Origin of the sequence: Halomonas sp. ML-15, assembly GCF_014779595.1 — a bacterium.
In the GTDB taxonomy this organism is placed as follows: Bacteria; Pseudomonadota; Gammaproteobacteria; order Pseudomonadales; family Halomonadaceae; genus Franzmannia.
This window is the reverse complement of the sequence record NZ_JACXZT010000019.1, coordinates 1,946,629-1,993,340: the sequence shown is the minus strand read 5'-3', so window position 1 is coordinate 1,993,340 and position 46,712 is coordinate 1,946,629. Positions and strand designations below refer to the sequence as shown.

General features: G+C 64.0%; 45 protein-coding genes (1 of these 45 running past the window's edge). 26 read left to right on the top strand and 19 right to left on the bottom strand.

Going from position 1 to position 46,712, the window contains the following annotated elements; all coding sequences use genetic code 11:
* Positions 1-383: 383 nt before the first annotated feature.
* Both IEI94_RS22720 and nfi read left to right on the top strand, forming a co-directional pair.
* Positions 384-803 carry a DUF1499 domain-containing protein gene (locus IEI94_RS22720; protein ID WP_224750223.1) on the top strand — a complete coding sequence of 140 codons (420 nt, stop codon included), beginning with the start codon at positions 384-386 and terminating at the stop codon, positions 801-803.
* Between the two features lie 37 nt (positions 804-840).
* A complete protein-coding gene (gene nfi, locus IEI94_RS20990) occupies positions 841-1,509 on the top strand; it encodes a deoxyribonuclease V (protein WP_318153434.1) in 669 nt (222 codons plus the stop codon).
* Positions 1,510-1,518: 9 nt separating this feature from the next.
* Here the strand turns inward: nfi and IEI94_RS20985 are convergent, their stop codons facing one another.
* Complete coding sequence (locus IEI94_RS20985; protein WP_191169152.1) at positions 1,519-2,421, bottom strand: aldo/keto reductase; 903 nt, start codon at positions 2,419-2,421, stop codon at positions 1,519-1,521.
* A gap of 111 nt (positions 2,422-2,532) precedes the next feature.
* Between IEI94_RS20985 and IEI94_RS20980 the strand changes: the two genes are divergently transcribed.
* The 3 genes from IEI94_RS20980 to IEI94_RS20970 all read left to right on the top strand — a co-directional run bounded on the left by IEI94_RS20980 (position 2,533) and on the right by IEI94_RS20970 (position 4,164).
* Positions 2,533-3,105 carry a DUF1415 domain-containing protein gene (locus tag IEI94_RS20980; protein ID WP_318153433.1) on the top strand — a complete coding sequence of 191 codons (573 nt, stop codon included), beginning with the start codon at positions 2,533-2,535 and terminating at the stop codon, positions 3,103-3,105.
* 50 nt (positions 3,106-3,155) lie between these two features.
* On the top strand, positions 3,156-3,656 hold the full coding sequence (gene tpx / locus IEI94_RS20975; RefSeq protein WP_191169150.1) for a thiol peroxidase: 501 nt from the start codon (positions 3,156-3,158) through the stop codon (positions 3,654-3,656).
* A gap of 76 nt (positions 3,657-3,732) precedes the next feature.
* Positions 3,733-4,164: an OsmC family protein gene (locus IEI94_RS20970; protein ID WP_191169149.1), complete on the top strand. Its 432-nt coding sequence runs from the start codon at positions 3,733-3,735 to the stop codon at positions 4,162-4,164.
* 11 nt (positions 4,165-4,175) lie between these two features.
* Here IEI94_RS20970 and IEI94_RS20965 read toward each other — a convergent pair whose 3' ends face one another.
* Both IEI94_RS20965 and IEI94_RS20960 read right to left on the bottom strand, forming a co-directional pair.
* Positions 4,176-4,904, bottom strand: coding sequence for a gamma-glutamyl-gamma-aminobutyrate hydrolase family protein (locus IEI94_RS20965; protein WP_191169148.1), 729 nt, complete (start codon positions 4,902-4,904; stop codon positions 4,176-4,178).
* An 8-nt stretch (positions 4,905-4,912) separates the two neighbouring features.
* A complete protein-coding gene (locus IEI94_RS20960; protein WP_191169147.1) occupies positions 4,913-5,920 on the bottom strand; it encodes an amidoligase family protein in 1,008 nt (335 codons plus the stop codon).
* Positions 5,921-6,074: 154 nt separating this feature from the next.
* On the opposite strand from IEI94_RS20960, the gene IEI94_RS20955 reads away from it, so the two are divergent.
* Both IEI94_RS20955 and amt read left to right on the top strand, forming a co-directional pair.
* Positions 6,075-8,423 (top strand): mechanosensitive ion channel family protein, encoded by a 2,349-nt coding sequence (locus IEI94_RS20955; protein ID WP_191169146.1) that lies wholly within the window; start codon positions 6,075-6,077, stop codon positions 8,421-8,423.
* Positions 8,424-8,603: 180 nt separating this feature from the next.
* Positions 8,604-11,960, top strand: coding sequence for an ammonium transporter (amt, locus tag IEI94_RS20950; RefSeq protein ID WP_191169145.1), 3,357 nt, complete (start codon positions 8,604-8,606; stop codon positions 11,958-11,960).
* 2 nt (positions 11,961-11,962) lie between these two features.
* Here amt and IEI94_RS20945 read toward each other — a convergent pair whose 3' ends face one another.
* Positions 11,963-12,376 (bottom strand): hypothetical protein, encoded by a 414-nt coding sequence (locus IEI94_RS20945; RefSeq protein WP_191169144.1) that lies wholly within the window; start codon positions 12,374-12,376, stop codon positions 11,963-11,965.
* A gap of 1 nt (position 12,377) precedes the next feature.
* On the bottom strand, positions 12,378-13,253 hold the full coding sequence (locus IEI94_RS20940) for a DnaJ domain-containing protein (RefSeq protein ID WP_191169143.1): 876 nt from the start codon (positions 13,251-13,253) through the stop codon (positions 12,378-12,380).
* 157 nt (positions 13,254-13,410) lie between these two features.
* On the opposite strand from IEI94_RS20940, the gene IEI94_RS20935 reads away from it, so the two are divergent.
* The 8 genes from IEI94_RS20935 to IEI94_RS20900 all read left to right on the top strand — a co-directional run bounded on the left by IEI94_RS20935 (position 13,411) and on the right by IEI94_RS20900 (position 20,281).
* Positions 13,411-14,853 carry a hypothetical protein gene (locus IEI94_RS20935; protein ID WP_224750222.1) on the top strand — a complete coding sequence of 481 codons (1,443 nt, stop codon included), beginning with the start codon at positions 13,411-13,413 and terminating at the stop codon, positions 14,851-14,853.
* 46 nt (positions 14,854-14,899) lie between these two features.
* Positions 14,900-15,292 carry a glutaredoxin family protein gene (locus IEI94_RS20930; RefSeq protein WP_191169142.1) on the top strand — a complete coding sequence of 131 codons (393 nt, stop codon included), beginning with the start codon at positions 14,900-14,902 and terminating at the stop codon, positions 15,290-15,292.
* Between the two features lie 286 nt (positions 15,293-15,578).
* Positions 15,579-18,056: a DUF637 domain-containing protein gene (locus IEI94_RS20925; protein WP_191169141.1), complete on the top strand. Its 2,478-nt coding sequence runs from the start codon at positions 15,579-15,581 to the stop codon at positions 18,054-18,056.
* Positions 18,053-18,343 carry a hypothetical protein gene (locus IEI94_RS20920; protein WP_191169140.1) on the top strand — a complete coding sequence of 97 codons (291 nt, stop codon included), beginning with the start codon at positions 18,053-18,055 and terminating at the stop codon, positions 18,341-18,343. The genes IEI94_RS20925 and IEI94_RS20920 overlap by 4 nt, the downstream gene beginning before the upstream one ends.
* A gap of 359 nt (positions 18,344-18,702) precedes the next feature.
* The gene (locus tag IEI94_RS20915; protein ID WP_191169139.1) at positions 18,703-19,002 is read left to right on the top strand and encodes a hypothetical protein; all 300 of its coding nucleotides are present in this window, start codon (positions 18,703-18,705) and stop codon (positions 19,000-19,002) included.
* 141 nt (positions 19,003-19,143) lie between these two features.
* Positions 19,144-19,716 (top strand): hemagglutinin repeat-containing protein, encoded by a 573-nt coding sequence (locus IEI94_RS22910; RefSeq protein WP_191169138.1) that lies wholly within the window; start codon positions 19,144-19,146, stop codon positions 19,714-19,716.
* A gap of 60 nt (positions 19,717-19,776) precedes the next feature.
* Positions 19,777-19,998, top strand: coding sequence for a TA system antitoxin ParD family protein (locus IEI94_RS20905; protein ID WP_191169696.1), 222 nt, complete (start codon positions 19,777-19,779; stop codon positions 19,996-19,998).
* Positions 19,991-20,281, top strand: a complete 291-nt coding sequence (locus tag IEI94_RS20900) for a type II toxin-antitoxin system RelE/ParE family toxin (RefSeq protein ID WP_191169137.1) — start codon at positions 19,991-19,993, stop codon at positions 20,279-20,281. The genes IEI94_RS20905 and IEI94_RS20900 overlap by 8 nt, the downstream gene beginning before the upstream one ends.
* Before the next feature lie 22 nt (positions 20,282-20,303).
* Here IEI94_RS20900 and cdd read toward each other — a convergent pair whose 3' ends face one another.
* The 7 genes from cdd to IEI94_RS20865 form a co-directional block, all read right to left on the bottom strand.
* Positions 20,304-20,729, bottom strand: coding sequence for a cytidine deaminase (gene cdd, locus IEI94_RS20895; protein WP_191169136.1), 426 nt, complete (start codon positions 20,727-20,729; stop codon positions 20,304-20,306).
* Positions 20,726-21,469, bottom strand: coding sequence for a purine-nucleoside phosphorylase (gene deoD, locus IEI94_RS20890; protein ID WP_191169135.1), 744 nt, complete (start codon positions 21,467-21,469; stop codon positions 20,726-20,728). The genes cdd and deoD overlap by 4 nt, the downstream gene beginning before the upstream one ends.
* On the bottom strand, positions 21,469-22,815 hold the full coding sequence (locus IEI94_RS20885) for a phosphopentomutase (RefSeq protein ID WP_191169134.1): 1,347 nt from the start codon (positions 22,813-22,815) through the stop codon (positions 21,469-21,471). Before IEI94_RS20885 ends, deoD begins: the two co-directional genes overlap by 1 nt.
* Positions 22,812-24,140, bottom strand: coding sequence for a thymidine phosphorylase (gene deoA / locus IEI94_RS20880; protein ID WP_191169133.1), 1,329 nt, complete (start codon positions 24,138-24,140; stop codon positions 22,812-22,814). Before deoA ends, IEI94_RS20885 begins: the two co-directional genes overlap by 4 nt.
* A complete protein-coding gene (deoC, locus tag IEI94_RS20875) occupies positions 24,140-24,934 on the bottom strand; it encodes a deoxyribose-phosphate aldolase (protein WP_191169132.1) in 795 nt (264 codons plus the stop codon). The genes deoA and deoC overlap by 1 nt, the downstream gene beginning before the upstream one ends.
* Positions 24,935-25,009: 75 nt before the next feature.
* Positions 25,010-26,284 (bottom strand): NupC/NupG family nucleoside CNT transporter, encoded by a 1,275-nt coding sequence (locus tag IEI94_RS20870; protein ID WP_191169131.1) that lies wholly within the window; start codon positions 26,282-26,284, stop codon positions 25,010-25,012.
* A gap of 36 nt (positions 26,285-26,320) precedes the next feature.
* Positions 26,321-27,139, bottom strand: a complete 819-nt coding sequence (locus IEI94_RS20865; RefSeq protein WP_191169130.1) for an outer membrane protein OmpK — start codon at positions 27,137-27,139, stop codon at positions 26,321-26,323.
* 258 nt (positions 27,140-27,397) lie between these two features.
* Here IEI94_RS20865 and IEI94_RS20860 point away from each other — a divergent pair, with 258 nt between their 5' ends.
* Entirely contained in the window at positions 27,398-28,171 is a 774-nt protein-coding gene (locus IEI94_RS20860; RefSeq protein ID WP_191169129.1) for a DeoR/GlpR family DNA-binding transcription regulator, read from the top strand.
* Between the two features lie 10 nt (positions 28,172-28,181).
* Here the strand turns inward: IEI94_RS20860 and IEI94_RS20855 are convergent, their stop codons facing one another.
* Positions 28,182-28,784 carry a class I SAM-dependent methyltransferase gene (locus tag IEI94_RS20855; RefSeq protein WP_191169128.1) on the bottom strand — a complete coding sequence of 201 codons (603 nt, stop codon included), beginning with the start codon at positions 28,782-28,784 and terminating at the stop codon, positions 28,182-28,184.
* Between the two features lie 260 nt (positions 28,785-29,044).
* Here IEI94_RS20855 and cyoA point away from each other — a divergent pair, with 260 nt between their 5' ends.
* The 6 genes from cyoA to IEI94_RS20825 all read left to right on the top strand — a co-directional run bounded on the left by cyoA (position 29,045) and on the right by IEI94_RS20825 (position 34,826).
* Positions 29,045-30,028 carry a ubiquinol oxidase subunit II gene (gene cyoA / locus IEI94_RS20850; protein ID WP_191169127.1) on the top strand — a complete coding sequence of 328 codons (984 nt, stop codon included), beginning with the start codon at positions 29,045-29,047 and terminating at the stop codon, positions 30,026-30,028.
* Between the two features lie 3 nt (positions 30,029-30,031).
* The gene (gene cyoB / locus IEI94_RS20845; RefSeq protein ID WP_191169126.1) at positions 30,032-32,056 is read left to right on the top strand and encodes a cytochrome o ubiquinol oxidase subunit I; all 2,025 of its coding nucleotides are present in this window, start codon (positions 30,032-30,034) and stop codon (positions 32,054-32,056) included.
* A 3-nt stretch (positions 32,057-32,059) separates the two neighbouring features.
* Positions 32,060-32,680, top strand: a complete 621-nt coding sequence (gene cyoC, locus IEI94_RS20840; protein WP_191169125.1) for a cytochrome o ubiquinol oxidase subunit III — start codon at positions 32,060-32,062, stop codon at positions 32,678-32,680.
* Position 32,681: 1 nt separating this feature from the next.
* Positions 32,682-32,999 (top strand): cytochrome o ubiquinol oxidase subunit IV, encoded by a 318-nt coding sequence (cyoD, locus tag IEI94_RS20835; RefSeq protein WP_191169124.1) that lies wholly within the window; start codon positions 32,682-32,684, stop codon positions 32,997-32,999.
* Positions 32,999-33,880 carry a heme o synthase gene (gene cyoE / locus IEI94_RS20830; protein WP_224750221.1) on the top strand — a complete coding sequence of 294 codons (882 nt, stop codon included), beginning with the start codon at positions 32,999-33,001 and terminating at the stop codon, positions 33,878-33,880. Before cyoD ends, cyoE begins: the two co-directional genes overlap by 1 nt.
* Positions 33,881-34,127: 247 nt before the next feature.
* Entirely contained in the window at positions 34,128-34,826 is a 699-nt protein-coding gene (locus IEI94_RS20825) for a CBS domain-containing protein (protein WP_191169122.1), read from the top strand.
* Positions 34,827-34,858: 32 nt separating this feature from the next.
* Here IEI94_RS20825 and IEI94_RS20820 read toward each other — a convergent pair whose 3' ends face one another.
* From IEI94_RS20820 to IEI94_RS20810, 3 genes are all read right to left on the bottom strand, one after another.
* Positions 34,859-35,986 carry an aminotransferase class V-fold PLP-dependent enzyme gene (locus IEI94_RS20820; RefSeq protein WP_191169121.1) on the bottom strand — a complete coding sequence of 376 codons (1,128 nt, stop codon included), beginning with the start codon at positions 35,984-35,986 and terminating at the stop codon, positions 34,859-34,861.
* A gap of 110 nt (positions 35,987-36,096) precedes the next feature.
* Complete coding sequence (gene pta / locus IEI94_RS20815) at positions 36,097-38,268, bottom strand: phosphate acetyltransferase (protein WP_191169120.1); 2,172 nt, start codon at positions 38,266-38,268, stop codon at positions 36,097-36,099.
* Positions 38,265-39,440, bottom strand: coding sequence for an acetate/propionate family kinase (locus IEI94_RS20810; protein ID WP_191169119.1), 1,176 nt, complete (start codon positions 39,438-39,440; stop codon positions 38,265-38,267). The genes pta and IEI94_RS20810 overlap by 4 nt, the downstream gene beginning before the upstream one ends.
* 174 nt (positions 39,441-39,614) lie before the next feature.
* Here IEI94_RS20810 and IEI94_RS20805 point away from each other — a divergent pair, with 174 nt between their 5' ends.
* Together IEI94_RS20805 and IEI94_RS20800 are read left to right on the top strand one after the other, a co-directional pair.
* Positions 39,615-40,538 carry an EamA family transporter gene (locus IEI94_RS20805; protein WP_191169118.1) on the top strand — a complete coding sequence of 308 codons (924 nt, stop codon included), beginning with the start codon at positions 39,615-39,617 and terminating at the stop codon, positions 40,536-40,538.
* A 133-nt stretch (positions 40,539-40,671) separates the two neighbouring features.
* Entirely contained in the window at positions 40,672-41,178 is a 507-nt protein-coding gene (locus tag IEI94_RS20800; protein ID WP_191169117.1) for a porin family protein, read from the top strand.
* Positions 41,179-41,248: 70 nt separating this feature from the next.
* Here the strand turns inward: IEI94_RS20800 and IEI94_RS20795 are convergent, their stop codons facing one another.
* The 3 genes from IEI94_RS20795 to IEI94_RS20785 all read right to left on the bottom strand — a co-directional run bounded on the left by IEI94_RS20795 (position 41,249) and on the right by IEI94_RS20785 (position 45,639).
* Complete coding sequence (locus tag IEI94_RS20795; protein ID WP_191169116.1) at positions 41,249-42,766, bottom strand: malonate--CoA ligase; 1,518 nt, start codon at positions 42,764-42,766, stop codon at positions 41,249-41,251.
* Positions 42,763-44,118 (bottom strand): malonyl-CoA decarboxylase, encoded by a 1,356-nt coding sequence (locus IEI94_RS20790; RefSeq protein ID WP_191169115.1) that lies wholly within the window; start codon positions 44,116-44,118, stop codon positions 42,763-42,765. The genes IEI94_RS20795 and IEI94_RS20790 overlap by 4 nt, the downstream gene beginning before the upstream one ends.
* A 174-nt stretch (positions 44,119-44,292) precedes the next feature.
* Entirely contained in the window at positions 44,293-45,639 is a 1,347-nt protein-coding gene (locus tag IEI94_RS20785) for a short-chain fatty acid transporter (protein ID WP_191169114.1), read from the bottom strand.
* Positions 45,640-45,879: 240 nt separating this feature from the next.
* Here IEI94_RS20785 and IEI94_RS20780 point away from each other — a divergent pair, with 240 nt between their 5' ends.
* Together IEI94_RS20780 and IEI94_RS20775 are read left to right on the top strand one after the other, a co-directional pair.
* Positions 45,880-46,551, top strand: a complete 672-nt coding sequence (locus IEI94_RS20780; RefSeq protein ID WP_191169113.1) for a GntR family transcriptional regulator — start codon at positions 45,880-45,882, stop codon at positions 46,549-46,551.
* A gap of 137 nt (positions 46,552-46,688) precedes the next feature.
* Positions 46,689-46,712: the beginning of a CsbD family protein gene (locus IEI94_RS20775; protein WP_191169112.1), read on the top strand. It continues 156 nt past the right edge of the window; only the first 24 of its 180 coding nucleotides appear in the window; the start codon lies at positions 46,689-46,691; the stop codon falls past the right edge of the window.

The window sequence follows — 46,712 nt, the reverse complement described above, 5'->3', positions numbered from 1 at the left end:
CTACCAAGGCGTGGCAGCGGCTGCTGCTGCTGGCGGGGGCGATCTGCATGATCTATGGCGGCATCTACACCGATATCGCCGGCCTGCTGGTGGGCGGTGGACTGCTGCTGCTGCAGCGGCGTCGGTCGGGTGATCGCCCCTTGCCGACCTGAACCTCGCTCTGACCCTGGTCTTGAGCAGCCACCTGCGGCCCGTCTCCATGAGGCGGGCCGCTTCGTTGATGCTGTGACTTGCCAAGCGGCGCAATCTGAACTTGACTGAGTAGTCGAAAGGTCGCTTTTTCGCTTGCGGCACGGATCTGTTCTACGCTGAACTTTTATGTGGAAAACATTTCCAATAAAGTGAGAGTAACCGCTAGGCGATAACAACAGAGGATGCGACTCATGATGACCAATCCGCTGACCAGCAGACGCCCCGATACTCTGGGCATCCACAATGGCCGGCTGGCCGATTGCCCGAAGGCGGCCAACAGTGTCTGCAGCCAGGCCGACGATGATGCCCACTACGTCGCACCGCTGGATCCGGGGCAGCGCTCCAAGACAGAGCTGATGAAGCGCCTGCAGACGGCGCTTGCCGGATGCGAGGATGCCGAGATCGTTACCGCCGCCGAGGACTATGTTCACGCCGAGTGCCGCTCGACGCTGTTCGGCTTCGTCGATGACCTGGAGTTTCTGTGGAGCGAGGAGGAGGGGGTCTGCCACGTGCGTAGTGCCTCGCGGCTGGGGGGCACCGACCTCGGCAAGAACCGCGCCCGCGTTGAAAAGCTGCGCATGCTGCTGGAAGGCTGGGGCTTCTGCGAGTAGATACGCCAATGGCCGTTGCCAGGGCTGGATACATACGGTGAAGGTGTTACACGACTGGTCATTGACGCCGGCAGCAGCGGTCGCCCTGCAGCGCGAACTGGCGCCACGGCTGATTCTGGATGATCGACTGGATGACGTGGCCTCCATCGCCGGGGTCGATATCGGCTTCGAGGAGGCTGGCAGCGTCACCCGCGCGGCGGTGGTACTGTTGGCCTGGCCGTCCCTTGAGGTTCTCGAGCAGCAGGTTCATCGCGAACCTACCCGCATGCCCTATGTGCCGGGGCTTCTCTCGTTTCGTGAAATACCGGCGGCACTGGCCGCCTTCGACAGGCTGCAGCGGCGCCCCGACCTGGTGATGGTCGACGGCCAGGGCATTGCCCATCCGCGGCGCCTGGGCGTCGCCGCGCATCTTGGCCTGTGGCTCGATCTTCCGACCATCGGCATCGCCAAGTCGCGCCTGTGTGGCCAGCATGGTGCAGTGCCAGAGAGCCGTGGCGAATGGACGCCGCTCGAGCATCGTGGCGAGACCATTGGCGCGGTGCTGCGCTCGCGGGAGCACGTCAAGCCGGTGTTTGTTTCACCTGGGCATCGCCTCAGTCTGACCACTGCGGTCGACTGGGTGGTGCGCTGCCTGGGGCGAACCAAGCTGCCTGAACCCACTCGCCTGGCCGACCGGCTGGCGTCACGCCGAGGCCGGGGCGGCTGAACGCAGCGTCTAGACGATATCCAGCGGTACATCCTGCTCGGGCGCCGGGAAGGCGGCATCGAGCCGTTCGATGGCCTCGTCGTTGAGCGCAGTCTCCAGGGTGCGGGCATTCTGCTCGACGTGCTCGCTGCGCACCGCCTTGGGAATCGCGATAACGTCGCGCTTGCCCTCGACAGGGCGAACCGCCCAGGCCAGCAGCAGCTGTGCGGGGGTGATGCCGAGCCCGGAGGCAATGTCGAGCACCTCGGGGTGGGTCAGCAGGCTGTCGCGCAGGCGTCCGCCCTGGGCGATAGGGCAGTAGGCCATCAGCGGGATGTCGTGCTGCCGCAGCCACGGGCGCAGACGCCGCTCGATGCCGCGCGAGCCGAGGTGGTAGAGCACCTGATTGGTGGCGCATTCGCTACCGCCGGGCAGAGCGCTGAGGCTTGCCATGTCGTCGCTATCGAAGTTGGAGACCCCGAAGCGCAGGATCTTGCCCTGCTCGCGGAGCCGCTCGAAGGCCTCCAGGGTCTCGTCGAGAGGCACGTTACCCGGCCAGTGCAGCAGGTAGAGGTCGAGGTAGTCGCTGCCGAGTCTCGACAGACTCGCCTCGCAGGCGGCAATGGCGCTGTCGCGTCCCGCGTTCCAGGGGTAGACCTTGGAGACCAGGAAGGCCTGGTCGCGGCGTCCTGCCAGGGCTTCCCCCACCACCCGCTCGGCGCCGCCCTCGGCGTACATCTCGGCGGTGTCGATGAGTGACATGCCAAGCTCGAGACCCTGCTGCAGGGCGCGTACCTCATCGCGGTGCGGCGCCAGACCTTCGCCCATGAACCAGGTGCCCTGGCCGATGGCGGGGAGTTCGATGGCGGGCTGGTGGGCACTGGCTGGCAGGGTGACGCGGGCGGCTTGACGGGTGACGGCGGTGGGGGCCATGGTGGTGTCCTCCAGTGACATAGTGGAAATCTATTTCATGGCATGCTGGCTCAGGATAAGCGCCTTTGCAATGCGACGCGCTATACTGCAGACCCCATTGAGGAGCCCGATGTGAGCCAAGCCCATCCCCCCGATAGCCGCAGCGTAGCGGCGACCCGCCGCTGGGTCGAACAGTTCGTGGTCGGCCATAGCGTATGCCCGTTCGCGGCCCGCGAGGTCGACGCTGATCGGGTTCGCTATCGGGAGGTGTCGGCCAGCGATTGGGAAGCGCTGCTGACCACCTTGATCGAGGAGTGTCGACGGCTCGATGGTGCATCGGAGATCGAGACCACACTGCTGGTGATCGGCGACGGCGCCGAGGACTTCGACGATTACCTCGACCTGCTGGCAGTGGGCGAGGCGTTGATGGCCGATCAGGGCTATGAAGGGGTCTATCAACTGGCAAGCTTCCACCCTGACTACTGTTTTGCCGACGCCGCCGAAGACGCGGTCGAGAACTACACCAACCGCTCGCCATGGCCGCTGCTGCATCTGCTGCGCGAGGAGAGTCTCAGCGTCGTGCTGGATCGGCATCCCGACCCGGCGGCCATCCCGGTGCGCAATATGGCGCTGATGGCGGAGCTGGGCAGATCTCGGCTGGATGCTTCGCTTGCGGCACTGCGCGGCTTGCCGGCAGATAAGTAAGCGGCCGTGACGCTCGGCTCAGAGGATTTCGCCCACCAAGAGGAGTACGCATGAAACAGGTAACCCGTGCTGGAACCCCCGTTGACGTTGCCGGTGATTTCCCCGACAAGGGCCAGGCGGCGCCGCCGCTGACGCTGACCAATCAGGAAATGCAGGATGTCACCCTTGCCGACTTCGCCGGCAAGCGCAAGGTGCTGAACATCATTCCTAGCGTCGATACCCCGACCTGTGCCACCTCGACCCGCAAGTTCAACGAGCTGGCGTCGGGACTGGCCAATACCGTGGTACTGGTGGTGTCCGCGGACCTGCCGTTTGCCGCCAAGCGCTTCTGTGGTGCGGAGGGGCTCGACAACGTGATTACCCTGTCGACGTTTCGCTATCCGGCGTTTCATCGCGACTACGGCGTGGCGCTCTCCAGCGGTCCGATGACCGGACTGACCGCGCGTGCGGTGGTGGTGCTGGATGAACAAGACCGGGTGATCCATAGTCAACTGGTCGGCGAGATCAAGCACGAGCCTGACTACGAGGCGGCACTGGCCGCTCTTAGCTGATCGAACATGGCGGCAGTTGCCGTCATGCATTAGCCGGTCGCCTTGCGGCCGGTGTTTCCCACGGAAAGGAGGTGTCATGAGCATTACCAACAAGGCGTCGGCGCATTGGCAGGGCGATCTCAAGACGGGCCAGGGATCGGTCTCCACCGCCAGCGGGTCGCTTGCCAAGACCCCGTACGGTTTCAAGAACCGCTTCGAAGGCGAGCCGGGCACCAACCCCGAAGAGCTGATCGGGGCGGCCCACGCCAGCTGCTATTCCATGGCGCTGTCGATGATTCTCGGCGAGGCGGGCTTCACTGCGGATAGCATCGATACTCAGGCCACGGTCAAGCTCGACCAGGATGATAGCGGCTTCAGTATCACGGCCATCCATCTCGAGACCACGGCCAAGATCCCGGGTGCCGATGACGCAGCGTTTCAGGACGCCGCCAACAAGGCCAAGGCCGGGTGCCCGATCTCCAAGCTGTTCAACGCCGAGATCACCCTCGAGGCCAAGCTGGCCAACTGACCCTGCCGAACTCAGCGCACCTGACGGCCATCCACGGGATGGCCGTCTTGCGTTGCATCGCTGGTGCGGCAGGCGGCATGCCGGTCAGACGCCTTGACCAGGGCGCGAATCAGGCGCTGCTGCGGGCGATTGAAGATCAGCCACTCGGGGTGCCACTGCACGCCGATCAGGAAGTCGTGCTCCCGGGACTCGATCCCCTGCACCAGGCCGTCGCGGTCGCGGGCGACGATCTCGATACCGCGCCCGGCCTTGTCCACCGCCTGGTGGTGGAGGCTGTTGATGCGGCACCAACTGACCTTGAGGATGCGCTGCAGCCGGCTGGCACCGACGAGATCCACGGTCTTGCGCGGCAGCACCGTGCGCCGCCGCTTGAGGCCCTCATGGGTGGTATAGATATCCGGATCGAGCGTGCCGCCGAGGTGCACATTGAGCAGCTGGGCGCCGCGGCAGATACCGAGTACCGGGCAGCCGGCAGGAATGAAGCGTTCGAGCAGCTGCAGTTCGAGCTCGTCTCGCTGCGGATCGACGCGCACGTCGAGCTGCACTTCGCCACCGTAGAGGTGGGCCTCGATATCATCGCCGCCGCCGATAATAAGCCCGTCGAGTTCCTCTGGGTGGGGGCGTGATGGCGACAGCCGCAGCGGGCGCCCGCCGTGGCGCCACACGGCGAACCAGTCGAACCCCCAGGCGATGCGGCTCTTGCGGTCAGAGGTGGTGATACCGATCAGCGGGCGGGACATGCGACTCCTCAGGATTCGTTCATCCAGCTGCGTAGCTTGTCCAGCCAGCGAGTCATGGGCGATAGGGTGTGGTATTCGAGATACTCCCGCGAGCGCTCTTCGAGACGCTCGGGGTCTGCGGCGAGGGTTTCCACCTCGACCCACAGGTTCCACTCCACTGCTGCTCCCCACTGCGGCGCCGAGAGCTGCGCATTGGGGAGCCGATAGTGATAGGTCGGGCGGGGTTTGATCAGTGCGTCGGCAAACATTGCGTCGGGATAGTCGGGGCGCAGATAGCCAAACAGGGGGAAGAGGTCGAGTTCACGGTTACGGGTCGGGTTGTGCTGGATATAGTCGCCGATCAGGGTGTCGAGATCCGGTGCATAGTCGGGATCGAGTACCAGGATCGCGTAGGCCTTGGGAAACGGATTGGCATGTGGCAGCACCTCGCGGGTGATGTCGATATCGATCTGGTCGCGCAGCCACTCGGCGAGCAGCAGGTAGGCGCGCAGATGAGCAAGGATCGAGTCGACACCAAGGTCCGGGACCTCGGGATTGAGGTGCAGGCCGAAGCCATACAGCAGGCTGGCGTCGGTGCCCTTGGCGCCGTGCACGCGCAGTGCGTCGAATAACGCGTCGAGCTCATCGAGCTCGTCCCAGGGCACCGGCGGGCCGACGATTTCGGTGGGTACCAGGCCAGCCACCACGTCGCCGATCAGCTCGCGGGTCTTGTTATGCAGATCGACGCGTACCTGATGACGTTGGCGATCCCACTCGGCATCGCTGCTCGGCGTTCGTCCCACGATCTTGGCATCCGGGTGGGCTACCTGGGCGTCGAGCTCGATACCGAACTCGCCCCAACGAGTGCCTTCGACCTTCAGCCGATGTGGGCTGATCACGATGATTTGGCCACCGAACAGTTCGCAGACCAGCTGGGCAGCGTTGGCGGGCGTGATACCGGCAAATTCAATCTCGACCCCCACGCGCCGCGTCTGGCCTTGCGCAGTATGAGGGGTTGGGGGTGGGCGCACATCCATGCCGGGCTCCACTGCAGCGATGACGGGTCAGCGCTCAGCCTATCATAAGCCACCGGCGTGACACGCTACTCTAGAGGGACGTGATTCAGCCATCGCCTTTACCGCGGCCGCGGGTCTGTGCAGACTCTGCGGCAACTACTGTATCGGAGGAAGCATGCCGCGAGCCGCCACTGCCCTGTTATCCGACCGCCTGCTGCGACTTGGCTGGCTGCTGCTGGTGCTGCTGTCGCTGTGTGTGGCGCTGCCTCATCAGGCCGCTGCCCAGAGTTCGCCGCTGGTTGGCTTGACCGGCGCTGATGAGGAGAGTGACGAGCACGACCCGCAGGCGTTTCTGGAGTCGCTGGACGAAGTGATCGGCACCCTGGAGGATGCCGATCGACGCGGCACCCTGGTCGAGAGCCTGCGCGAGCTGCGCGAGGCGTCGGCCCAGGCCGAAGGAGAGGATACGACGCTGCCCCGCCAGGGGCTGCTGGGCGCCCTGGCGGATACCCTGAGCGACTTCGGTGACCAGGCTGAAGCCGGCCAGTCGCCCCTCGATGTATGGCAGACCCAGTTCGACCAGGCGCGTAGCGAGAGCCGCGCGCTGCTCCGGGAGGCCAGCTACGCTGAACTGATGCGGCTGGCCATCGAGTCCACCGTTATGCTCGGCATCTGGGCCGGGCTGCTGGTTATCCTGATGGCCGTGGCACGCACCGTGATGTTGCGTCGCGACTGGCCGCTGCAGCTACCTCGTGAACCGCGTGCCTGGATGCTGGTGCTGCACCTGTTGCGCCGACTGCTGCCCTGGCTGCTGGCGTTTCTGATCATGCTGGGTGTGGCGCAATTCGTGCCGGAGAGCGCCGGGCGCACGCTGGCGCTGGTGGTGGCCTACGTGGCGCTGTGCGGTCGGCTGCTGGCGGTGGTCAGCGAGGTGGTGGTGTCTGCTTTCACCCGCGGGCATCGTTTCATCGCGGTATCGCATCTGCGTCAGCGCGCCCTGCGCCGGCTGTTTGCCATCGGCGCGCTGGTGGCGCTGGCCGATGCGCTGGAGTCGGGCCGGCTGATCGAGCTGCTCGGCGACGATCTGTCGTCGCTGATGTCGGTGCTGGCCAATATCCTTGCCGCGCTGCTGGCCGGCGGCTTCGTGCTGCGTTTCAAGCGGCCGATCAAGCATCTGATTCGTAACCGTCCCTACTCCCAGCGCCATCGAGCGAGCACCAGCTATGACCTGATCCGGATCCTCGGCGGGCTGTGGCACGTGCCGGCGCTGCTGCTGGTGGGTGCCTCGCTGCTGGCGATCTTCGTCTCGGTGGGCGACGCCGGCGGGGCGCTGACCCGGGCGATCATTTCGGCGGCACTGCTGGTGCTGACGCTGGTGGTCACCGGGCTGATTCGCCGCCATAGCGAAATCGTGACCCACCGCAAGCGGATCTCACAGTACCGCAAGCGCCTCGAGCGCTTCGGCTACGCGCTGGCGCATATGGTCTGCTGGGTGGCGTTCGGTGAGCTGTCGCTGCAGGTATGGGGTGGCTCGCTGCTGGGGCTTGGTCAGCAGGGGGTGGCCAGCGCGCGCATCGGCCAGGCGCTGGTGGCTATCGGCATGACCGTGCTGGTGGCGTGGCTGGCGTGGATCTTCGCCGACACCGCCATCCAGCGCGCGCTGACCTCGTCGGCGCGTTCGCGGGGGCGGCGGGTCAATAGCGCCCGGGCGCAGACCATCACGCCGCTGATCCGCAACGTGATCTTCGCCACCATCGTGGTGATTGCCGCCATCGTCGGGCTGGCCAACCTCGGCGTCAACGTCACGCCACTGCTGGCGGGTGCCGGGGTGATCGGCCTGGCGATCGGTTTCGGTGCCCAGACCCTGGTCCAGGACCTGATCACCGGCATCTTCATCCTGATCGAGGACTCGCTGGCGATCGATGATTTCGTCGACCTGGGCGGCCATATGGGCACGGTCGAGGGGTTGACGCTGCGCACCGTGAGACTGCGTGACCTCGATGGCATCGTGCACATCATTACCTTCAGCCAGATTCAGTCCATTCACAATATGTCGCGTCAGTTCGGCATCGCCCTGATGCGAGTGCGCATTCCCCATGCGATGAAGATCGACGATGCCATCAGCCTGGTGCGTGAGGTGGCCGACGAGCTGCGCCAGGATCCGATGATGCGCCACCACATCTGGTCGCCGCTGGAGCTGCAGGGCATCGAGCGCTTCGAGGAGGGGGCCGCGGTGCTGCGCATGCGGATGCGTACCGCGCCGGTGATGCAGTGGGACGTGGCGCGCGCCTTCAACCTGCGCCTCAAGCAGCGCATGGAAGAGGATGGCCTGGACATGGCGATGCCGCGGATGAGCATTCAGATGGAGGGCCGGCTCGGCGAGTCGCTGGAAGAGGGCATGGGCGACACGCCCGAGGCTTCCCAGGACAGCGTCGGTCGCGAGCCCGGCGAAGCCGGCGTTGCCGACCCCGAAGGCGAGACTAGCCCCAGCGGCGGCTCACCGGGCTCTGCACCATCGCAGTGATCGAGATGTGCTGATATATGGCACCGTTATTGCTTCTTATTGAGTGAGGGGTGGCGTCCATTGTTACGACATGGGCGTCGATGCCCATCACCAGGCTCTCGGCGAGCATGCCGTCCGAGCGCCGGTGTTGGGTAGTGTCTCATTCTGGTGCGCTTGCTGCGCCGTATAGGAGCATAACGCATGCTGGAATCCGAGCTGGATGTCCTCTGGGTGCTGTGGGCGGCTGCGTTGGTGTTCGTGATGCAAGCAGGCTTTCTGTGCCTTGAAGCAGGGGTGACGCGGACCAAGAACGCCATCAACGTAGCGATGAAGAACCTTGCCGACTTTGCTGTGGCGCTGATGCTGTTCTGGGCGCTGGGGTTTGGCCTGATGTTTGGCGTTGGCGCCAGCGGATGGTGGGGCAGCGAGCACTTCCTGCTCAGGCTCGAGGCAGATGACGCCTCGCTTGCGGCGCTTTTTCTCTTCCAGGCGATGTTCTGCGCGACCGCCGCGACGGTGGTCTCCGGCGCGGTGGCCGAGCGAATGTCCTTTATCGGCTATCTCGTGGTGACGGCGGTGGTCTGCGTGCTGATCTACCCGCTGTTTGGCCACTGGGCCTGGGGTGGTCTGCTGGGCGGTGCACCGGGCTGGTTGGCGGGGCTGGGCTTCGTTGATTTTGCCGGGGCTACGGTGGTGCATAGCGTTGGCGGCTGGGTGGCGTTGGCGGCGATTCTGCTGATCGGCCCGCGGCGTGGTCGCTTCGTCGCGGGGGAGGCGCCGCGCACGCTCCCGGCGGGTAATCTGCCCATGGCGATGCTGGGGGTGCTGCTGCTGTTTCTTGGTTGGTTCGGCTTCAATGGCGGCAGCACCCTGGCGTTCGATGCGCGCGTGCCGGGTGTGCTGGTCAACACCGTGCTGGCGGCGGTGGCCGGGGTGCTGTCCGGGATGCTGGTAGGCTGGCGAGTGCGTCGCTACGCGGATGTGCTGTACTCCATGAACGGCGCTATCGCGGGGCTGGTGGCGGTGACTGCCGGAGCGCATGCGCTGAGCATGGGGCAGGCCTTGGCGGTGGGGGCGATTGGCGGCGTACTGATGGTGCTGTCCAGCGAGTGGCTGCTGCGGCGCGGCATCGATGATGCCGTCGGCGCGGTACCCGCCCACCTCGTGGCGGGCATCTGGGGCACTCTGGCGGTGGGGCTGCTGGGGGACGCCAGCCTGCTGGATACCGGCCTCGGACGCGTCGAACAGTTGCTGGTTCAGGCGCTGGGCGTCGTGGTATGCGGCGTGTGGAGCTTTGGCCTGGCCTGGCTGCTGCTACGTGGCATCGACCGCTTGCGCCCGCTTCGCGTCAGCGACGAGGCAGAGCGCCTGGGGCTCAACATGGCCGAACATGGCGCGCGTACCGAGCTCAATGAGCTCCTCGAATGCATGCGTGAGCACGAGCGCCGCGGTGACCTGCAGGGACGGGTAGACGCCGATCCGTTCACTGAGGTCGGCGAAATCGCGGCGGGTTACAACCGGGTCGCCAGTGCACTTGAGCGAGCGGTGGCCAACACCCAGGTCATGCTGCGTAATTTGCGCGACGGGGTGGTTACCTGGCGTGCAGACGGCATCTTGACCGGCCTCAACCCGGGGGCCGAACAGCTGTTCGGCGTCGAAGCCGAGGCGCTGATCGGAACGCCCATCAGCCAGCTGATAGCCGATGAGCTGCCTGGGCTTGGTGAGCGCCGCGAACTGCGCCTGAGAGGCGCTGACGGCGTGCGCTACCTGGAAATTCAGGTCAGCGAGGGCGCGGTCGGTTCTCACGCCGAGTATGCCGGGATGGTGCGCGATATCACCGAGCGCAAGCGTCTCGAGGAGCAGCTTCATCGCGAGCGCGATCTGGCCCAGGTGACGCTGGCCTCGATCGGCGATGGGGTGATTACCACCGACGCCTCGGGCAGTGTGACCTTTCTCAATGCCGAAGCCAGCCGCCTGACCGGGTGGTCGCTCGAGGCGGCGAGTGGCCAACCCATCTCGCGGGTCTATCGGCTGATCGACGAGTCTCACGGAGGATGGATAGACAACCCCGCGCGACAGGTGCTGGCATCGGGGCGCCCGGTAGTTGGCGATGGTGCTCATCTGCTGCTGGGCGCAGACGGCGCGCGCTGCCCGGTGCACCACTCCGCTGCGCCGATCCGTTCACACCAAGGGCTTGCCGTGGGCGCGGTGGTGGTATTTCAGGACGTGACCGTCAACCAGACGCTGTCGCGCAAGCTGACGCATCAGGCCAGCCACGATGCGCTGACCGGGCTCGCCAACCGGCGTGCCTTCGAGGCTCAGCTGCAGCAGCTGGTGGCGACGGTGGGCGAGCAGCATGTGCTCTGCTACCTGGATCTCGACCAGTTCAAGGTCGTCAACGATACCTGCGGCCATATGGCTGGCGATGAGCTGCTGCGCCAGGTCTCGCGGTTACTCTCCCAGCACCTGCGCAGTCGCGACCTGCTGGCGCGGCTGGGCGGTGACGAGTTCGGCATCCTGCTGCTCGACTGTCCGGCCGACAAGGCTATCGAATTGGGCGATAGCCTGCGGCGGGCGATTGAAGCGTTTCGTTTTGGCTGGGAGGAGCACAGCTTCGCGATTGGCGTCAGCATTGGCATGGTGCCGCTGGGCGAGGGACATGCGCCGACCCTGCGCGATGCGCTGAGCGCTGCCGATGCGGCCTGCTACGCGGCCAAGGAGGGGGGGCGCAATCGCGTTCATCTTTACCAGCCTGACGATAGCCAGCTGCTTGAGCGCCACGGCGAACTGCAGTGGGTGCCGCGGCTGCAGGCGGCGCTGGACGCCGATGCGCTGCGGCTCTATGTGCAGCCCATCGTGGCCGTTGCCAAAGCCCCTGGAGGGACAATCCACGAGGTGCTGGTGCGACTCGAAGAGCACGGCAGGATCATTGCGCCGGGCGCCTTCCTGCCCGCTGCCGAACGCTACAATCTGATGCCGCGAATCGACCGCTGGGTGGTACGCAATACCCTGGCCTGGCTCGGTGACGCCTACCGCAGCGGAAAACTCGAGGGCATGTGGTCGATCAACCTCTCTGGCGCCTCGCTGTCGGACCCGCAGTTCTGCCGTGCACTAGAGGAGCAGGTGGCGGCGGCCGCGCTGCCGGCAGGCACGCTGTGCTTCGAGATCACCGAGAGTGCTGCCATCTCCCAGCTATCGACGGTCAGCGAGCTGATCATCACGCTCAAGGCGCTGGGTTGCCGCTTCGCCCTCGATGATTTCGGCGCCGGGCTCTCCTCGTTTGGCTACCTCAAGCAGCTGCCGGTGGACTATCTCAAGATCGACGGCCACTTCGTTCGCGACCTGCATCGTGATCCCATCGACCGGGCAATGGTCGAGGCGATCAACACCGTAGGGCATACCCTGGGGCTGGCGACGATCGCCGAGTTCGTTGAGGATCAGGAGGTGCTGGAGAGGCTGCGTGAGCTAGGCGTCGACTATGCCCAAGGCTACCTGTTCGGCAAGCCGCAGCCCGTGACGTCGCTTGCCCATACCAGCGTCAAGGTCATGCCGCGCTGAACTTACAGCAGTGCGTGGCACAGCGCGGCGCCGGCCAGTACGCCCAGCGCGAACAGTCCGGCGATCAGCCAGGGCGCGCGCCATTGTCGCCAGCGGTTGTGCCAGCTGGCGGCATGGCTGAGGCGCTCGACCAGCTCGTCGTGGCGTGAGCAGACGTTATCCGGCGGCAATGAGAAGTCGTTGGCTACGCTATCCTGCCAGTAGGCGCCGTGGGTCAGCCCCAGGCGTGCCCGCAGCAGGCCAATATCACTCAGGGTGGCATGCAGCGCATCGTATTCGTCGCGCCGTGACTCGACTTGCAGCACCATCTGGGCGTCGGCCTTGAGGGCACTGTGCTGGCAGGCGTCGATGGCGCTGCGAATGGCGTCCTGACTGGCATCCGGTGGTATGCCCAAGCGCCGGTAAAGGTCGCGCATCTCAGCTCACCTCCATCAGGTACTCATAGGCGCTCTTGATACGCTGAAAACGCAGCGATGCGCTGGCTACCCGGGCTTCGCCCTGGGCGAAGACGCGGTCTGGGTGGTGTGTCTGGGCGAGGCGGCGATAGGCCTTGCGGATCTCGCTGCGGTTGGCGCCGGGCTGAAGTCCGAGGACGGTCAAGGCGCGGCGGGTGCGGTCGCCTGGGGGCGGCGATCGTTCGCTGCCGCCACGCTGCTGGCGCTGATACTGATGCTGCTCGTGGTATCTCTCACGACGCTCGTGCTCGTGGCGCTGGCGCGCCTGTTCTTGCTGATCACGCTCACGGCGCCGGCGCTCCTGATCGCGCTGGCTATGCTGCTGTTCCTGTTGCTGGCGACGCTGCTCCTGCTGCTGGCGGTGATGTTCCTTGGCCTGCCAGTAGCCGGTGCGGCTGGGGTCGTCGGGGTTGGTGAAGGCCTTGCCGGCCACCGCCTCGAACAGCGGGGCAAATTCACTGGGCGCTACGCCGACCAGATCGGCCAGAAAGCGCAGCACATGGTGATTGGCCAGCGATGGCTTGCCACCCTCCACCGCCAGGGCGACGGCCAGGCGCAGAAAGGGGTAGGCCTGCTCGCCGTGGCACTCCTTCTGCAGCAGTTCGGCGGCCAGTTGGACGGCGGAGAGGTCCTGAGCGGCGGCGATCTCGATGACCGGTTCAACGGCATGACCGTGACGAAACCCGCTGGTGATTTCGGTCAGTCGTGCGCGTTCGGGTTCGCCGATATGACCGCGGCTGGCCAGTACCCAGGCGAGCAGCAGCAGGGCCGCCGTATCCGCCTGATGACGGCTTTTCAGCAGCAGCAGCTCGAAGGGCGAAAAGCGCGCAATAGGCATCCCTTGTCTCCACGGGGTCGCAATTTTTTGATTATAGGACGTGGCAGCGCCACATGGTCGCCCCGGCTCGCGGCGAAGGCAAGTCCGGCTGCTGCCGCTAACACCCGCCGGTTCATGTTATAACCAAGGAATCGGGCAGCGTCCCCAGGGAGCAAGGATGGTCAGCGTCGAACGCAAGGAAGGCTTTACCCTCAAGATTTCGCGGATTCTGCGCGAGTCGACGACCCATCGTCTGGATCTCTACCTGTTCGTGCCCGGTGAACTTGGCCTCTCCACCGACGTCATCGCCGAGAACGCCTTCTATCACAGCGCGATTCACGTCAAGCGCACCTACTACAGCGATCGGCACCAGCTGCCGCTGGTACTCAGCCGGTTGGCCCGGCGTGGCTCGCTGGATAGCGACCAGTATCGCCTCAGCCTGAGCCTCTATGCCTACCAGTACGTGGTAGCGCTGGAGCGCGGTGGCCGCGAGTTGCACGATGGCAAGCGCGAGGAGGAGCGAGACGAAGAGGAAGCGGCGGCGCAGGCCGCGGCGCGTCAGGCGAGTATCGAGGAGCTGATCGAGCTGGCGCTGGATATCCTCAAGCGGCTGCGCCGCTCACGCCCGGAGGACGCGCGGCTGCACAAGTATTTCGCCAATATCGACAACTATCTGTCGTGGTTCACCGAGCAGCGGCTGCTGTCGCTGGTGGCGCACCTGCCCCGCGACCGCCACTACAAGGCCAACAAGGCGCGGCTGCTGGCGATCTGTACGGCGGAGCAAGAGTACCGCCAGGCTCAGGAGTACAACTCGGCGCGGGTCAACCGCGACCCGACGCGGATCTCCAACAAGATGCGCCTGTTGCGGCGGCTGATCGAGTATCCGGTGACCCTCAAGGAGACCACTCAGGAGCTCGGCGGTGGCGAGGAGAAGGCGGTCAAGGGGCTCGCCACCGCGGTGGTGATGATCTTCGTCTCGCTGGGTCTGCTGCAGGCCCGCGAGAGCATCGGCGATATTACTGCGCTGTTCGTGCTGGTGCTGGCGGTGCTCTATGCGCTGCGCGAGGTCTTCAAGGATGACCTGCGCACCACCCTGTGGCGCTGGCTGCGCAAGGGCCGCCCCAAGTGGCGGCGGCAGTATTTCGACGTGCATAGCAATCAACTGGTGGGGCGTCAGCTCGAATGGTTCGACTACCAGCGCTACAGCAAGCTCGATGAGGCGATCAAGACCGCCCGCAAGCGCAACGTGGCCCAGCGCGAGGAGATGGTGCTGCACTACCGCTCGAGCTCGCGGATGTCACCGACGCGTTTTCTCAGCGGCTACGAGCAGACCCGCGAGACCCTGACCCTGGACCTGGCGGTGCTGTCGCGGCTGATGGACAAGGCCTCGCACCATGTCTATCGGGTCAAGGATGGCCAGGTAGTCCGTGAGAGCGTCGAGAAGCGCCACCTGATCAACCTGGTGACACAGGAGCGTATCGGCGACGGCGAGCCGGTGATCCAGCGCTGGAAGGTGGTGATGAGCCGCTCCAAGATCGTCGATATCGAACCCGTAGAGCCCGGGCAGCCAGCCGCCAGTGCGACCACCGGCCGCGATTCGGCGGCAAACGCCGGCGCCTGAGAGTGATAGACTGTGGCTCGACATTTTCGACAGGACAGACTCGCCAATGAGGCTCGTACTACGTTATTTCTTTCGCACTCTGCGATTGCTGCTGGCCCCCGTCATGCTGATCGCCGAGAAACTCAGCACCCCGCAGGCCGTCGAACGCAGCGAGGCCGAGCAGGCCGAGGTGGATCGTGCCTGCGAGGCCCTGGCGCTCTACCAGTTCCGCACCTGCCCGTTCTGCATCAAGGTACGCAAGGAGATCGCCCGGCTGGGGCTCAAGATCGAAATTCGCGACGCTCAGCTCGACCCCGACCATCGCCAGGCCCTGCAGGAGGGCGGCGGTAAGGTCAAGGTACCGTGCCTGCATATCACCCACGATGATGGCAACGTCGAGTGGCTCTACGAGTCGGACGCCATCAACGCCTACCTGCACAAGCGCTTCGGGGCGGCCTGAACCGCCAGGCGCTAATATCGCTACAGTGAACTAAGCGCTAGACGGGACTGGCATCGTGCGCTCATTTGCTACTAAAGAAGTCGTGAATACTGCCGATGATAGGGAGATCACGCCTATACCACTCGCGTATTGGCGTCGATCTCCCTTGATTGCGCCAGGCGTCGTTGGCTCAGGCTAGGCAGTGTCGACACCGATACCCGTACTTGAAGGCGACTTCTGTTAGTACGAGGGTCGAGCGTTATTTGTCATCTATAAGAAGCCTGTGCTCTTTCGATGCTATCGGCTCATGAGTACTCAACCATGCCCCACCGCCAGCCAGTTGCAGGCGGGTGGCAGCGCAGCGCTGATGGCCGGCAATCGGATCGACCTGCTGACCGCCCAGGAGGAGGACTACTCCCTCTATGAGTATCGTCGCAGTGGTGGGCTCTTTAGCAGCAGCCGCCACCAGCGCGACGAAGTCCACGATATCCGCGAAGTCGGCACCCAGATCACCACAGGCGACGATATCACCCTCGTCAGCGGCGGCGACCAGTCCTACCGCGGCGTACGGCTCGACGCCGGCCAAGGCCTGGCACTGCTTAGCGGCGGCAATATCGCCTTCGACATGGCCAGTTACCTGCGCCAGGAATCCCACGAGCGCAGTAAGAGCAACTTCGTGCGCCAATCGGCCAGCGGAGAAGGCACGACCAGGGAGACGCTGCGCCAGAACGAGTTGCGCTATCAGGGCGAACTGACCATTCAGGCCGCCCAGGGCATCAGCATCGAGGTGGAGGGCATCAACGCCGGATCGGTGCGCCAGACCATCGACGCCATGGCCGAGGCTAACCCCGACCTCGCCTGGCTGCAGGAGATGGAGCAGCGCAGCGATATCGACTGGCGCCACGTCGAGGCCATCCACGACAGCTGGAGCTACTCCCAGTCTGGTCTCGGGCCGGGGGCGGCACTGGCCGTGAGCATTGTCGCCGCCGCCTGGGCCGGCCCCGCTGCGAGCGGCTTGATCAACAACGCTGTGGCGTCCGCCATGGTGGGGGCGGGCGCCGGCTCACTGGCCGGTACCGGCGCGGTTAGCGTGATCAACAACCGTGGCGATCTCGGTGCCACCTTCAGCGACACCTTCTCGAGCGACAGCTTGCGTGGTGCGGCCACCGCCGCCCTGACGGCCGGTGCCACCCGCGGCATGACCGACCGTGTCTGGGGAACGCAGACCAACCCCACTACCGGTGCCACCCGTAACCTGAACCTCAGCTTCGGTAATGGGAGCGACATCGCCCGCTTCGCCGGTCAGCGCGCCACCCAGGCCGCTATCGATGCCGGCATCCTCACCGCCATCGCAGGCGGCAGCTTCGGCGATCATCTTGGCGATAGCCTCGAGAGCGCCGTCACCCATGTGGTCAGCGGCGTACTGTTCAACGCCGTGGGCGATCGTGCCTTCGAGAAAGGCTGGGACGAAGGCAGCCCACAGAAGATCGCCCTGCATGCCCTGGTCGGGGGCAGTGTCGCCGAAGCCATGGGCGGCGACTTCCGCACAGGGGCGATGGCGGCAGGCGCCAATGAGGCGCTGGTGGAGTTTTTGGATAGCAAGCTGGGCAGCGATCCCGAAACGCGAAACCACTTCCTGACCACGGCCTCGCAACTGGTGGGTATCGTCGCCGCCGAGCTGGTTAACGGCGACGTCTACCAGGGGGCCGAGATTGCAGCTCAAGCGACGCGGTATAACTACCTGGCCCACCCAGAAGCCAATCGGCTACAAGAACTGAATCGCCTACTGGAAGATGACGACAGCCTCACCGAGGCACAGCGCCAAGCCCTGGAGGAAGAACGCCTAGCGATTCACGCCCTCAGCCAGTCTCGTGACCTTGCGCTAGAGGAAGCCTGTGGCCAGGGCGGCTCGGCACAAGCCTGCAGCTACGAACGGGCACTGCTGCAGGTTGCCATGAATAGCTGGCAAGACGTGACACTGGGTCGCGAGGATCGAGACACGGTCTTTGCTGAGTACACCCATACGGCGAGACAGTATGCTCAGCACCAACAGCAGCGTATGGAGCACATTGGCGCCGAAGCCCTCTCAGAGATGGTGGTTGATTCTGTCAACGCGCCCATCATAATGGGTCAGCTCGTCGGGCAAGCGCTGTTGGGTGACGAAGAATCCCAAGCGCTACTGCAAGAAATGGGCCAAGAGATAAAGGCCTTCGCTGCCAACCCGCTGAACTACATTACCGAGAGTAACCGCGAGCAGCTGGCCCAAGCCGATGCACTGGAACTGGCAGGACAGCAGGACGAAGCCGACAGGCTGAGAGTACGCGTCGCGCTAGAGAATCAGTCGATGCTGATGGGCGCAGGTGGGCTGGTGGCAAGCCTGCCGAGGATGGCCAAGAGTGTTGTCACAAGCCGGGCATTGACACGGGATGAGTTGATTGCAGGGCTGCCACAGGGCACCAAGATCACTCCCGAAGACCTTGTCGATATTCGCAGGCTGCCAGATGGCCGAACTGTGTGGCTTGAGACCGGCAACGATGCTGCAGGATTACAACATATTTACCGACGGCATGAAGTTGATTTTTCGAATAAAGGTGTTCCTCGTGAGGAGATTTCAACGGTTGTGATGGATGCACTGGAACGAGGAAATGTTGTCGGGACAAATGGCTCAGCCAGCGTTTATCGCGTAACGCATAATGGTGTTGAGCAAAATATAGCGATTGGGGTTGGCTCGAATGGTTTTGTTGTTCGAGCCAATCCTGTTAGTTCTTGGAACCCCCTACCATGATCACACTAAGATTTGCGAAAGAGTATATGGCAGGACCGCTGTTCTGTCCTGATCCTGAGAGGATGGGGCATGTGGATGTTGATGAGCTACCCATTTCTCAAGCGCTAAAAGCTAAAATTCTGGCTTGGGATAGCGCATATCAGGCAACATTTAACGATGACTATCCACCAGATTCAGGCTTTAGCTCATCTGAAGCCGAGTGTATGCACATAGCTGAAGGAGCACGGATTGCTAAGAGATTACAGCTAGAACTGGAGGGTGCTTATATAGTTGAATATTGTCCATGAAGCAAGGAATAAATGGGGTCAGAAATCAATGGGGGCAGTGTGTACAGTGATAGTATCCACCTGACACATGCCCGCAAAGGCTCGCTTAACTAAGCACATTCTGCTATTCCCCAATCTCACCCACTAACAGTCGGAGGGCTGATCATCGAAGCCTGCAGGGCACCAGCGACTATCAATCATGGGACTTCCAGGCCGGCGGCAGCTTCACCATCGGTCCTGCTCCAGACGGCAGCCTCGCGTTCCTCGACGGCCAGGATATCGCCGCTCATGCTACCCAACTATATGCCGGCGCTTGCAAGCTGGGAACGCTCTATGCCTCTTGAAGATATCACAAAGCGAGTTGATTGGGAGATGAGTTGATGGTGGAAGACAGCCGTTTTGGCCCTAGTGTAAAGAAAGTTGGTGGAAAATATTATCCAAGTGGAAGGCCGGTAATTCACTCCGAAGATCTTTGGCGCGAGGAAACTTGGGAAGCTTGTAGAGATTCTGATGATCATTGTTACTTTGAAAAAATGAACGGATATCACGGTGGAGGAGTGACGGTTTATGAGATTTCTGAACAGGAGTTTGAACGCATCAAACAGGGTGAATTGTCTTATGAAAATTTGGTTGAACTAACCGATCATGACCCGAACCGATATCCAGTGAGAATCACGTAAGTATTTGGAATCAATGGGGTCAACATCAATGGGGGCAGTGTCATTGATATCTTTGGGCCCACAGTCTATATCCGGGTACGCGAGGGCGACCTGAACGGCGGTGGCACCCTGATTGCCGGCAACTCCCTGGCCTTGTAGGTGGTGGACGATATCCTTAACACGGACACCCTGGCCGGCCGTATCGGGGGGAACCGGGTCGACCTCGACGCACGCAACGATCTCGACAATATCGGTGGCGAGATAACCGCCGGTGAGTCGCTGAATATAGCGGCTGGGCGTGACCTGAACCTGGCCAGCACCTCGGAGCGCCTGGCCGGGCTCTACGTCACCGAGGCTGGCGGCAGTTTGAATGCCACCGCTGGCCGTGATCTGAGTGTTGTCGGTGCCGACCTCGATAGTGCCGGCGATCTCCGACTCGGCGCTGGTCGCGACCTGGATATCGCCAGCACCTCAAGGCGCGAGACGCGCTGGGGTGGCATGAGCGAGCGCAGTGAACTGGAGCGTGGGGCAAGCTTGTCGGCAGGTGACGACCTGATACTCGACGCCGGTCGCGACCTGAGCCTAGCGACATTGACGACGCAAGAGCGCTTTAGGACACGGCACAACACGCGCCGCGAAAGTGAAGAGATCGGCACCCAACTGGAGGCCGTTGGCGTCGATGCGGATGCGCTGGCTGGCGTCGTTGCTCTTCGCCGACGCTGTGGGCAGCTGTAGCAGCTTGCATCAAATGTAGCAGATTGCTACATTTCAAGAAGCCCTATGGAGGATATCAACATGCCCACTAGCAGCATACGTTTAGACCAAAACCTTATCGAAAAAGCAACTATTATCGCTAAAGCGCTTAACCGAACCCCACCTAAGCAAATAGAACATTGGGCAAAAATTGGCAAGATGATGGAAGACAATCCCGATTTACCTTACGAGTTTGTAAGGCAGGCCATCATCGCGCAGGCAGAGCGAGAGGCCGGCAAGCTGGAGGCTTACGACTTTGATTAAAGTCACTAGTGTCTTACAGACGCCTACATTCAAAAGGGCGGTAAAGAAGCTCAAGCCCAACCAGAAAAAAGACCTTGATTTGGCCATTAAGGAGCTAATGGCCAATCCCAACATTGGCGAGCAGAAAAAAGGCGACCTGGCTTTTCTGCGAGTGCACAAGTTCAAAATGAATAAGCAAATGACTCTGCTAGGGTATAGCTTTGATGATGGTGCTCTTGTCCTTGAACTGATGGCGCCGGGCTCACACGAAAACTTCTACCGCGAGATCAAGCGTCGAAAATGATTTAGTACTTGCCCCGTCGGCCTCAACCTGACGACCTCGGTGAGGGCTTGCCGAGGTTCTCCGGCCCGAAGGAGTCGGGCAGCAGGTCGTCCATGCTGTAGGACTTGAGCCGCTGGCCGTTGGCGTCGAGCACCTCGATGCGGGTGTCGGGGCCGGCGAATTCGCGGATGCGCTGGCGGCAGTCGCCGCAGGGCGTGCACAGGTGTTCGCCGGGGCCCATCACGTAGACCTGACGAATCTGCTGGCGGCCGCTGCCGACCATGGCGGCGATGGCCGACGCCTCGGCACACAGCCCCTTGTAGTTGGCGATCTCGACGTTGCAGCCGAGAAACTGGCTGCCGTCAGCGCTCTCCACCAGTGCCGCGACCGGGTGCTGGGAGTAGGGCACATAGGCGTGTCCCTGGATGTGCCGCAGGCGCTCGACGATGTCGCGGGATACCTCACTCATGGCGCTCCCCCTGTGCCGCTGCCGGCGGCGTCGTCGCGCAGTACCGCCTCGAGGGCGATCTCCATCATCTCATCGAAGGTGTTCTGGCGCTCGGCGCTGGACAGCGAATCGCCGCTGACGATGTGGTCCGACACCGTGCACACCGTCGCCGCCCGGGCGCCGAACTCGGCGGCCACGCCGTACAGGCCGGCGGCCTCCATCTCCACGCCGACGATGCCGTAGCGGCGCATCAGCTCGACCATCTCGGCCTGGGGGTTGTAGAACAGGTCGGCGGAGAAGAGGTTGCCGACCTTGACCGGCACGCCCTTGGCGGCGGCGGCATCCACGGCATGGCGGGTCAGGGCAAAGTCGGCGGTGGCGGCGAAGTCGTGGTCGTTGAAGCGCATCCGGTTGACCTTGGAGTCGGTGCAGGCGCCGAGCCCGACCACCACGTCGCGGACCTTGACGTCGTCGCGGACGGCACCGCAGGAGCCGACCCGGATCAGCGTCTTGACGTCGTAGTCGGTGATCAGCTCCTTGGCGTAGATCGAAACCGAGGGGATGCCCATGCCGTGGCCCATCACCGAGATCTCGCGGCCCTTGTAGCGGCCGGTGTAGCCGTACATATTGCGCACGCGGTTCACCTGGCGCACGTCGTCGAGGAAGGTCTCGGCGATGTACTGGGCGCGCAGCGGGTCGCCGGGCATCAGCACGGTGTCGGCGAAGTCGCCGCGTTCGGCGTCGATATGCGGAGTGGCCATCACGAGGCTCCTGTCGCAGTGGATTTGGGGAGGAAGCTGTCGCCATCGGCCATGGGCGCCAGGCCGAAGTGGCTGGCCAGGCTCTGGCCGATATCGGCGAAGCTGTGGCGTTCGCCCAGCGGGCCCATGGCCAAGCCGGCGCCGCGGGCCAGCACCGGCACGTACTCACGGGTATGGTCGGTGCCGTGCCAGGTGGGGTCGCAGCCGTGGTCGGCGGTGAGGATCAGCAGGTCCTCGTCCGTCAGGCGTGCCAGCAGTTCGGGCAGCCGGGCGTCGAAGTGCTCCAGGGCTGCGGCGTAGCCGGCCACGTCGCGGCGGTGGCCGTAGACCATGTCGAAGTCGACGAAGTTGGTCATGATCAGCACCCGCTCGCTAGACGCGCGGGAGGCGCTGCGCTCTATCTCGGCGAGGGTGGCGTCCATCAGGGCGTCGTGGCCGCTGGCCTTGACCGCCCGGCTGATGCCGCAGTGGGCGTAGATATCGGCGATCTTGCCCACCGAGACGACCTCGCCGCCGGCGTCATGCAGCGCTTGCAGCACCGTGGGCGAGGGCGGCTCGACGCTGTAGTCGCGGCGGTTGGCGGTGCGCTGGAAGCTTGCCGCGTCTTCGCCGTCGAAGGGGCGTGCGATCACCCGGCCGATATTGTAGGGCTCGAGCAGCCGGCGGGCGATCTCGCACAGCCGGTAGAGGCGCTCGAGGCCGAAGTGCTGCTCATGGGCGGCAATCTGGAATACCGAGTCCGCCGAGGTGTAGACGATGGGCTTGCCGCTGGCGACGTGCTCCTCGCCGAGCCGGGCGATGATCTCGGTGCCCGAGGCGTGGCAGTCGCCGAGTAAGCCGGGCAGCTCGGCCTCATCGATCAGTGCCTCGAGCAGCGCGGCGGGAAAGCTCTGCTGCTTGTTCTCGAAGTAGCCCCAGTCGAAGCGTACCGGCACGCCGGCGATCTCCCAGTGGCCGGAGGGGGTGTCCTTGCCGGAGGAGATCTCCCGGGCGTGGCCGTAGGCGCCTTCGACCCGCTCGGGGAGGGTGATGCCCGCCGCCAGGCTGCCGCTGCTGTCGCGGTGGGCGTGGAACAGCCCCAGGCGGGCCAGGTTGGGCAGGCTGAGCGGACCGGTCCGATTCGATAGGACAGTTTCGGGGCCTTGTCGTGGGCCGGTTTCGGAGCCTTGTCGTGGGCCGGTTTCGGGGCCCTGTTTCGGGCCGGCTTCGGGGCCCTGTAGAGAGCCACGCGCGCAGGCGGCGGCGATATGGCCGAGGGTGTCGGCGCCGGCGTCGCCGAAGGCAGCGGCGTCTGGGGCGGCGCCGATGCCGAAGGAGTCGAGGACCAGGACGATGGCGCGGGTCATAAAGCCTCCCGGCGGATAGCGTCGTGAATCAGCGTGGGTGGTGTCGCGGCGGCGTCGTCGACGGTGATGGCGGCGCGCAGCTGGGCGGCGGCGCGTTCGGCCGCGGCGTCGTCGGCGGCGTGAATCACCGCCAGCGGGCGCTCGGCGTCGACGCGCTCACCGATGGCGGCGATCTCGCTCAGGCCGACGCGGTGGTCGATGGCGGCACCGGCCTGCAGGCGGCCGCCGCCGAGCTCGACCACCGCCATGCCCAGCGCGCGGGTATCGAAGGCGTGGACGATGCCCGGCGTCTCGGCGTGTGCCGCTCGCTGTATGGGCGCCCTGGGCAGGTAGCGGCCGGGGCGTTCGAGCAGGTCGGCGGGTCCGCCGAGGCCGGCGACCATGAGTGCGAAGCGCTCGGCGGCCGCGCCTGAACTCAGGGCATGGTCGAGCTTGCGCTCGGCGGCGTCGCGATCCGCGGCCAGCCGGCCCTGCAGCAGCATCTCCACGGCCAGGGCGCGGGTGACCTCGAGCAGCCGGCTATTGGCCGCGTCGCCGCGCAGCAGGCGCAGCGCTTCGTTAATCTCCACGGCGTTGCCGGCGCAGGGTGCCAGCGGCTGGCTCATATCGGTGACCAGCGCGGTGGTCGGCGTACCGGCCCGGCTGGCGACCTCGGCGATGCGCGTGGCGAGTTCCAGCGAGGCCTGATGGGTGGGCATGAAGGCACCGCTGCCGCTCTTGACGTCCATCGCCAGCGCATCGAGGCCGCAGGCCAGCTTCTTGCCGAGGATCGAGGCGACGATCAGCGGCATCGACTCCACCGTGGCGGTAACGTCGCGCACCGCATAGAGGCGCTTGTCGGCGGGGGCCAGGTCGGCGGTCTGGCCGATGATCGCCACCCCGACCTCCTTGACCAGGCGCCGGAAGCGCGCCTGATCGGGGGCGATGTCGTAGCCGGGGATCGCCTCGAGCTTGTCGAGGGTGCCGCCGGTGTGGCCCAGGCCGCGCCCGGAGATCATCGGCACATGGCCGCCGCAGGCGGCGATCCACGGACCCAGCACCAGCGACACCAGGTCGCCGACACCGCCGGTGGAGTGCTTGTCGAGCACCGGGCCGGGCAGGTCGAGGTCGTCCCAGGCGAGCACCTGGCCGGAGTCGCGGGTCGCCTCGGTCAGCGCTACCGTCTCGGCGTCGTTCATGCCGTTGAGGTAGGTGGCCATGGCGAAGGCGCCGATCTGGGCATCGCCGATATGGCCGTTGGCGATGGCCTGGATAAACTCGTGCAGCGCCTCGGCCGGCAGCGTCTGGCCGTCGCGCTTGGCGCGAATCAGCTCCTGGGGCAGCATCAGTAGCCTCCCGGGGTGTCCGGTTGTTGCGCCGCGACGCTGGTGTCGACACCCAGGGTGTCGAGCAGGTTGCCGAGCAGGCTCGAGGCGCCGAAGCGGAAGTGCGCCGGGGTCACCCAGTCGGCGCCCATGATGCGCTCGGCCAGCGCCAGATAGGCGGCGGCATCCTCGCTGCTGCGCACCCCGCCTGCGGCCTTGAAGCCGATATCGGCGCCGCTGCGCTTGATCGCCTCGAGCAGCAGCTCGGCAGATTCGAGGGTGGCGTTGACCGGCACCTTGCCGGTGGAGGTCTTGAGGAAGTCGGCGCCGCCGGCGATGGCCAGCTCGCAGGCCTGGCGGATCAGTGTCGGCGTTGCCAGCTCGCCGGTCTCGAGGATCACCTTGAGGGTCGCTTCGCCGCAGGCGGCCTTGCAGGCGGCGACCAGATCGCGGCCGATGGTCTGCTGACCGGCCATCAGCGCGCGATAGGGGAACACCACGTCGACCTCATCGGCGCCGGCGGCAACGACCTCGCGGGTCTCGCGCTCGGCGCGGGCGATATCGTCGCTGCCGTCGGGGAAGTTGGTGACGGTGGCGATTCTGACTCGCTGGCGCAGGCCGCGCTCGCTGAGGCCGCGATGGGCGGCGGCGATAAAGGCTGGGTAGACGCACAGAGCGGCAGGTGCGCCGACCGGGGTGTCGGCCTGGGCGCACAGCGCGTCGATGCTAACCTCGCTGTCGTCGGCGTTGAGGCTGGTCAGGTCCATGAGGGCCAGCGCCCGGCGGGCGTCGGCCTGAAGGGGAGTATCGGTCATGGCAGTGTCCGTGGCGTCATGAGAAGGCGTGCAGTGGCGCTGCGGCGACGTGGCCGCAGCGCTCGATGTGTGATGCTAGCCTAGCGCACCCAGGGCCAGGAAGAACCCGGCGATGGAGGCCGACATCAGGTTGGAGAGGGTGCCGGCGAGCACCGCCTTGAGGCCGAACCGGGCGATATCCGGGCGCCGGCTCGGGGCGATGCTGCCGAGGCCGCCGAGCAGGATGGCGATCGACGACAGGTTGGCGAAGCCGCACAGCGCGAACGACAGGATCGCCATGGTGTGGGCGCTCATCGCCTGGCCGGTGGCGGCCACCACCTGCTCGCCGTCGAGGTAGGGCGCAAGGTTGATATAGGCGACGAACTCGTTGACCACCAGCTTCTGGCCGATAAAGGAGCCGGCCAGAGTCGCCTCGGCCCAGGGCACCCCGAGCAGGAAGGCCAGCGGCGCGAACAGCCAGCCGAGGATCAGCTCCAGGCTCAGCCACTCGGCGCCGAACCAGCCGCCGATGCCGCCCAGCATGCCGTTGATCAGCGCGATCAGGCCGATGAAAGCGAGCAGCATGGCACCGACGTTGGCGGCCAGCTTGAGCCCCGAGGTGGCGCCCGCCGCGGCGGCGTCGATGACGTTGGCGGGACGGTCCTCCTCCTCCTTGAGACGCTCCTCGGCCTCGGAGACGCTGTCTTCGGGCTCCTGGGTCTCGGGCATGATCAGCTTGGCGAACAGCAGCCCGCCCGGTGCGGCCATAAACGAGGCGGCCACCAGGTACTCCATGGGAATGCCCAGCGCGGCATAGCCGGCCAGCACCGAGCCGGCCACCGAGGCCAGCCCGCCGCACATCACCGCAAACAGCTGCGACGGGGTCATGCGCGCAATGAAGGGGCGTACCACCAGCGGCGCCTCGGTCTGGCCGACGAAGATATTGGCGGTCGCCGACAGCGACTCGGTGCGCGAGGTGCCCAGCGCCTTCTGCAGCGCGCCGCCGAGGATACGGATCACCCACTGCATGATGCCGATGTAGTAGAGCACGGCGATCAGCGACGAGAAGAAGATGATCACCGGCAGCACCTTGATGGCGAACACGAAGCCGACGGTGTCGGTATCGGCCAGGCCGCCGAACAGGAAGTCGATGCCATCGTTGGCGTAGGTCACCACCTGGCTGACGGCGTCGGAAATCGCGTAGAGCACGGTCTGGCCAAAGGGCACATAGAGAACGAAGGCTCCGATGCCGGCCTGGATGGCGAAGGCGCCGCCCACGGTACGCAGGCGAATGGCGCGACGGTCGGAAGAGAACGCTAGGGCGATCAGGATGAGGGTGGTCATCCCGACCAGGCTCATAAGGAGTGTCATAGGAGATCCTTCGAGTCGGGCTGGTGGAGGCGCAACTTACAGGAAGTTGAGCTTGATGGAGTAGATCATGGCGTTCTGATAGTCGTTGGGGGTACCCAGTTTGTTGTTGGCGTAGCGATACTGCACGCCGGTGGTAATCAGCTCGCTGGGGTGCCACCACAGGCTCAGTGCGCCGTTGGTGCCGACCACCCCGGCGCGGTCGCCGACGAAGTTCTGCTCAAGGTAGTCGTCGTCGCGGTCGAAGGTCTGTTCGTGCCAGTTGGTGACGCTGAAATTCTGCTCGAAAGCGGTGAAGTCGTAACCCGCGACCCAGCCGGCCATGTAGCCGTTCATGCCAGTGTAGGCATCGCTCTGCACCCTTGCCGCGCCGAGAAACGGCTTGATCCACAGGCCATTGTCGAAGGTGTGGCGGTAACCGGCACCGAGGATCTGGTCCTGCTCACGGGCGTTGAAGCCGTAGTCGCGGAAGTCATAGACGTGGGCATAGACCGAGAAGGGCGAGTCGCCGAGGTAGATATGCGAGGTCACCTTGGCCGCGGTGCGCAGATTGTCCTGGCCGTCGCTGGCCTCGTCGAACTGGTCGTTGGTGGGATTCTCGAGGTCGACGAAGCCGTAGAACTCGCCCCACTCGAAGCCCACGCCACCCTCGAGCTCGATGAACAAGAAGTCGCTCTTGGCGGCATTGTTGGCGGTGCGCCGCTCGGTGCCGGACGACCAGTCGAGATAGTTGAGCGAGACGTTGCCGAACGACCAGAGTGGCTGGGTGGCATCGGCCTGGACGCTGGAAGCGGCGGAAATGGCGAAGAGCGCGCCGGCACCTAAGGCGGCGAGAGAAGTGGGGCGGTGATATGTCATCGGGGCCTCGAGGCAGTTGTCGTTGTTGGTGTCCCGGCTGGGCCAGGGATAATCTACTGCTTGTGTGAAAGCTATAACACTCAGTGTTATTTTTCTAACATTTTTTTGCTCCGCTATTCGTACCTCGATGCGCATCAACGTGATTTCGGCGCTATGGCGGGAAGGTAGAACCAGGCTGAAGTGGAAATTACTCGGCCGCTGGCTCAGCATGGAGCCTTGCGGATCGATCAGTCTTATCAATGGGGAGGTGGCGATTAGATGAACGGCCGAAGCGCCATGCGCCTTGCCCGGCTACAGGATGCCCTGGCCGGGGGCGGTACCATCCATCTCAGCGAGGCGGCCAAGCTGTGTGGCGTCTCGGAAATGACCATTCGCCGCGACGTGGCCGCCAGCGACGGTGCCATGACGTTCCTTGGCGGCCATCTGATGATGGCCGCCAACCCGCAGTTCGCGCCGGTCTATGATCTCGACGAGCAGCAAGGCAGCCACTACCTGGCAAAACAGCGGCTGTGCCAGGGGGCGGCGTCATTCATCACCGAGGGTGACACGCTGTTCATCGACTGCGGCACCACCCTGATGCCCCTGCTGGGCATGCTCGGTGAGTTCGAGGAACTGACGGTGGTGACCTATGCGCTTAACGTGGCCAATGCGGTAGGTGCGCTCCCCAATGTACGCCTGGTGCTATTGGGCGGGCTTTATCACCCCAGCTCGCAGTCGTTCGGTAGCGGTGATATGTACGATGCGGTCAGGCGGCTGGGCATCAACAAGGCGTTTATCTCGGCGGCGGGGGTCGATCTGGAGCGCGGCGTGAGCTGTTTCCACTTTCACGAGGTGGCGCCCAAACAGGCGGCACTGGATACCGCGCTTTATCGGATTCTGGTGGTGGATGCCAGCAAGCTCGGCGTGGTGCGGCCGGCCTTCTTTGCCCAGTTGGAGGCGTTCGATGTCGTGGTGACCGATGCCAAGGCGGCACCGGTACTCAATGCTCGGGCCGGCGGAACCCACCAGCCGCCGCGGGTAATGGTAGCCTGACCCAAAGGGCTCACGGCTCGCAGAAATAGACCTGAGCGGGCGGGATGTTGAGCGGTTCGAAGCCGCGCCGCACGTTCTGGTAGGTGCGCTGCAGGTCGGGCAGTACCTTCGGTGAGAACTGGTAGATCAGCAGCTCGCCCTGGGCGGCGAGGGCATCGCGAGTGGCGCTGAGCACGCCGTTGCGAAGTTCCTCCGGCATGGTGCTGAAGGGAATGCCCGCCACCACGTAGTCGGCGGCGCTCAGCCCCCGCTCGGCGAGAATCGTCGCCACGTCTTCTGCTGATCCCGGCACCAGCTGCAGGCGCGGGTCAGGCAGCGCGGTACGTAAATAATCGACGAAGTCTTCATTGGTCTCGATGGCGACCAGGATTGCCTCGGGGTGCATGCGGCGCAGAATCTCGCGGCTGATGGTGCCGACACCCGGGCCGTATTCGACGATTACCCTGGCGCGCTCCCAGTCAACCGGAGCCAGCAGCCGGCGAATCAAGAAAGGCGAACTGGGAATAATCGAGCCCAGCATCTTGGGATGCTTGAAGAAGTTGCGCGCGAACAGCGAGAGCTGCTGGCGCTGGGAGTTCGGTGCGGCGGCGGTCTTGCGTTCCTCTACGTTCATGCATCCATCCCTTGGCAAGTGAGCGATTCTCCCACTCTAGGCCACTGGGCGGCGCTGTGGAAGGTGAACCCGACCGCCTACTGCGACGTTTGGTCGCTTTTGCGCATCAGCATTTCCTTATTCAATAGCCTCGATGTGGTGGTTTTGGCCACATTTCGGGCACCGCCTGCTGGGCGGTATTGGGTAAATTTCGCGCATTTCATTAGCATGCTCATATTGTGCGTGCGAATTTTTGCGTGTCTTGCTTACGAGAGAGTCCCATGAGCAAAATTCGCCGTTTTCTCGGCACCCTATCGTTATGGTCGCTATCGTTGCTGCTGGCCGGCTGCAGTTCGGCGCTGCTGGATCCCAAGGGGGAGATCGGGGTGGAGCAGCGTAGCCTGATCCTGACCTCCTTCGGTCTGATGCTGATCGTCGTGGTCCCCGTGATCGTCATGACGCTGCTGTTCGCCTGGCGCTATCGACACCGTGAGCGACCCGCTGCCTACCAGCCTGACTGGGCACACAACAATTGGATCGAGGCCGTGGTATGGGTGGTACCGTGCCTGATCATCGCCGTCTTGGCCGCCCTGACCTGGCATACCTCGCACACGCTAGATCCGCACAAGCCCCTCGCCTCCAGCGAAGACACCCTCGAGATCCAGGCCGTCTCCATGGACTGGAAGTGGCTGTTCATCTACCCCGAGCAGGGCATCGCTACGGTCAACGAGGTCGCCTTCCCGGTGGATGTTCCGGTGCGCTTTCGGGTCAGTTCCGATTCGGTGATGAACGCCTTCTTCATTCCCCAGCTGGGCAGCCAGATCTACGCCATGGCGGGCATGGATAACGATGTCCATCTGATCGCCAATCACCCGGGGCGCTACGCCGGTCGTTCCACCAACTATAGCGGCGCAGGCTTTTCCGGCATGACCTTCGAGGCGCTAGCCACCTCCGAGCAGGGGTTCGAGGCGTGGGTCGATAAGGTGCGTGCCGCCGAGCAGGGGCTCGACTATCCGGATCGCTACGCTGAACTGGCGGCGCCCAGCCAATATCACCCGGTCGAGTACTTCTCGAGCGTGACGCCGCACCTCTATGAGCAGTTGCTGCTCAGCTTCCACGACGGCGCCGAGCACGGTGACTCCCACGATTTGGAGAGCGCCACCGCCACTCGCAGCGACGCCGCCGACCATCGCGTCCGCCATCACCATACGGATCAACGAGATGCCCTGCGCCGTCAACCCGCGCGCACCGAGGCAGGGGGATAAGTCATGTTAGGAAAACTGAGTCTAGAGGCAATTCCTTACCACGAACCCATCATCATGGTCGTGGCCGCCATCATGGCGATCGGCGCCTTTGCCCTGATCGCTGCTCTCACCTACTACCGCAAATGGGGCTGGTTGTGGTCCGAGTGGTTCACCAGCGTCGACCACAAGAAGCTCGGCATCATGTATTTTCTGGTTGCCTTGGTGATGCTGCTACGCGGCTTCTCCGACGCCATCATGATGCGCCTCCAACTGGCCATGGCGGCCGGTGGCTCGATGGGCTATCTCCCGCCGGAGCACTACGATCAGATCTTCACCGCCCATGGCGTGATCATGATCTTCTTCGTCGCCATGCCGATGGTCATCGGCTTGATGAACCTGGTGGTGCCGCTGCAGATCGGCGCTCGCGATGTCGCCTATCCGTTCCTCAATAACCTCAGCTTCTGGCTGTTCGCCGCCGGGGCTATCCTGGTCAATGTGTCGCTGTTCGTCGGCGAGTTCGCCACCACCGGCTGGCTGGCCTATGCCCCCTTGTCGGGGATCGAGTACAGCCCCGGCGTCGGGGTCGACTACTGGATCTGGGCGCTGCAGATATCGGGAGTCGGCACCACGCTGACGGGGATCAACTTCTTCGTCACCATCCTCAAGATGCGTACCCCGGGGATGACGCTGTTCCGCATGCCGATCTTCACATGGACATCGCTGTGCGCCAACGTGCTGATCATCGCCTCCTTCCCGATTCTCACCGCCACCATTGCGCTGTTGACCCTGGACCGCTATCTGGGCATGCACTTCTTCACCAATGACTTCGGCGGCAACATGATGATGTACGTCAACCTCATCTGGGCCTGGGGGCATCCGGAGGTTTACATCCTCATCCTGCCGGCCTTCGGAGTCTTCTCGGAGGTGATCGCGACCTTTGCGCGCAAGCGTCTGTTTGGCTACACCACCATGGTGTGGGCGACGGTGGCGATCACGCTGCTGTCCTTCATCGTCTGGTTGCACCACTTCTTCACCATGGGGGCGGGGGCCAACGTCAATGCCTTCTTCGGCATCATGACGATGATCATCGCCATCCCCACCGGGGTGAAGGTATTCAACTGGCTGTTCACCATGTTCCGCGGGCGTCTCGAGTTCACCTCGCCGGTACTCTGGACGCTGGGCTTTATCATCACCTTCACCCTGGGCGGCATGACAGGGGTGATGCTGGCGGTGCCCGGCGCCAACTTCGTGCTTCACAACAGCCTGTTCGTCATCGCTCACTTCCATAACGTGATCGTCGGTGGTGTGGTGTTCGGCATGATGGCCGGCATGACCTACTGGTTCCCAAAGGCATTCGGCTTCACCCTCGACGAGACCTGGGGCAAGCGCGCCTTCTGGTGCTGGTTGATCGGCTTCTATCTGGCATTCATGCCGCTCTACGTGCTGAGCTTCTTCGGTGCCGTGCGGCGCATGCAGTCCTATGCCAATCCCGAGTGGCAGCCGTGGATGATCCTGGCGCTGGTCGGTGCGGTGGTGATCATGCTGGGCATCGCCTGCACCGTAATTCAGCTGTGGGTGAGCATCCGTGACCGGCGCCTAAATGCCGACGTCACCGGCGACCCCTGGAATGGCCGCACCCTGGAGTGGTCGGTCGCCTCGCCGCCGCCGCACTACAACTTCGCTCACGCCCCCGAGGTCGGCGGCATCGACAGCTTCTGGACCCACAAGCAGCGTGGCATCGAGGCCGTTGATCAAGTCCCTTACCAGGATATCCATATGCCCCGCAACACCGTGGCCGGGCCGATCATCAGCCTGTTTGCGGTGGTGCTGGGCTTCGCCCTGGTGTGGCACATCTGGTGGCTGGCGATCACCGCCGCCATCGGTGGCCTGGTGAGCTTCCTGGCCCGGGTGTTCAACGACGACATCGACTACTGGGTGCCCGCCGCAGAGGTGGCGCGCAGCGAGCGCGCCCATCAGCAGGCACGTGACGAATGGCAGACGAACGGATCGGCCCAGGGCGATTTCGCTCCGGCCGAGCTGCGGGGGTGATCCATGACGACCGATACCATCAAGCAGTGTGACGATCATGCACATCCGATGACCCACGGTCACCACGACACCGGCAGCATCAAGGTGTTCGGCTTCTGGGTCTACCTGATGAGCGACCTGGTCATCTTCGGCACCCTGTTCGCCACCTACGCCGTGCTTATGCGGGGCACGGCGGGCGGCCCCAGCGGTGCGGAGATCTTCGACCTGCGCCTGATCCTGGCGGGGACCCTGCTGCTGCTGGTGAGCAGCTTCACCTATGGCATGGCGGTGCTGTCGATGACCGCTGAGCGGCTGACCCGGCTCAAGGCCTGGTTGGTCGTGACCTTCCTGCTCGGGGCGGGATTCATCGCCATCGAGTTCTATGAGTTTCGCCACCTGATCCATGCCGGTCATGGGCCTGATCGCAGTGCCTTTCTGTCGGCTTTTTTCACCCTGGTCGGTACCCACGGGCTGCATGTGCTGTTCGGGCTGCTGTGGCTGGTCGTGGTGTTGGTACAGCTGCAGACCAAGGGGCTGAATGACATGACGCGACCGCGCATCCTGTGCCTGAGCCTGTTCTGGCACTTCCTGGATGTGGTGTGGATCTGCGTATTCTCGTTCGTCTATCTGATGGGGGTAGTGTGATATGAAGGATTCACCGATAGCGCACGGTAGCGTCAGATCCTATGTGATTGGCCTGGCACTCTCGCTGGTACTCACGGCGATTCCCTTCGCCGTGGTGATGGGCGATCTGGTCGCCGCGTCCACCAAGGTGCTGGTGATCGTGGCGGCCGCGGTGTCGCAGGTGCTGGTGCAGCTGATCATGTTCATGCACATGGACACCAAGCAGGAGGAGGGCTGGAACGTCATGTCCTTGGTCTTCACGGTGACCATACTCGGTCTGGTAGTGGGAGGCTCGCTGTGGATCATGCACCACCTGCATCTCAACATGATGATCGGCTGATGTCGGCCCCTGGCCGCTGGCGGGATCTGCTTGAGCTGACCAAGCCGGGCATTATCGGGGGTAACCTGATTGCCACCCTGGGCGGCTATTTTCTCGCCGCCCAGGGGCAGTTCGCGTGGCTCAGCTTTGTCGCGGTCATGGTGGGGATTGCATTGATCATCGCGTCCGGCTGTGCGTGTAATAACGTCATAGACCGCGATATTGATGCATTGATGGCGCGCACGCGCCATCGCCCCCTGGTAAGGGGCAGCCTGTCCATCACCCAGGCGCTGGGCGTGTCGGCGCTTTTGGGCGTGACCGGCGTGGTGTGCTTAGCACTGGGCACCAACGGCTTGACCGTTGCCTTGGCGGTGATTGGCTGGGGCGTCTATGTGGGGCTCTATAGCCTCTACATGAAGCGCCGCTCGGAGTACGGCACCTTGGTGGGCAGCCTCTCCGGTGCCATGCCACCGGTGGTGGGCTACTGCGCGGTCACCGGGCAGTTCGATAGCGGTGCTTTTATGCTGCTGGTGATCTTCTGCCTGTGGCAGATGCCGCACTCCTACGCGATTGCGATTTTTCGCTATGCGGATTACCAGCGGGCATCGATTCCGGTGTTGCCGGTGGTGCGCGGGGTGACAATGGCGAAACACCATATCCTGGGCTATATCGTGGCGTTTATCCCGGCCTCGCTGGCGCTGGTGTTGGCCAGCCAAGCGGGGATGGGGTATCTCTGCGTGGCGCTTACCATGGGCGGCTACTGGCTCTACCTGGCGCTGCGCGGTTATCGGTTGGACGACGATGTGCGCTGGGCCAAGCAGGTGTTCGGTGTCTCTATCCTTACCATCACCGCGATAAGTCTCGTTATGGTGCTGGAGGCCATGGTGCCGATGCTAGCGTAAAGCGTCCGTGGGTGAATGAATGCCCACCATAAAACCGCCCTCGGCAGCCTCTGCCTGGGGCGGTTTTTTTACTTCACCCTGTTCGCCAAGGTGCTGTGATCGTGGCGGCCGCGCTGTGCTGAGGGGGCAGCCCCCAGGGACGGTTGGCGTTAGCTTGTCGTGGGTCAAGGTCGCTGTATCGCCGCACTGCTAAGCTCAAAGAGTCGAGCGACGATCATGCGTCGCTGCGTTTGAGGAGGACGTCATCATGCAAGCCTTCGATGTCATGACCCAGGATGTGATCAGTGTTTCGGTGGATACCGAGGTGCGTGAAATTGCTGGTCTGCTACTCGAGAATCGCATCAGCGCGGTGCCGGTGGTCGGCGCCCAGGACCAGGTGCTGGGAATCGTCAGTGAGGGTGACCTGATGCGCCGGGTCGAGACCGGCACCGAACGACGCAGTTCCTGGTGGCTGGCCAATCTGTTCAGCGGTGCTCAGAGTGCCGGCGAGTACGTCAAGTCCCACGGCCGCAAGGCGGGTGAGATCATGACGCCCGATCCGGTGACCATCGCTGAGGACACTCCTCTCGACGAGGTGGCCAAGCTGCTCGAGAAGCACCATATCAAGCGCGTGCCTGTAGTCCGGGATGGTCGGCTGGTGGGCATCGTCAGCCGCGCCAATCTGCTGCACGGCCTGGCCATGGCTGGGGTCAGCAAGTCTCAGCCGCCCAGTAGCGATGACCGCGATATCCGTGCCGCGATCATCAAGGAGCTCAAGGACAATACCGATGTGCTGACCGACCATATCAACGTCATGGTCAGCGGTGGTGAAGTGCAGCTGTGGGGGCTGGTGGAGAGCAAGCAGGAGAAGCTGGCCGTGCAGGTCGCCGCCGAAAACATCAACGGCGTGGTGCGGGTCGAGAATCACCTCGGCTACATGCCCCGCGGTGGGCTCAGCGGCACTTGAGGTGCGGCGCCTTGATGGCGCCGCAGTCGTTTCTATGTCTCGTTCAGGCGTGACAGCGCTGTTTCCAGCGCCGCCACGCTGCGCTCGACGTGATGCAGCTTGTCGAGGCCGAACAGGCCGATGCGGAAGGTGCGGAAGTCGTCGCCCTCATCGCACATCAGCGGTACGCCGCCGGCAACTTGCAGCCCGGCCGCGGCAAACTTGGCGGCAATGCCTGCATCGTCGCTGTAGCTGACCACCACCCCGGGGGCCTGGAAGCCCGCGGCGGCAACGCTTTTGAAGCCATGCTCGCTGAGCAGGGTGCGCACCCGCTCGCCCAGCTCGAGCTGCTCGGCGCGCACCTTGTCGAAGCCGTAGGCCTCGGTCTCGGCCATGATATCGCGTAGCCGCCGCAGGCCGTCGGTGGGCATGGTGGCATGGTAGGCGTGGCCGCCGTTCTCGTAGGCCTGCATGATCTCGTACCACTTGCGCAGATCGGCGGCGAAGCTCGAGCTGGTGGTGGTCGCCAGGCGCTCCAGCGCCCGCGGCGACATCATCACCATGGCGCAGCCCGGAGAACCGCTCCATCCCTTCTGCGGCGCGCTGATCAGCACGTCGACACCGGTCTCCTGCATATCCACCCACAGCGTGCCCGAGGCGATGCAGTCGAGTACCAGCAGGCCGCCGACGGCGTGGACGGCCTCGGCCAGGCGGCGAATATAGTCGTCGGGCAGTAGCATCCCCGCGGAGGTCTCGACATGCGGGGCGAACACGACGTCGGGGCGCTCGGCTTCGATAGCAGCAACAGCCTCTTCGATAGGTACGGGGGCAAACGGCGCCTGGGCCCCATCGCCCTGGCGGCGCGCCTTGAGCACGGTGGCGCTGGCCGGCAGGTCGCCCATCTCGAGGATCTGTGTCCAGCGGTAGCTAAACCAGCCGTTGCGGATCGTCAGCGTCTTGTTGCCGGCCGCGAACTGCCGTGCCACTGACTCCATGCCGAAGGTGCCGCTGCCCGGCACGATGGCGACACCGGCGGCGTTATAGACTCGCTTGAGGGTTGCGGAGACATCGTTCATCACGCCCTGGAAGGCACGCGACATGTGGTTGAGCGAGCGGTCGGTATAGACCACCGAGTATTCGAGCAGGCCGTCGGGATCGACGTCGGGCAGTAGTCCGGGCATGGTCAGCCTCTTTCGTGTCAGCGTGGCGTGTGGATAGGCCTAAGCCTAAGGGCATTGCGCCGCTTGGGCCAGGCGGATGCTATCGTGATGGACCCGGATGGCAGCAAAATTCACTGTGCTGCCTGGATCGCGGTCAGCGCGATGGTGTAGACGATGTCGTCGACCAGGGCGCCACGCGAGAGGTCGTTGACCGGCTTGTTGAGGCCCTGGAGCATGGGGCCGACGCTGACCACCTTGGCGCTGCGCTGCACCGCCTTGTAGGTGGTGTTGCCGGTGTTGAGGTCGGGGAACACGAACACCGTGGCCTGGCCGGCGACCGGGGAGTCGGGGGCCTTCTGCTTGCCGACGCTCTCGATCGCCGCGGCGTCGTACTGCAGTGGGCCGTCGATCAGCAGCTCGGGGGCGCGCTGGCGGGCGATGCGGGTCGCCTCGCGAACCTTGTCGACGTCGCTGCCGCTGCCCGACTCGCCGGTGGAGTAGCTGATCATCGCCACCTTGGGTTCGATACCGAAGGCCTTGGCCGAGCGCGCGCTCTGGATGGCGATCTCGGCCAGCGCTTCGGCGTCGGGGTCGGGGTTGACCGCGCAGTCGCCGTAGACCACTACCTGCTCGGGCAGCAGCATAAAGAAGATCGACGAGACCAGGCGGTAGTCCGGTGCGGTCTTGATCAGTTGGAAGGCCGGGCGCACCGTGTTGGCGGTGGTGTGCACCGCGCCGGAGACCAAGCCGTCGACCTCGCCACGATGCAGCATCATGGTGCCCAGCACGACCGTGTCCTGTAGCTGCGCCTCGGCCATCGGCTCGTTGATCTTGCCGCGACGGCGTTCGACCATATCGGCAATATAGTCGTGATAGATACCCTCCGGATCGATGATCTCCAGCTCCTCGGGCAGGGCGATGCCGCGGCTGCGCGCCACACTCTCGACCTCCTCGCGCTTGGCCAGCAGCACGCAGTCGGCGATGCCGCGCCGCTGGCACAGCGCTGCGGCTTCCACGGTACGGGGCTCGCTGCCTTCCGGTAGCACGATGCGTTTGCGCACCTGCTGGGCCTTCTTGACCAGCTGATGACGAAACGCCGACGGCGACAGGCGTCGGATATAGCCGCGGCTGAGGTGATCCTTGAGCCACTGCAGGTCGATATGCGCGGCAACGAAGTGGGCCACCTGTTCGGCACGCTCCAGGTCGTCGACGGGAATCTCGCTGCTCATGCGAGATAGATGCTGCACGGTGGTATAGCTGTCGGTCTCCACCGCCAGCACCGGCAGCCCGGTCTTCAGCGCAGGGCGGCAGGCGTCGATCATGGCGTCGTTGGGCAGGTAGCCGTTGGTCAGCATGACGCCCGCCAGCGGGGTGCCGTTCATGGTCATCAGCGCGGCGGCGAGCAGGATATCGTCGCGGTCGCCGGAGGTGACGATCAGGCTACCGGGCTTGAAAACCTCGAGGGCGTGGGCGGCGCGGCGGCCGCACAGACTGGTACTCAGCACTCGTCTGCTGGCGGCATCACCTTCGTTGAGCCAGCGCGCGCCGAGGGCTTCGGCGACATCCTTGGTGCGCGGTACGCTGAGGGTGTCGCTGAAGGGCACCACGCCGATCATATGGAAGCGGTCGGTGGCCAGCGCCGGTGAGTGGCGGCGCAGCTCCTCGAGCATACCGGCATCGAGGGTCACGTTGGCCGCGCCTGGGGCGATCGGCTGCTCGCCGCTGGGCGGCGCTGGCAGGCCCTTCATGCGCATCAGGATGCAGCCCATGGTGCGTGTGGAACTGACGCCGCCAAAGCTGCGCGAGTGCATGTCGAGCTGTTCGGCCAACTCGCGGGGCGCGGCCAGGTCGCCGCTGCCGACGAAGATGATGCGGGCATTCAAGGCCTGAGCCAGCTGGGCGTTGAGCTGGTTGGCGTAGGTGCTGTGTGCGGTGGGCACTAACCCTTCCACCACCACGATGTCCTGAGTGGTATCCGCCTCGCTGGCGGCCTGCTGGTGCAGCTCGATCACCGACTCCAGCAGTTCGTCGAGCTGGTCGTCGCGTAGCAGACGCTCGAGATGCTCCTGGGTGATCGGTGTCGGCGTCGTGCGGCCCAGCGCCCGGGCGACCAGGGCGCTGGAGCGGTCCGGGCCGCTGCCGTTGAGTTCGCGCTGCATGAACGGCTTGAGGAAGCCGGCCTTCATGCCGATGAAATCCAGCGCCTGGATCAGCCCCAGGCAGGCCGAGGTGAGGCCGGCGCCTACCGAGGTGGGCACCATCAGCAGGGTCTGAACCTGGCGGTCGTCGGGTAGCGGGGTCATGCCTGGCGCTCCAGCAGTTCGCGAGTTTCGCGGGCGATCTGGCCCTCCTCATCGGTGGGGATTACCCACAGCTGGGGGCCCTCACCGGCGTCGATACGACCCTCGCGGCCGCGCAGGGTGGCCTGGTTGGCCGCCTCATCGAGGCCTAGTCCGAAGTGGGGCAGGGCGGCGATCACCTTGGTGCGTACGGTCGGCGAGTTTTCGCCGATGCCGCCGGTGAAGATCAGTCCGCTCAGCGATGGCAGGGCACAGGAGAGTGCCGCCAGCGATTTGGCAATGCGGTAGCAGAATACCTCCAGTGCCAGGCTGGCACCGGCGTGGCCGCGTTCAGCAGCGGCTTCCAGTTCGCGCATGTCGTTGGTCAGTTCCGACAGGCCCTTGAGGCCGCTGCGCTGGTTGAGCATGGCATCTATCTCGTCCAGCGACCAACCCAACTGGCGGTGCAGGTGTGCGTGCAGGCCGGGGTCGACGTCGCCGCTGCGGGTGCCCATTACCAGGCCTTCGAGGGGCGTCAGGCCCATGCTGGTATCGCGGCTCTGGCCGTGCCACACCGCGCAAGTTGAGCAGCCGTTGCCGAGGTGGGCGGTGAGCCAGCCGTGGTCGCTGCCGCCGACCAGTTCATCGGCGCGCCGACTGACGAAGGCGTGGCTGGTGCCGTGGAAACCGTAGCGGCGAATGCCGTGCTCGCGATACAGCGACTCGGGCAAGGCATAGCGATAGGCGTGGGCCGGCAGGCTCTGATGGAAGGCGGTGTCGAACACGCCGACCTGGGGCAGCTCGGGGAACAGGGCACGGGTGGCGGCGATGCCGGCCAGGTTGGCCGGGTTGTGCAGCGGTGCCAGCGCCGAGGTCTCTTCTACTGCGGCGATAACGTCATCGTCGAGCCGCGAGGCGCGGGTAAAGTGTTCGCCGCCGTGAACGATGCGATGGCCTACGGCCACCGGCATATGACCGTCGAGGCGGGCGAAGATCGCCTTCAGCGCTGCGGCGTGATCGGCGCCTGGCAGTGCTGTCTCGTGGCGCTGGCCTTGGATGTCCTTGGCCTTGAGCAGCGCTTCCTGGCTCCCCAGCCGCTCGGCGATACCTTCCAGACGCGGCCCGTCGTCGGCGGGAATCAGCGCATACTTGATAGAGGAAGAACCGCAGTTGATGACCAGAACGGGGGCTTTCATGGGCGATCTGTGAACCTGTGTCGTATATAGAGCTAGAAGATAAGACCTTAGTATAACATTTTGCGTCGCTGGCTGAATCGAAGGCAGTCGGTGGCGGGCCGCAGCGCTGGGTTTGCCGGCCAAACTATGCTCTGATAGCCGCTTGGATTAGCCTGCTATCGATTGGATCCCTGAATGACACCGCCCGCTCTGACCCCCGCGCCACTGCCCCGCCACCTGGCTATCGTCCTGCTACTGAGTGTGGCATGCCTGTTCGCCGCCAACCATGTGGCCGCGCGACTGGCCTTCGACGACGGTACCGGCCTGCTGCTGGCGATCATGGCGCGCTCGAGCCTGGCACTGCTGGTGCTGGGTACGCTGCTGGCGATCAAGCGTACGCCGCTGCAACTGCCTGCGGGCAGCTGGCCCTGGCAGCTTGGCGTTGGGTTGCTGATTGCACTGCAGAGTCTGTTCCTCTATTCGGCGGTGGCGAGGCTGCCGGTAGCGGTAGCCCTGCTGTTGATGAACACCTTTCCGATCCTGCTGGCGCTGCTGACATGGGCGCTGGGCGGCGCCCGCCCGACGCTGCGAGCCACGCTTATCATGGCGGTGATCCTGGTGGGGCTGGTGGTGGTGCTCGATGTCCCCACCTGGCTTGCCGATCCCGCCCAGATGGGCGATGACTGGGTAGCGGGGGTGGCCTTCGGCATCGGTGCGGCGGCGGTGTTCTCCTGCGCGCTGTGGATTACCGACCGACGCCTGGCCCGGGTCAGCAATACCCTGCGTACCTTCCTGACCATGGGCGTGGTACTTCTCAGCATGTTGGTCGCTGGCGTGGCAGGGTTGGTCCCCGGTGGGCTCGCTCTGCCCGCCAGCGTCAGCGGCTGGAGCGGCCTTACGGCGCTGGCGCTGCTGTATGGCATCGGTTTCTCGATGCTGTTCATATCGTTGCCACGCCTCAATATGGCGCGCAACGCCCCGGTGATGAATATCGAGCCGGTGGCTTCGCTGGTGCTGGGCTATATCGTGCTGGGGCAGATGCTGGGCCCGACCCAACTGCTGGGGGGTGCCATCGTGCTGGGAGGGATAGTGGTACTGGGGCTATCGCGTCGCGCCTGAGAGGCTGCTTGAACACCCTCTGAGCAACACTTAATGCAACAACCGTGGAAATGAAGCGATCTCATTTGTCTTTTGTGGCGCACTGGACCACACTGCCGACGGGTAAGAAAACACTGTTTCCTAAGTGAGGTGTGTGATGAAGACATTGCTTTCCGTTAGTGCCATTGCATTGTTTACCGCTGCAGCTGCCAGCACGGCTCACGCCCAGCAGGCGCAGACCTTCTACCCGCAGGGCTATGTCGGCGGTGACGCCATGTTCTGGGATCTCAACCCCGACCGCGGTAGCAGCCGAGACGACGTCGGCCTGCGTCTGCGCGGTGGCGCCCAGATCAACGACTACTTCGCGGTCGAAGGCCATCTCGGCGGCGGCGGCTCCGACGGCCCGGTCGAGCTCGACTACCTGGTCGGTGCCTATGCCAAGGGCATCCTGCCGGTGGCCGACGAAATCCGGCTCTATGGTCTGGCCGGCTTCACCGAGGTGGACTTCGACGTCGACCGCCAGAGCGGTTTCTCCTATGGCGCCGGTGCGGAATTCGACGTTGCCCAGAACCTCTCGGTGGGTGCCGACTACATCCGCTACCTCGACAAGTCGAACTACACCTTCGACGCCGCCAGCGTCGGTCTGCGCTACCGCTTCTAAGCGCCTGCCTCAGGTGTGATCTCACCGCGCCCCCGGTCGACGACCGGGGGCGCGGTCGTGTGGGGGCCGCTCAGCGGTAGGTGGCGTCGAACTGTCGGCGCAGCTCGTTCTTCTGCACCTTGCCCATGGTGTTGCGGGGCAGGCTGTCGACGAAGAACACTCGCTTGGGCTGCTTGTACTTGGCCAGCCGGCCGTCGAGGTGGGCGAGTACCTCGGTCTCATCGAGACTGACCCCCGGTTGACGCACTACCACGGCGGTAACGCCCTCACCGAAGTCAGGGTGGGGGAGGCCAATCACCGCAGACTCCTGCACCTCGTCGAGCTCGTCGAGCAGCTGCTCGACCTCCTTGGGGTAGACGTTATAGCCGCCGGAGATCACCAGGTCCTTGTCGCGGCCGACGATATGCACATAGCCACGCTCGTCGACCAGGGCCAGGTCGCCGGTAATGAAGAAGCCGTCCTCCAGCAACTCCTCACGGGTCTTCTCGGGCATCCGCCAGTAGCCGATGAAGACGTTGGGACCGCGAATCTGCAGCATGCCGATCTCGCCCTGGGGCACCTCATCACCTGTCTCGCGGTCGGTGATGCGATACTCCACACCGGGCAGCGGCATACCCACGGTGCCGGCGCGGCGCTCGCCTTCATACGGATTGGAGAGGTTCATGTTGGTCTCGGTCATGCCGTAGCGCTCGAGGATGGCGTGACCGGTCTTGGCCTCGAAGGCCTGATGGGTTTCGGCGGTGAGCGGTGCCGAGCCGGAGACGAACAGGCGCATGTTGGCGGTCGCCTCGGGGGACAGGCGCGGATCCTGCACCAGGCGGGTGTAGAAGGTCGGCACGCCCATCAGCACGCTGCCATGAGGCATCTCCTCGAAGACCACGTCGGCGTCGAATTTCGGCAAGAACAGCATGCTCGAGCCGGTCATCAGAGTGACGTTGCAGGCCACGAACAGGCCGTGGGTGTGGAAGATCGGCAGAGCATGAATCAGCCGGTCCGCGGCGCTAAAGTGCCAGGCCTGGCGCAGGGTCTCGGCGTTGGAGCCGAGGTTGCGATGGGTCAGCATGGCACCCTTGGAGCGGCCGGTGGTGCCCGAGGTGTAGAGGATCGCCGCCAGGTCGCGCTCGCCCAGGGTGGCGATCTCTTCCCGCGGGGTGGCGCTGGCGGCCTTCTCCATCAGGCTGCCGTCGGCGGCGGCGCCCAGCGTCTCGACGGCGGGGCAGCCGGTGTCGTCGGCGAGCTGGCGGGCTTGAGCGATATCCGCAGGACGGCAGACGAACAGCGCCGGTTCGGCGTCGCTGAGGAAGTAGCGGATCTCCTCTCCGGTATAGCCGGTATTGAGCGGCAGGTAGACGGCGCCGCTGCGCAGGCACGCCAGGTAGAGCAGGATCGCCTCCGGGCTCTTGTCGACCTGCACCGCGACCCGGTCCCCTTGCGCCACGCCCAGCTCGGCCAGGGCCCCGGCGAGCCGGGCGCTCTCGGTAAGGGCGTCGGTGTAGGCGTAGCGGCGCCCCTCGCGGGTGGTGATAAAGTCGGCGTCGCCGCGCGCCTGCATGCGCTCGGCAAAGGTCGCGAAGAGGTTGTGGTTCATGTGGGACTGTCTCCGGTGATCAGCTTCCTGGCGCGCTTGGTGAGATCCTTGACCTCGCTGGAGCGTGCCACACTGGCGTTGGCAATATAGTTTTCATGGTTGCGCTCGATGTCATCGAGCACGTAGAGGTAGTTGACCATCAACCCGGCGGCTTGCCTAAGCCCCTTGGTGGAGGTGTCGCCGAGCCAGTTGATGCGATGTAGCTGCGCGCCGTTACCGAGGTGGAAGCGTGCCACCGGGTTGAGCGGCAGCCCACTACGGTGTTTGGCCTCGGCCAGATACCTCGCCGCCAAGGGCTTGATGATGGCGCCCAGTTGGTCGGCTAGTTCGGGTCGTTGATGCCAGTCTGGGGTATCCAGCGCCTCGAGCGCGTGGCGCGTGGCGCCGGTCAGGCTGTTGCTCTCACGCTGCTCGTTCAGCCACTGGGCGAAGCCGGGCACCGGTGAAAGGGTCACGAAGTGCCGTAGCTGCGGCAGCTCCTGCTTGAGCTCCTGGACCACCTGCTTGATCAGGAAGTTGCCAAACGAGATGCCGCGCAGGCCGGTCTGGCAGTTGCTGATGCCAAAGAAGGCCGCGGTGTCGGCGTCCTCGGGCTCTTCCACGCCGGCATCTTCCCCGGCCAGGATCGGCTGGATACGGCTTGGTAGCCCCTTGTGCAGCGCCACTTCAACGAAAATCAGCGGTTCGTCGCCGATCGCCGGATGGAAGAAGGCGAAGCAGCGGCGGTGGCGGGCGTCGAGGCGACGACGCAGGTCGTCCCAGTCCTGAATCTCGTGGACCGCTTCGTAGCGGATGATCTTCTCGAGGATCGATGCCGGGGTGTTCCAGTCGATACGCCTGAGTACCAGAAAGCCGCGGTTGAACCAGGAGCCGAACAGATGCGCGAAGTCGGCATCGATGGCCTGTAGCGCGGGGGCCTCCTTGAGCTGGCCGAGCAGGTCCTCGCGCATCTTGACCAGCTGGTAGGTGCCGCCACTGGCCAGATTGAGGCGCCGGAACAGTTCCTGGCGGCGTGGCTCGCAGGCATTGAACAGCGCCTGGAGGCTGCTGTTGTCACGCGCTTCCCGATAGGCCGAGTACGTGGCGTCGATCTGTGCCGGATCGGCGGCGAAGACGTCTGCCAGAGTGTGGAAGAACGCGTGCTTTTGACCGTCATCGAGTTGCCGGTAGATCGCCAGCGCGCGGCTCGCCTGGGTGATGCTGGAGGCTTCGCCATCGCTCTCCAGCAGATCGTGACACGCCTCGACCAGCACCTTGTGGTCGTGAACCACGGCGTCGCCCTGGCGCCGCCACAGCAGCGCATCGCGCTGGGTGATGTTGTTGAACAGCTCCTGCAGGAAGCTCATGTTCATGGTCTGTTACCCCCGTCTTGGCTTAGGGAAACACTGCATAAATGTCTGCGCGAGCGAATCACTGCGTTGCGCGGTGCTGGTGCGCCAGCCCGGTCGAAATCCCCACCTATATCCGGTTTCTGTGCTCCGTGCGCCTTGTGCTTCATCCCGCTCGCCGATTTATGCTGCGTTTCCTTAGGGGAAGAAGGTCAGGCCGATCACGTAGAACGGAATCGAGATGATCAACAGCGTCATGCAGTAGCCCATGATATGGCGTGCCTTGACGCCGGTAATACCCAGCAACGCCAGTGCCCAGAACGGCTGGAACATGTTGGTCCAGGTGTCGCCGGCACCGAAGGCGGTGATGATGCGCCCGATCGATACATCGAGCTCCTTCGCCACCTCCATCAGAATCGGACCTTGCACGGCCCATTGACCGCCGCCGGAAGGCACGAAGATATTGAGCAGACCCGCGGCGAACCAGCTGATCACGGGCAGGGTCTGGGGCGTGGCAATGCTGAGCATCGCATCGACGAAGATCACGGCGAGGCCCGACAGCGTCACCATGCCCATGATGCCGCCGTAGAAGGGAAACTGCAGGATGATGCCACTGGCCCCCTTGGTGGCGTCGGTTACCGCATTCATGTAGCGCACCGGGGTCTTGTGCAGGGCCAGTCCCAGGAACAGGAACAGGAAGTTGACAATATTGAGGTTGAGGTCAAAGCCGTTGCGCGAGAAGTGTATGATCGCATAGCTTCCTGCCAGCACCAGCAGGACGACCGTGAACCATACCGAATCCATGCGCGCGCCGATGCTATCGGCATCTTCCTGTTGCGGCTGAGGCTCCTCCTCCTTCAGGAACTGAGGGGCATAGGCGTCGATGCCGGCCATCTCGTCTTTCTTGCGAGGCGACATCAGGTAGAAGGTGACTGGCACGACCACGGCGATCAGCATCAGGCTGTTGAGCAGAGCATAGCTCGAGAAGGCGGTCTGGGTGATGGGAATGATGCCGATAGCGTCTTCCAGAAAGTGACCGCTGGTGGCCACGGTAAGGCCGGATGAGGAGGAGGGCCCCATATGCCAGACCATCTGGCCGGAGTAGCCCGCCGCGACGATCAAGGGATAGTGCAGCTTGATGCCCTGGCGGTGGGCCGCCTTGCCGATCTCGAGGGCGAAGATAGCCCCTACAATCAGCCCAAGCGCCCAGTTGAACCAGGAGAAAGCGCAGGCAACCAGCGCGGTAAGAGCCGCCGCCTGAGCGCTGCTGGCGGGTTGAGAGGCCAGCCGCTGGATCCACTTCTTGACGGCAGGGGCCGTTGCCAAGGCGTGGCCGGTGACCAGGATCAGGACCATCTGCATGGTGAAGGAGAGCAGGTCCCAGAAGCCCTCGTACCAGTGGTCGACCATGGCCAGCAGGCCACTGTCGGTCAGTATCAGGCCGAGCAGGAAGGTGACGATGGTCAACAGCACGGCAAAGATGATCGGCTCGGGCATGTAGCGTTCCGAGAAGCGCGAAAAGGTATCGCCTAGTTGTTTTATCATGGGGTGTCTCGCTGTCGGGGTAATGGAAGTTGTTGTACGTCCATGGCAGGCAGCGCGGGGCTGCTCCCTGTGGCTGGCGTGATTCACCTCAAGCGGAGGACGCTTTATTCTTGTATGGCATTTACTAAAATATCCATCATATCGAAATGATGTATATATCAATAGATTTGATGTGTACTACTGTCAAGTTTATGACGCTTTGTCTAGGCTGCTATGAGCGGTCGCGACAGGAGGGGAGAGATGACCGGTGCCAAGCGTTCCAGCGCGCAGCGACTCAGGGATGCGCTGGAGGATGACATCATCAATGGCCGGCGGGCGCCGGGAGAGCGGCTAGATCCCGAGGCGTTGGGGCAGGCATTCAAGGTATCGCGAACACCGGTGAGAGAAGCGATTCAGCAGCTGGTGGCCAGCGGTTTGGTCACGGTGTCGCCAAAGAAGGGCACCTTCGTGGCCAAGGTGGGCCTGGAAGAGCTGATCGAAATGTTCGAGGTGATGGCCGAGCTGGAGGGGATGTGTGGCCGCTTGGCGGCACGCCGCATCAGCGACCAGGAGCTCACGGCCTTGCAGGAAGCCCTCGATCGCTGTGAAGTCGCTGCCCGAGGAGGGGATCCCGACGACTATTATTACGAGAATGAAGCCTTTCATGCCTGTATCTATGCGGCCAGTCACAACGCTTTTCTGGCTGAGGAGGCGCGTCAGCTCAAGCAGCGCTTGAAGCCCTATCGTCGTCTGCAGCTTCAGGTCCGCCAGCGCATGAGCAACTCCCTGGGCGAGCATCGCGAGATCGTTGCTGCGATTCAGCAGGGAGATGCCGAGCTTGCCGAGCGGGCACTGCGCGAGCATGTGCTGATTCAGGGCGAGCGCTTTAGCGACTTCGTGGCCAGTATCAAAGTGTTTGGGGGCTCGCCATGACGTGGTCGAAATAGTCCAGGTTATTGACGCCCAGCGCTATAAAGCGGCTACGCTGTGAGTGGCGCTGCTCGTCCGAGCCGTCGGCTCAGGCGTTCACGCAGCGTTTTCACTGCACTCACGGATTCGAGGTGTTGATCATGACCAATGGAAAGACGGACAAA

Coding starts and splice junctions, on each gene's coding strand:
- IEI94_RS22720 (WP_224750223.1), top strand. CDS start 384: ATGATGACCAATCCGCTGACCAGCAGACGCCCCGATACTCTGGGCATC.
- IEI94_RS20985 (WP_191169152.1), bottom strand. CDS start 2,421: ATGGCCCCCACCGCCGTCACCCGTCAAGCCGCCCGCGTCACCCTGCCA.
- tpx (WP_191169150.1), top strand. CDS start 3,156: ATGAAACAGGTAACCCGTGCTGGAACCCCCGTTGACGTTGCCGGTGAT.
- IEI94_RS20970 (WP_191169149.1), top strand. CDS start 3,733: ATGAGCATTACCAACAAGGCGTCGGCGCATTGGCAGGGCGATCTCAAG.
- IEI94_RS20965 (WP_191169148.1), bottom strand. CDS start 4,904: ATGTCCCGCCCGCTGATCGGTATCACCACCTCTGACCGCAAGAGCCGC.
- IEI94_RS20960 (WP_191169147.1), bottom strand. CDS start 5,920: ATGGATGTGCGCCCACCCCCAACCCCTCATACTGCGCAAGGCCAGACG.
- IEI94_RS20955 (WP_191169146.1), top strand. CDS start 6,075: ATGCCGCGAGCCGCCACTGCCCTGTTATCCGACCGCCTGCTGCGACTT.
- amt (WP_191169145.1), top strand. CDS start 8,604: ATGCTGGAATCCGAGCTGGATGTCCTCTGGGTGCTGTGGGCGGCTGCG.
- IEI94_RS20945 (WP_191169144.1), bottom strand. CDS start 12,376: ATGCGCGACCTTTACCGGCGCTTGGGCATACCACCGGATGCCAGTCAG.
- IEI94_RS20940 (WP_191169143.1), bottom strand. CDS start 13,253: ATGCCTATTGCGCGCTTTTCGCCCTTCGAGCTGCTGCTGCTGAAAAGC.
- IEI94_RS20935 (WP_224750222.1), top strand. CDS start 13,411: ATGGTCAGCGTCGAACGCAAGGAAGGCTTTACCCTCAAGATTTCGCGG.
- IEI94_RS20930 (WP_191169142.1), top strand. CDS start 14,900: ATGAGGCTCGTACTACGTTATTTCTTTCGCACTCTGCGATTGCTGCTG.
- IEI94_RS20925 (WP_191169141.1), top strand. CDS start 15,579: ATGAGTACTCAACCATGCCCCACCGCCAGCCAGTTGCAGGCGGGTGGC.
- IEI94_RS20920 (WP_191169140.1), top strand. CDS start 18,053: ATGATCACACTAAGATTTGCGAAAGAGTATATGGCAGGACCGCTGTTC.
- IEI94_RS20915 (WP_191169139.1), top strand. CDS start 18,703: ATGGTGGAAGACAGCCGTTTTGGCCCTAGTGTAAAGAAAGTTGGTGGA.
- IEI94_RS20905 (WP_191169696.1), top strand. CDS start 19,777: ATGCCCACTAGCAGCATACGTTTAGACCAAAACCTTATCGAAAAAGCA.
- cdd (WP_191169136.1), bottom strand. CDS start 20,729: ATGAGTGAGGTATCCCGCGACATCGTCGAGCGCCTGCGGCACATCCAG.
- deoD (WP_191169135.1), bottom strand. CDS start 21,469: ATGGCCACTCCGCATATCGACGCCGAACGCGGCGACTTCGCCGACACC.
- IEI94_RS20885 (WP_191169134.1), bottom strand. CDS start 22,815: ATGACCCGCGCCATCGTCCTGGTCCTCGACTCCTTCGGCATCGGCGCC.
- deoA (WP_191169133.1), bottom strand. CDS start 24,140: ATGCTGCCCCAGGAGCTGATTCGCGCCAAGCGCGACGGCCAGACGCTG.
- deoC (WP_191169132.1), bottom strand. CDS start 24,934: ATGACCGATACTCCCCTTCAGGCCGACGCCCGCCGGGCGCTGGCCCTC.
- IEI94_RS20870 (WP_191169131.1), bottom strand. CDS start 26,284: ATGACACTCCTTATGAGCCTGGTCGGGATGACCACCCTCATCCTGATC.
- IEI94_RS20865 (WP_191169130.1), bottom strand. CDS start 27,139: ATGACATATCACCGCCCCACTTCTCTCGCCGCCTTAGGTGCCGGCGCG.
- IEI94_RS20860 (WP_191169129.1), top strand. CDS start 27,398: ATGAACGGCCGAAGCGCCATGCGCCTTGCCCGGCTACAGGATGCCCTG.
- IEI94_RS20855 (WP_191169128.1), bottom strand. CDS start 28,784: ATGAACGTAGAGGAACGCAAGACCGCCGCCGCACCGAACTCCCAGCGC.
- cyoA (WP_191169127.1), top strand. CDS start 29,045: ATGAGCAAAATTCGCCGTTTTCTCGGCACCCTATCGTTATGGTCGCTA.
- cyoB (WP_191169126.1), top strand. CDS start 30,032: ATGTTAGGAAAACTGAGTCTAGAGGCAATTCCTTACCACGAACCCATC.
- cyoC (WP_191169125.1), top strand. CDS start 32,060: ATGACGACCGATACCATCAAGCAGTGTGACGATCATGCACATCCGATG.
- cyoD (WP_191169124.1), top strand. CDS start 32,682: ATGAAGGATTCACCGATAGCGCACGGTAGCGTCAGATCCTATGTGATT.
- cyoE (WP_224750221.1), top strand. CDS start 32,999: ATGTCGGCCCCTGGCCGCTGGCGGGATCTGCTTGAGCTGACCAAGCCG.
- IEI94_RS20825 (WP_191169122.1), top strand. CDS start 34,128: ATGCAAGCCTTCGATGTCATGACCCAGGATGTGATCAGTGTTTCGGTG.
- IEI94_RS20820 (WP_191169121.1), bottom strand. CDS start 35,986: ATGCCCGGACTACTGCCCGACGTCGATCCCGACGGCCTGCTCGAATAC.
- pta (WP_191169120.1), bottom strand. CDS start 38,268: ATGACCCCGCTACCCGACGACCGCCAGGTTCAGACCCTGCTGATGGTG.
- IEI94_RS20810 (WP_191169119.1), bottom strand. CDS start 39,440: ATGAAAGCCCCCGTTCTGGTCATCAACTGCGGTTCTTCCTCTATCAAG.
- IEI94_RS20805 (WP_191169118.1), top strand. CDS start 39,615: ATGACACCGCCCGCTCTGACCCCCGCGCCACTGCCCCGCCACCTGGCT.
- IEI94_RS20795 (WP_191169116.1), bottom strand. CDS start 42,766: ATGAACCACAACCTCTTCGCGACCTTTGCCGAGCGCATGCAGGCGCGC.
- IEI94_RS20790 (WP_191169115.1), bottom strand. CDS start 44,118: ATGAACATGAGCTTCCTGCAGGAGCTGTTCAACAACATCACCCAGCGC.
- IEI94_RS20785 (WP_191169114.1), bottom strand. CDS start 45,639: ATGATAAAACAACTAGGCGATACCTTTTCGCGCTTCTCGGAACGCTAC.
- IEI94_RS20780 (WP_191169113.1), top strand. CDS start 45,880: ATGACCGGTGCCAAGCGTTCCAGCGCGCAGCGACTCAGGGATGCGCTG.